The following is a 56374-nucleotide window of genomic DNA, read 5'->3' on the forward strand; positions in this document are numbered from 1 at the left end:
ACCGCCGCAGGGGAGGTCGCCGAGTGGGCGGCGCGACCGGCGACGAATCGGCGCCGGATCTCGCCCGCGGCCCCGAGCTCGCCTCGAGCGAACGCGCGAGCGCGCTCGATGGCGTCGCGCGCGCGGTCGTCCGCCGGGGCCTCCGCCTCGAACAGCGGGAGCACGCGTTCGGCGCAGTCGGCGGCCCACGCCGCGACGATCCGGCGGTCTTGTTCGCTCAGCGACTGGGATGACGGCACCCCAGCACTCTGCCAGACAGCCCGCGCGGGCGGACTACGGGATCGGATGCTCGAGAAGGGCGCGTGCTTCGCGCTCGACCAGCACGGGGACGAAGTCGCGCACCTTCGCGCGCGCGAAGTGCGAGTGCGCGTCGGCGACGGCGCGCTCGATCTCGGAACGATCTCTCGAGGGGAACCGCCCTTCCAGCCGGTCCACGACGTCGGAGAGGGCTTGATCCTCATCCACGAGCTCACGGGTCATGTGCTCAGGGTGCACTTCGCCCTCCGCTCTCGTCAAGCAGGCGAGGACCGAGGTGCCGGCGATGCGGATCAGCCGTACGTGTCGGTCCACGACGCGATGTCCACGCCGTGGTTGTCGGGCGAGGCGAGCGACCACCAGGCCGGAGCGTGCGAGTCGTCGGCGAGTCGCCCGCCGGCCGCGAGGGCGGCCTCGACGCGGGCCCGGGCCTGGTCGGCCGGCACGAAGACGTCGACGTGCGTCCGCCCCCTCGACGGCGAGTCCCCGGTGATCGGGTTGAAGGCGAGTTGCGGTCCGCAGCGCATCGGATCCGCGGCATCCGTGTCGCCCACGTCCTCATAGCCGAGCGCCGCGGTGAAGAAGGGGCGCACGTCGGTCCCGGAATGCTGAGCGACGTAGATGCCGATCGACTGTGCGCGCGAGGGGTCGGGGGTCAGGCGCTGCTCGGCGGCGGCCACCGACACGGCGGCGGCGAAGTCCACGGCTGCGGCGGGGATGCCTTCGGGGCCTGCGTACGGGATGCGCACGACGACTCCCTCGGGACGCACGTCGATGTCCGGCCGGAGGCCGAATCGCTCGGCGGCCGCGACGATCGGGGCGACGAGCCCGGCGGCGTGAGACAGGGAGGTCGCAGTGAAGACGGCCTGCGGCCCCGTGCCGGTGACCCGCCAATCGTTCACGCCCGGCGCCCGATGGAAACCTGCCGCCGAGATCGCGTCCGATCCGTTCGCCGATTCATCCATCGAGGTCTCCTACACCGGTTCGGTCGTGCGGATCAGGCCGCAGTTCACGCACGACCAGGCGACCAGGAACCGCTCATCGTCGAGGATCTCGAAGCTCAGCACGTCGCCGCACGTGGGGCAGAGCCGCGGATCCGCGTCGTTCACCCTCATCCCGTCAGCTTAGGGAAGCTGATCGCACGCCGGGAGTCCCGCGCAGCGCGCAGCGTTGCGTGGAGAGGGCGCGGGGAGCATCCGCGCTCCGCCGCGAGTCGAGTACGGGCATGATGGGCGAGTGGATGCCTCGACCATTCGGTCCGAGCGGCTCCGGTCGCACCGCCTGAGCGCCCCCGCGGCGACGGTCGCCGACGCCGCGCGGCACATGCTCGCGACGCAGAGCCAGGAGTTCTGGGGCGGGCGCTGGGCGCTTGCGACGCGCGTGCGCGGCCGAACGACGGTGCGCGACGTGGACGCCGCCTACGGCCGCGGCGAGATCGTGCGCACCTGGACCATGCGCGGGACGATCCACACGATCCCCACCGCCGACATGGAGTGGGTGCTGTCGCTGACCGCAGAGCGCCAGCGCCGCCAGGCGGCGGCCGTGCACCGCAACGAGGGGATCGACGCCGACGAGGCCGACCGCGCCGAGCGCCTCGCCCGGGCAGCGCTCGGCGGAGGGAACCGCCTCATGCGCAAGGAGCTGTTCGAGGTGTGGGAGCAGGGAGGGGTGTCGACGTCCCGGCAACGGGGCTACCACCTGCTCGTCGCGCTGTCGCTGCGCGCAGTGCTGTGCCAGGGCCCGGTCGTGCCACGGGAGAAGGGACCGACCCGCGAGCAGTTCTTCGTGCTCGCCGACGAGTGGATCACGGATGCCATGACCCCGGCCGATCCGACGGCCGAGTTCTTCGTCCGCTACATCGCCTCGCACGGTCCCGCCGGCGCGCGGGACTTCGCGTGGTGGAGCGGGCTCCCGCTCGGGGTCTCGCGCGCGGCGGCGGAGGCGGCATCCGATCGCCTGCGTCTTGTCGCCGACGAACCCGAGCCGCAGTACGTGGTCGCCGGCGCAGCGCCGCGGCGCAGCGCCGCGGCCCCCGATGTGGTGGCACTGCCGCCGTTCGAGGAGTACTACCTGTCGTACGCGGACCGCACCGTGCCCTGCGCCCCGGAGTTCCTGAGTGCGATCGGCCCGAGCATGAACGGCATCGTCCGCCCGATCCTCGTCGCGCGCGGCGAGGCGGTCGGCGTGTGGACGCACTCGCTGGCCGTGGGCCGCCACGCGGAACCGCCGGTGCCCGAGCTGTTCACCCCGGGTGCTGCGACCGACGCGGAGATCGCCGCCGCGCTCGACCGCTACCGCGACTTCATCACGGCATAGCCCCGGGTCTCGCCGGGACGGCCCGCGCACACGCGCCGAGACAGGGGCTCAGGCGTGGCGGTCGAGGAAGTCGTACACCTCGTTGTCGTCGACGCCGGGGAAGGCGCCGCGGGGGAGCGGCGAGAACATCTGCATGTGCACGCGCGCGCTCGGCCAGGCCTTGCCTGCCCAGCGTTCCGAGACGCCGGAGGCGACACGGCGGCAGCACGACTCGTCGGGGCAGGTCGAGGTCGCGCGCTTCTGCGTCTCGCGTCCGCGGAACCACCGCGCGTCGTCGAAGGGCACGCCCACCGTGATCGAGAATTCGCCCTCCGCCGTGGTGCCGGTCTGCGTCGAGCACCAGTAGGTGCCGGCGGGGGTGTCGGTGTACTGGTAGTGCTCGGTGGTGCGGTTCTGCTCCGAGAAGGCGGCGCGCGCCGAGAACTTTCGGCACGCGATCTGGCCGTCCACGGCGCCGGTGACGTCCATGGGGAGAGGCAGGTCGTCGTTCTCGTAGACGCGGGAGATCGCCCCCGACCCGTCGACGCGCAGGAAGTGCAGTTTGATCCCCAGATGGTGCGTCGCGAGGTTGGTCAGGCGCATGCCCGCCGCCTCGTGCGTCACGCCGAACGCGTCGCGGAAGTCCTCGACGGCGAGGTTGCGATCCTTCTTCGCCTGCTGCAGGAACGACACCGACGCCGTCTCGGGCATCAGGCAGCACGCGGCGTAGTAGTTGATCTCGAGCCGCTGCTGCAGGAAGTCGGCGTAGTCGGTGGGCCGCTTGTGGCCGAGCAGGCGGTGCGCCATCGCCTGCAGCGCCATCGACCGGAGGCCATGGCCGCCGGGGATGGACGCCGGCGGCAGGTAGATGCGCCCGTGCTCGAGGTCGGTGACCGAGCGCGTCGAGTGGGGCAGGTCGTTCACGTAGATCAGCTCGAAGCCGAGCTTCTCGGCCATGATGCTGACGGTGCGGTGTGTGAGGGCGCCCGACACGTGCCCCGCCGACTTCAGCTGCTTCTCGGCGAGCTTCTCGATGTCGGGGAGATAGTTGTCGCGCTCGCGCATCATGAGGCGCAGTTCGGTGTTGGCGCGGCGCGCCTCCTCGGGCGTCGCGATGGCCTCGCGCTCACGACGCTGCAGCTCGCGGTGCAGGCCCAGGATCGACTCGATCGTGTCGTCGGACATGCCCTTGGTCACCTTGATCGGCGTGACGCCGAGCTGGCGGAAGACCGACCCCGACTGCGCGCGCTCGAGCTCGATCTCGAGCGCCGCGCGACGGTTGGGCGGCTCCGCTGAGAGGAGGTCGCCCACCTCGACGCCCGTCGTCGAGGCGATCGCCTGCAGCAGCGACAGCTTCGGCTCGCGCTTGCCGTTCTCGATGAGGCTGAGCTGGCTTCCGGCGACCCCGACCAGCGCGCCCAGCTCATCGAGCGTGTACCCGTGGGCGAGACGCTGATGACGGATGCGGTGGCCCAAGGTCGACAGTTCGAGTGACGTGGGGGGCATTCCTTGATGCTAGCGAAAGAATTGCAACTCTTGACACCAGATTTCGTGGGAAGAGCCGCCTGTTACGCCCGAAAGTAGAGGAAGAGCACGAATCTGCATCAACGAGGAGCGACACCATGGCCCTTGCCGACATCTTCCCCCGAACCGAAGGCTCCACCGCCGCCCGTCCCACTCTGACCCGGACGTATGGCGAACTGCCGGCCGTTCAGGGCGAGGGCATGGCCGGGTTGCGCGCGTGGGTCGACGAGATCGCCGCGCTCACGCAGCCGGCGCGGATCCACTGGGTCGACGGCTCGCGGGCCGAGAACGACATGCTCCTTCGGGAGATGGTCGACGAGGGCAAGCTCATCAAGCTCAACCCCGAGTGGCGCCCGGGCTCGTACCTCGCCCGCTCCCACCCGAGCGACGTGGCGCGCACCGAGGCGCGCACGTTCATCGCCTCGGAGCGCGAGGAGGACGCCGGCCCGACCAACAACTGGGCAGCGCCCGATGAGATCCGCGCCACCATCACCCCGCTGTTCGAGGGCTCGATGAAGGGCCGCACGATGTACGTCGTGCCCTTCTCGATGGGCCCGGTCGGCGGCCCGCTGTCGCACGTCGGCGTGCAGGTCACCGACAGCGCCTACGCCGTCACGTCGATCGGCATCATGACGCGCGTCGGCACCGACGTGCTGCGCGAGATCGCGGGCGGCGCCCACTGGGTCAAGACCGTGCATTCGGTCGGAGCCCCGCTGCAGCCGGGCCAGCAGGACGTCGCGTGGCCGTGCAACGACGAGAAGTACATCGTCCACTTCCCCGACACCCTCGAGGTCTGGTCGTTCGGCTCAGGCTACGGCGGCAACGCGATCCTGGCCAAGAAGTGCTTCGCGCTGCGCATCGCGTCGGTGATCGGCCGCGACGAGGGCTGGCTCGCCGAGCACATGCTCCTCATCCGCGTCATCGACCCGGCAGGTCGCGCCTACCACATCGCCGCCGCGTTCCCGTCGGCGTGCGGCAAGACGAACCTCGCCATGCTCCGCCCGACGATCCCGGGGTGGCGCGTCGAGACCCTCGGCGACGACATCGCGTGGCTGCGTCCCGGCGAGGACGGGCGCCTGTGGGCCATCAACCCCGAGGCCGGCTTCTTCGGCGTCGCGCCCGGCACCGGTCAGTCGACCAACGTCACCGCGGTCGAGACGCTGTGGGGCAACACGATCTTCACGAACGTCGCGCTGCGCCCCGACGGCGACGTGTGGTGGGAGGGCCTCACCGACGAGCCGCCGGCAGAGCTCACCGACTGGGAGGGCAACCCCTGGACGCCGGCATCCGGTCGTCCCGCCGCCCACCCGAACTCGCGCTTCACCGTCGCCGCGGCACAGTGCCCGCAGATCGCCGACGACTGGGACGCCCCGCAGGGCGTGCCGCTCGACGCGATCCTGTTCGGCGGCCGCCGCGCCACCAACGTGCCGCTCGTCGTCGAGGCGACGGACTGGACGCACGGCGTCTTCATGGGCTCCAACATCTCGTCGGAGAAGACGGCGGCCCAGGAGGGCACAGTCGGCGAGCTGCGCCGCGACCCGTTCGCGATGCTCCCGTTCTGCGGCTACAACATGGCCGACTACTTCGGGCACTGGCTCAAGGTCGGCCAGCAGCTGCGCTTCGACCGCGCACCGCGCGTGTTCCAGGTGAACTGGTTCCGCAAGGGTGCCGACGGACGCTTCCTGTGGCCGGGCTTCGGCGACAACTCGCGCGTCATCGACTGGATCATCCGCCGCATCGAGGGCGAGGTCGGCGCCGTCGAGAGCCCGATCGGCCGCCTGCCTCGCACCGAGGACCTCGACGTCGACGGCATCGACGTGCCGCAGGCCGACCTCGACGAGCTGTTCGCGGTCGACCCGCAGCTGTGGCTGCACGAGGCCGACCTCACCGAGGAGTTCTACCGCACCTTCGACGGCCGCGTCCCCGCTCCGCTGTGGGCCGAGCTCGCGGCGCTCCGGTACCGCCTGCAGCGCGCCTGACCCGGTTCCGACGCCTCGGCCCCGCCTGTGCGAGGGGCCGGGGCTTCGGTCTCGGCTGCGACCGGCGACCGTCGCACACAGACCGGCGCCCGGCCCTCTTCTTGGCAGAGGGGCCGGGCGCCTGTTCCTTCTCCGACTCGGGCTGTTCCGCAGTCGCTTCCGGCGGGTGCGCGGCCCCGCCGAGCGCACAACGCGACTGCGGAACAGGGGGACTCGGTCGGGCGGGGGCGAGGAGGATCAGACCAGCAGCTGGTGCTTCGCGAGGTCGCGATAGAGCGGCGTGGTCTGCACCAGCTCGGAATGCGTGCCCTGGCCGACGACGCGGCCGAGCTCCATGACGACGATGTGGTCGCTGTCGACGACGGTCGACAGGCGGTGCGCGATCACGACGAGCGTGCGGCCGGCCGCGACGGCGTCGATCGCCTCGCGCATGCGCTGCTCGTTGAGCCCGTCGAGCGACGACGTCGACTCGTCGAGGAGCAGGATCGGGGGAGCGGCCAGCAGCGCCCGCGCGATCGCGAGGCGCTGGCGCTCGCCGCCCGAGAGCATCACGCCCGACTCGCCCACGGGCGCGTCGATGCCGAGCGGATTGCGGTCGAGCACCTCGCCGAGGTTCACGGCGCGCAGCACGGCCTCGCACTCGGAATCGGATGCCTCGGGCGAGGCGAGTCGGAGGTTGTCGCCGATCGTCCCGGCCAGCGTCGGGGCGTCCTGCTCGACGTAGCCGAGCTGCGCCCGCAGCGCGTCGCGGTCGAGGCTGCGCACGTCCGTGCCGTCGAGGAGGATCGCACCGCCGGTCGGGTCGTAGAAGCGCTCGATCAGCGCGAGGGTCGTGCTCTTGCCGGCACCGGACGGGCCGACGAGGGCGACGCGCGCCCCGTGCGGGACCGAGAACGACACGCCCCGCAGCACCTCGCTGCCGGCGGAGACGGATGCCGCGGCATCCGCCAGTCCTTCGAGGCCGGTGTCGCCCGCCCCGTCGCCGAGCACGATGGTCGAGGTGTCGACGTGGGCGCTCTCGAGCACCGCCAGCGCCTCGGACTCGGCCTTGCGGCGCGCCTCGACGACGTTCTCGGGGTAGCGGAAGCGCACGTCCCGGAACTCGATCGCGGCGGGCTCGCCCGGCGCTGCGGCCGGTGCAGAGGCGCCGCCGGCCACCCGTGCGGCGACCTCGGCGTCGTGCTGCGACTCGGTCGGGAGGTCGAGCACCTCCTGGATGCGGCCCAGGGCGCCGAGCGCCTGGTTCACTGACGTGATCGCGCCGAAGAAGGATCCCAGCGGTGCGATGAGCATGAAGAGGAACATGATGAAGGTCACCAGGCTCGCGATCGACAGCGCACCGGTCGCGACGCGGAAGCCGCCGAGGCCGATGACCACCAGCAGCGACACCTGCAGCGCGATGTTCGCGATCGGCACCACGAGCGCCGACACCTTCGCGATGCGCACGCCGACGTTGTAGGCATCCGTCGCCTGCGAGGTGACGGCGTCGATCTCGCGCTCGGTCGCGCCGGACGCGCGGACCGTGCGGATCGAGCCGACCGCGCGCTCGACGCCGGAGGCGAGCGCGCCCACCTTCTCCTGCTGCTCGGTGGACGCGGTGCGGATGCGGCCGCTCAGCACCACCACGCCGAGCACCGAGACGCCGATCACGAGCACGATGATCGCGAGCAGCACCGGGTCGATGATCGCCATGGCGATGAGCGCGCCGGCGAACAGGAGCCCGTTGCCGATGGAGTCGGCCAGCCCCTGCGTGAGCGCGGCGTAGAGGAGCGTGGTGTCGCTGCCGACGCGCGAGACGATGTCGCCTGTGCGGCGTGCATCGAACTCGCTGATGGGCAGGTGCAGGATGCGGGCGATGAGGCGGCGTCGGCTCGAGTACACGACGGCGGTGCCCGTGCGCTGCAGCAGGTAGTGCTGCCAGCCCGAGATGAGCGACGCGAGCAGCACGAAGCCGACGAGCGCCCAGACGAGCATGCCGAGGTCGAGGTTCTCCTGCACGCGCGTGATGACCTGGCCGACCAACAGCGGCTGGATCAGCGAGGCCCCGGCGCTCAGGATGCTCAGCACCACCACGACGGCGAGCGTGCGCTTGTGCTCGAAGAGATAGGGGAGCAGCTGCGAGAACGTCGCGCGCGGCCCCTCTTCGACCTTGCCGCGCCGAGATCGCCCGCGCCGGGCGCGGGGGGACTCCGCGGGTGCGGGGGCGGGAGGGGCTTCGTCGAGATCGGCGGAGGGCATGGGTGTACCTCGTTCGTGAAGGGGGCTTACCTTCGACCGTACTTCTTGTGGACGGCCTGTCGGCTCACGCCGAGGGCGCCCGCGATCGCCTGCCACGAGAAGCCCAGGTTGCGCGCCTTGCGCACCTGCACCTCCTCGGCGCGCGCGAGCTCGCGGCGCACCTCGGCGAGGCGGTGCAGCTCCGCGATCGGCTCGCGACCGCCTGCCGCCCCGATCAGGGTGGTCAGTTCGTCGCCGCTCATCGGGCAGCCTCTCGTTCGGCAGACACGGATGCTGCGGGCCGCGGCATCCGTGTCAACCGTAGTTGACAGCCGGGAGCGTGTCAACTCATGTTGACGTGCCGGGTCGGCCGGCCCGGCAGTGGGCGGTGTCGGAGCGGGGCGTTAGGGTAGTCCGGTGCCTGCCCCCGTGATCACCGCTGACAACCTCGTCAAGGCCTACAAGGTCAAAGGCAAGCCCGACTTCCTCGCCGTCGACGGACTGTCGTTCGAGGTGGCGCCGGGCGAGTCGTTCGGTCTTCTGGGCCCGAACGGTGCGGGCAAGTCCACGACGATGAAGATGGTGGGCGCGGTGTCGACGCGCACCAGTGGAGAACTGTCGATCCTCGGGCTCGACCCCGACCGGTACGGCCCCGAGATCCGATCGCGCCTGGGGGTCGTGCCCCAGCAGGACAACCTCGACGGCGAGCTCAACGCTCGCGAGAACCTCTACATCTACGGCCGCTACTTCGGACTGCCGGGCAAGGTCTGCCACCAGAAGGCCGACGAGCTGCTCGCGTTCGCGCAGCTCGAAGACAAGGCGAAGAGCAAGGTCGAGCAGCTCTCGGGCGGCATGAAGCGGCGGCTCACGATCGCCCGCGGCCTCATCAACGACCCGCGCATCCTGCTGCTCGACGAGCCGACCACGGGTCTCGACCCGCAGGCGCGCCACGTGCTGTGGGATCGCCTGTTCCGCCTCAAGGAGCGCGGCACCACCCTCGTGCTGACGACCCACTACATGGACGAGGCCGAGCAGCTCTGCGATCGGCTGATCGTCGTCGACAAGGGGCGCATCATGGCCGAGGGCACTCCTGCCTCGCTCATCCGCGAGCACTCCAGTCGCGAGGTGCTCGAGGTGCGCTTCGGCTCCGACCGCAACGAGCAGGTCGCGCCGCAGCTCGAGGGCATCGGCGACCGCGTCGAGGTGCTGCCCGACCGCATCCTCGTTTACGCGAACGACGGCGAGGCGGCGCTCGAGACCGTGACGCACCGGGGGCTCACTCCGATCACGTCGCTCGTGCGCCGTTCGAGTCTCGAGGACGTCTTCCTCCGGCTCACCGGAAGGTCGCTGATCGAATGAGCCTTCCCTCCGAAGACGCCACGACCCGCGTGCAGCCCTCGCTCGACGAGCTGCGCGACGAGGCGATGCAGTGGGGCCGCAAGCCCCGCGCGTTCGGCACCTGGTACGTCACCGAGCACATGGTGCGCGCGATGCGCGCGTACGGATGGACCATCATCGTCGGCGCGCTCGGCCAGCCGATCCTCTACCTGCTGGGGCTCGCCGTCGGCCTCGCCGCGCTCATCGACGCCCCGATCACGCAGAACGGCGTCGAGGTCTCGTACCTCGTGTTCGTCGCACCGGCCCTGCTGATGACCGCCGCGATCTCCGTCGCGTCGGAGGAGTTCTCGTACCCCGTCATGGCCGGCTTCAAGTGGCGCCGCTACTTCTTCGGCTTCAGCGCGACCGGGCTCTCGCCAGGGCAGATCGCGGGCGGCGTCATCTCCGGCGCCTCGGCCCGCATCATCGTCGTGGTGATCGCGTACTACCTGTTCCTGTGGCTGTTCCAGGCGGTGCCGAACCCCGAGACCGGCTGGCTCACCATTCCGATCGGCCTGCTCGCGGGCCTCGCGTTCGGCATCCCGTACATGGCGTACGCCGCGTCGATCACCGACGACAAGGGTCAGGTCGCGCTCGTCCAGCGTTTCATCTTCATGCCGATGTTCCTGTTCTCGGGCACCTTCTACCCGCTGGCCACGCTGCCGCTCTGGCTGCAGTGGATCGGGTGGGTGTCGCCGCTGTGGCACGCGACCGAGCTCGGCCGCCTCGCCACCTACGGCCTGCCGATGGACCCGTTCGTGATCGTCGTGCACGTCGGCTACCTTCTCCTGCTGTCGATCGCCGGCTACGTGATCGGCCGCCGCATGTTCCAGAGGAGGCTCGGCGCATGAGCACCGCGGTCGGAACCGAGGCCGCCGCCGTCCGTGCGGGCGGCGTGCGCGCCCTGTGGGCGGGCAACCCGCAGTCGGTCGTGCAGCGCGGCCTCATCGCCGCGCGCTCGTCCAGCTGGGCGGTCGTCCTGTCGGGCTTCTTCGAGCCCGTGTTCTACCTCGCCTCGATGGGTATCGGCCTCGGCTCGCTCATCGGCGACGTGCAGACCTCCAGCGGCGTGGAGGTGCCCTACGCGGCCTTCATCGCGCCTGCCCTGCTCGCCGTGTCGGCGATGAACGGCGCGATCTACGACTCGACGTGGAACGTCTTCTTCAAGCTCAACTACGGCAAGCTCTACGAGGGCATGCTGGCGACCTCGCTCGGGCCGCTCGATGTCGCGCTGGGCGAGATCCTCTACGCGCTGCTGCGCGGCCTGCTGTACGCGACCGGCTTCATGATCATCATGCAGATCCTCGGGCTCAACCTGGCGTGGACCGCGATCCTGGCGCTGCCGGCGGTGCTGCTCATCGCCTTCGGGTTCGCGAGCCTCGGCATGGCTGTCACGAGCTACATGAAGACGTTCCAGCAGATGGACTGGATCAACTTCGTGCTGCTGCCGATGTTCCTGTTCTCGGCGACGCTGTACCCGATCACGATCTACCCCGAGTGGATCCAGCACATCATCATGGCGTTCCCGCTGTGGCACGGCGTCGAGCTCGTCCGCGGACTCACCACCGGCATCCTCACCCCCGAGATGTGGTGGCACGTGCTCTATTACGTCGTCATGATCGCCATCGGTCTGGTGTTCACGACGAAGCGTCTGCGCGCACTGTTCCTCGACTGACACGCAGCACCGCACGGATGCTGCAGCCCACGCGGGCTGCGGCATCCGCGTCTCCGCGTTCCCGCGAGGTCGGTTGCGTCTCGGAACCATTCTTGAACATGTTCAGAAACAGCGGTACTTTTCTGAACATGTCCAGTTCTGTTGGCGCCACCACCAAGAGCGAGCGCACGAGAGCGCTCATCCGCGACATCGCCCTGCGCTCGTTCCGGGAACGCGGGTACGACCAGACCACGATCCGGCTCATCGCGTCCGAGGCCGGCGTTTCGGTGGGCACGACGAACTACCACTTCGCGTCGAAGAACGACCTCGTGCAGGAGCTCTACCTCGACGTGCAGCAGCAGCACCGTGCGGCGGCGCTCCCGCTCCTCGAGGCGAGCGACGATCTCGTGGAGCGGCTCGGCATCGTCTTCCGCACGGGACTCGCGCAGCTCGAGCCCTACTACCGCTTCGCCCCGGAGTTCCTTTCGGCCGCGGTCTCGCCACGCTCGTCGATCAACCCGCTGTCGAGCGACTCCTCGCCATCACGAGAGATCGTGGTCGGGCTCTTCCGCGAGGCGATCGCCGGTGCCGCCGACAAGCTCCCCGCGGAGTTCGACGAGGATCTGCCGTCGGCGCTGATGCTCGGCCATCTGCTGCTCGCGCTGTTCTGGGTCTATGACACGTCGGACGGTCGGGAACGCACGAGCCGGCTGCTCGACCGCGGCCTGCGGCTCCTCAAGCTCTCGCTTCCCCTGGTGCGGCTGCGCGTGCTCCGCAAGCCGCTGCGCGAACTGCTCGACCTCATCGCCGAGGTGCAGGCCTGATGACACACGGCGAAGCCGCGGCGACGACATCCGGGGGATCCCCGGCCGCCGCGGAGGTGGGCCTCTGGAGTGAGCGGTGGTTCCGCGTCCTCACGCTGCTCAACGTGTTCATCGTCATCGCGTCGGCGTGCGTCTGGGCTGCTTCGCTGAGCGATGCGCTGCCCATGGCGGCGTCGTGGCTGATGTTCGCGCTGCCTGTCGTTCCCGCCACCGTCGCGATGCCGGCCGTTTCGGTGGTCATCGTCGGGTCGGCGGCGGCCCTGTCCGCGCTGAACATGTTCGGCGAAAGGCAGAAGGGCCGGCGCTTCCTCCGCGCCATGACGGTGTGGGGCACCATCGCCCTGGGCGCGCCGGTGGCGTTCGCGGCGGTGTGGATCTTCGTCTCGGCGATCGGCTCGCTGCGGTGACCGGGCGTGCGATCTACGTCAGCATCCGCATCGCTGCGCCCATGGAGCGGGTGTGGCAGCTCACCCAGGACCCGGCGTTGCACGCGCGCTGGGACGTGCGCTTCAGCCGCATCACTCCGGCCGCACCCCTCGCCGGCGGCGGTACGCGCTTCGTCTACGAACGCCGCCTGCCCGGGATGACGATCACGGGCACCGGCACGACGATCGGCGAACGCGAGCGTGCTGATGGAACGCGCGTGCCGTGCGCCGCTTCGACGCCACGATGATCCTCGGCGATGACGGGCGGATCGTCGACTACCTCGGCACCCATCAGCACCTCGCCGTCGACCTCCGGCTGACAGCGGAACCCGACGGCAGCCTCCTGCTGCGATCCGACCGGCAGCGCTTCTACGAGGGCCCGTTCGGCTTCCGGTTCCCCATGCTCTTCAGCGGCCGGGCCGAGCTGCGCGAGGGCTACGACGATCGCGCACAGGTCTTCCGCATCCGCCTCGAGGTGCGCAACCGGCTCTTCGGATTCCTGTTCGGGTACGAGGGCGAGTTCCGCTGCGAGTTTCCCCAGGCGACCGAGGCGCCCTCGCGCACGAAGCCCGTCCGGCACGAGCGACGCACCTGAGCGGAGTCGACGGACGCCGCGCCCGGTGCGCTTCGCGCGTTCGCGCGTTCGCGCGTTCGCGGACCGGGGTGTCGCCGGGTCGCAGCTCAGGCAGGCTGCGGCGCCCGATGCGGGCAGCGGGTGGCAGAGCGGGCTTCTGCCGGAGTTGTGGGCCGAGACGCGGATGCCTCGACCCGGCCGGGTCGAGGCATCCGTCGTCCGGAACAACCGGGGCTAGAGCGAGCCGCTGGCTCCGACGCCCAGGTCGGCGTCGTAGTCGACGTCCTTGGTCTCGGGCGAGAGGAGGAGTGCGATGAAGGTCAGCACGCCCATCGCCGAGAGGTACAGGCCGACGAGCCACGGGCTGCCGTCGGCTGCGGCCCACAGTGCCACCGCCACGATCGGGGCGAGCGCGGCGCCGAGGATCGACGACACGTTGTACGAGATGGCCGAGCCCGAGTAGCGGACGTTCGTCGGGAAGAGCTCCGGCAGGACGGCGCCCATCGGGCCGAACGTCGAGCCCATCAGCATGAATCCGAAGATGAGGAACGCCTGGGTCAGGGCTCCGGTGAACTTCGGGTCGAGCTGCGGCGACAGGAACAGGTTGAACGTGAGGCCGAACACGATGATGAGGCCCGTCACCCACAAGAGCAGGCGCCGGCGGCCGATCGTGTCGGCGATCGGGCCCGACAGCAGCGTGAAGATGCCGAAGAACACGACGCCGATGATCTGCATCAGCACGAAGTCGGTGTAGCCGAAGCCGAGGCCCGGATAGAACTGCGCGGCGAAGGCCGCCGGGTCGAACGCGGTGCCCGCGGCCTCGGCCGCCTTCTGTGCGGCCGCCGTCGCGACCTCGAGGTCGGCCGCCTTCGTGCCGTACGAGAGGGTGAAGTTCGTCATCAGATAGAACAGCACGTAGGTCGCCAGCATGATGAACGTGCCGAGGATCAGGTGCCACCAGTGGTGACGCAGGACCGTGCCGAGCGGGAACTTGCGGATCGCCCCCTTCTTCTCGGCCTTGACGAACGTGTCGGACTCGACGAGGCGCAGGCGCACCCACAGGCCGATGATCACCATGACGGCGGAGAACAGGAACGGAACGCGCCAGCCCCACGCGAGGAAGTCGGCCGAGCGCTGACCCGCGCCGTCGGGGTGGGGGAGCAGGAAGTTGATCGCGAGGAACACGGAGTTCGCGATGATGAAGCCGAGCGGGGCGCCGAGCTGCGGGAACGTGCCGTACCAGGCGCGCTTGCCCTTCGGGGCGTTCTCGGTCGCCACGAGCGCGGCGCCCGACCACTCGCCGCCGAGCGCGAAGCCCTGGAACAGGCGCAGGATCAGCAGCAGGATCGCAGCCCACACGCCGATCTCGTTGAACGTCGGCAGGCACCCGATGAGGAACGTCGCGATACCCATGGTGAGCAGAGACGCCACGAGCGTCGCCTTGCGGCCGAACCGGTCGCCGAAGTGCCCGAACACGATCGCGCCGAGGGGGCGCGCGATCATGGCGGCGCCGAAGACGCTGAACGACAGCAGCAGCGACGTGGTGTCGTTGCCGGTCGGGAAGAAGAGGATGGGGAAGACGAGGACGGCGGCGGTCGCGTAGACGTAGAAGTCGTAGAACTCGATCGTGGTGCCGACGAGGCTCGCGAGGATCACGCGGGAGCGGGGGTTTGCGGGTGCCGCGGAGGTCGCGGCGGTCGTACTGGGGGAGGACATATTCACCTGGGGCATGCGCGGAGCGAGGCATCCGGTTGGGATGCGGCGGTGGGCGGACGCCGGGCGCAGGGTGACGCGTCAGGCGGCACTGCACTGGATCACCGTGGGTGCGGGCGTTGTCGCCCGGCACAAAAGACCAGCCTACTCCCGGGATCGGGTCCAGGCCGCAGAGACGGAGAACGGATGCTGCGGCCCAGGGCCGCAGCATCCGTCTCGCGTGTCAGGAGGTCAGCGCCAGAGCACCGCGATCGCGGCGTTGGCGAAGGTGAGCGCACCGATCGACCAGAAGATGGCGCCGGGCACCGAGCCGGACTTGCGCTGACGGCCGGCGCCGATGCCCAGGAGCGCGCCGATGATGACGAGGATGACCAGCTTCACGCCGATCTTGGCGTAGTTGAGGTCGTACTCGATGCCCCACGGGGCGGCGAGGATGAGACCGGCGAGACCGGCGATCGCGAGGCCCCAGTGCATGAGGCGCGTGATCTGGTGCTTTCCGTTCACCGCTTCGACGACCCAGGCGCCGAAGAGGATGGCGAAGCCCACGAGGTGGACGAGCACGACGACGTGGCGGAGGATTTCCATGCCATCAGCCTAGCTGAAGGTTGCCGCCGTGACCCGTCCGATGCGTCCCCCGCCCCCGCCGATCAGGCGCGCAGGTCGCGGAGCACCACGGCGGTGCGGATGGCCGCGTCGGCCGCCTCGAAGCCCTTGTCTTCGACGGAGCCCTCGAGGCCGGCGCGCGCGATGCCCTGAGCCTCGTCGTCGAGCGTCAGCACGCCGAAGCCGACCGGCTTGCCGGTGTCGAGCGCGACGCGCGTGAGGCCGTCGGTCGCTGCGTTCGAGACGAACTCGAAGTGCGGCGTGCCGCCGCGGATGATGACGCCCAGCGCCACGACCGCGTCGGCTCCGGCCTCCAGAGCCGCCTTCGCCACGACGGGGAGCTCGAACGAGCCGGGCACGCGGACGAGCCGGTGCGAGGCGCCCGCGGCATCGGCGGCGCGCGCGGCGCCGGCGATGAGGCCGTCGGTGATCGTCTCGTGCCACGTGCCCGCGACGACGACCACGTCGAGTCCGCTGCCGTCGACCGGTGCCGTGGCCTCGGGTGCGCCCTTGCCGCTCATCGTTCTGCTCCTTCGTGCATGTGTGCGATGGCGTCCGCGAGGTCCGCCTCGTTGATGATGTGACCCATGCGATCGCGCTTGGTCTCCAGGTACTGGTGGTTGTTCGGGCCGACGCCGACCAGGAGCGGCACCTGCTCGACGATGTCGAGGCCGAGCTCGCGCAGCTGCTTCACCTTGTCGGTGTTGTTGGTCAGCAGGCGCACCTTCTCGATACCCAGGTCGGTGAGGATGCCCGCGGCCGCCGCGTAGTCGCGGGCGTCGGCCGGGAGGCCCAGCGCGAGGTTGGCGTCGACGGTGTCGAGGCCGCGCTCCTGCAGCGAGTAGGCGCGCAGCTTGTTGATCAGGCCGATGCCGCGACCCTCGTGGCCGCGCATGTAGATGACCACGCCGCCGTCCTGCTCGATGGCGTCGAGGGCGGCCTCGAGCTGCGGGCCGCACTCGCACTTGAGCGAGCCGAACGCCTCGCCCGTCAGGCACTCCGAGTGCACGCGCACGAGGGGCGCGTCCGAGAGCTCGCCCGAGACGACCGCGATGTGGTCGGTGCCGGTGACGCGGTCCTTGTACGCGAGGAAGCGGAACTCCCCGTGCCCGGTGGGCACGTGCGCCTCCGCGCGCAGGCTCACGCGGCGCTTGTGCGCATTGCGGATCGCGGGGTCGCACGGGACGTTCTCATCGAGGTAGGCGGCGAGCTGCTCGATCGTGATGACCGGGATGCCGTATTCGGCGCCGAGCTCCTGGAGCCCGGGCAGGCGCATCATGCTGCCGTCCTCGGCGACGACCTCGCCGATGACGCCGACCGGTGCGAGGTCGGCGAGCTTCATGAGCTCGACGGCGGCCTCGGTGTGGCCGGCGCGCTCGCGCACGCCGCCGTCGACGGCGCGCAGCGGCAGGATGTGGCCGGGGCGGATGACGCTGGTGGGCGTCGACTCGGGGTTCGCCAGCACGTTGAGCGTGTGGGCGCGGTCCGCGGCGCTGATGCCGGTCGAGACGCGGTCGGCGGCGTCCACGCTCACCGTGTACGCGGTCCCGCGGGCGTCCTCGTTGTTCTCGACCATCGGCGGCAGGTCGAGGCGGTCGGCCCAGTCGGCGGGCATCGGCGCGCACAGGAAGCCGCTCGTCCAGCGGACCGTCCACGCGACCCACTCGGGAGTGGCGAGCTGGGCCGACAGGATGACGTCGCCTTCGTTCTCGCGGTTCTCATCGTCCGCGACGATGACCGGCCGGCCGGCGCGCAGCGCCTCCAGGGCCTCGGGGATCGTGGCAAGGCTCATTTCGAGCCCCCTTCCGTGGAAAAAGCCAGCAGTCGCTGTACGTGGCGAGCCAGGATGTCGGTCTCGAGGTTGACGCGGTCGCCCGGCGCACGGGCGCCGAGGGTGGTCGCGGCGAGGGTCTCGGGGATGAGTGAGACCTCGAACCAGCCGTCGCCGGGGGCGGCGGCGCTGGCACCGCTCACGGTGAGCGAGACGCCGTCGACGGCGATCGAGCCCTTGTCGACGACGAGCGGGGCGAGCTCTGCGGGGACCGAGATGCGCAGCACCTGCCACTGTTCGCCGGGTCGCACCTCGAGCACCTCGCCGGTGCCGTCGATGTGGCCCTGCACGATGTGTCCGCCGAGCCGGCCGTGCGCGGCCATCGCCCGCTCGAGGTTGACGGCGCGTCCGGCGGAGACGCCCTCGAGGGTCGACATGTCGAGCGTCTGCTTCATGACGTCGGCGGTGAACCAGTCGGCACCCTGGTCGACGACCGTGAGGCACACGCCGCTGACCGAGATGGAGTCGCCGTGCGCGGCATCCGACACGGCCTTCGGCCCGCGCACCGTCACACGCACGCCGTCGCCCGACGGCTCGACCGCGGTGACCTCGCCGACCTCCTCGATGATTCCGGTGAACATCACTCGTCTCCTTCCGAAGCGGGGTGGACGACGAACAGCAGATCGTCGCCGAGTGGGATGACGGATGCCACGGCCAGGCGTCGCGCCTCGGCGATGGTGGACACCCCGATGTCCTGCACAGCGAGCCGGTCGCCGCCGAGCAGCAGCGGAGCGACGTAGACGAGCAGTTCGTCGGCGAGCCGCTCGCGCAGGAACGACGCCGCGACGGCGGGACCGCCCTCGACGAACACGCGCTGCACCCCGCGACTGCGCAGGTCTTCGAGCAGGGCGCGCAGCCCGCCCGAGGCATCGTCGCCGGGGTACTGCAGGAACGGGTGCGGGTGCCGGCGCACGGCCGCAGCCTCGGGCACGGCGCGCGCGCCCACGACGACCGGTATCGGCTGGTGGGGCAGCAGCGAGCCGTCCTCGGCGCGGGCGGTGAGCGCCGGATCGTCGGCGAGCACCGTGCCGGTGCCGGCGACGATCGCGTCGGCTTCGGCGCGGCGGCGGTGGACGTCGGCGCGGGCCTGCCGCCCGGTGATCCACTGGCTGGTGCCGTCCGAGGCCGCCGCCCGGCCGTCGAGGCTCTGGGCCCACTTCACGGTGACGTGCGGCCGGCGCAGACGCTGCACCGTCAGCCACGAGTCGAGGAGCGCGGTCGCCTCGTCGGCGAGCAGGCCGGCCTCGACCTCGACGCCTGCTGCGCGCAGCCGCGTGGCCCCGCCGGAGGAGTGGTCGCCGGGATCGGCGATCGCGTAGACGACCCGTGTGACGCCCGCGGCGATGAGGGCCTCGGAGCACGGTCCGGTCCGACCGGTGTGGTTGCAGGGCTCGAGGGTCACGATTGCGGTCGCGCCGCGCGCGGCGCCGGGCGCGAGCGTCGACAGCGCGTCCACCTCGGCGTGCGGGGTGCCCGCACCGCGGTGCCAGCCCTCGGCGAGCACCTCGCCGTCCGGCGACAGCAGCAGCGCGCCGACCTGAGGGTTCACACCACGCGGACCGCGCCGGGCGATCGTCAGCGCCCGACGCATCGCGTCGTGTTCCGCTGTGCTCGCCATCCGGCCCCTCGTCTCGTCGTTCTCGACGCCCCGGGGCATGGGAAGCGGAGGCGCGCATGGCGACGCCTCTGTGCTGCCTCCCATCCGGACTAGCGACCTGCTTCCCTCAGGAAACCTGTCGCATCACCGTCGGTTCCGGAATTCCACCGGATCGGCCGCGGCGGCATCCGAATCGGATGCTGAAGCCTTGGCTCGCGGACTGTCACCGCCGGTTCGGATTCTCACCGACCCCGGAGCACGTTGATGCTCTCGAGTGTAGTCAACGCGGCATCCGCCCATTCATTCCATGTCTTCGAATGAAGTCCCGCCCACCCGATCTCTGCGTCCCGGCCTCACTCCAGGAGCGCCCGCGCGGTGGCCTCATCGACGATGAGATCCGTCGCGATGCGCGCGGCGAGAGCCCCTCGGAGGCTGGCGAGCTTCGACACCCCTGACACGATGCAGAGGCGCCGTGGGATGCCGCGCAAGAGGTCGAGGCTGGGGCCGGTGGCACGATCGTTGAGAGCGATCGCGTCGCTCGACCCGTCCGCGCGGTAGAAGACCGTGGCCACGTCGCCGACGACGCCTTCGTCGGCGAGCTGATCGAGTTCACCCGGCTCGAGGTAGCCGCCGCTGTAGACATGGCTCGGTACGCGGGATCCCGCGGAGCCGGTGCTGAACACCACGAGGTCCATCGCGGGGAGCATGTCGAGGATGCGCCGCGTGCTGCGCTCGCGCCACATCGCGTCCTTCGTGGCGGGGTCGTCGAAGAAGGCCGGCACGGGGAACTGCTGCGCGCTCCCGTCGTAGGCGGCGGCGAACCGGCTGAGGATCTCGCTGGCGTAGAGGAGACCCGTCGAGTGGGTGTTGCCGGAGCCGTTCAGCTGCACGAATGTCGCCCCGTGCACCGACTTGGGAACGAGGTGGCGGCTCACCGCCGCGGTCGTCGATCCCCAGGCGACGCCCACGATCATGTCGTCCTGCACGAGGTCCAGGAGCGCGTGCGCGGCGGCGATCGCGACGCGCTGCAGCCGGTCGACCTCCGTGGTGTCGTCGGGCACGGGAACGACCTGGGCGAGGATGCCGAAACGCTCGGCCAATCGCTCTTCGAGCCGCTGCGGCGCGGCGAACGGCGACCGGATGCGGATGTCGACGATGCCGGTCGCCCGCGCGTGCGTGAGCAGCCGTGACACCGTCGAACGCGACGTGCCGAGCTCCTGGGCGATCGCATCCATGGTGCGGTCCTGCACGTAGTAGAGGTGCGCGGCCGTGAGCGCGCGCTGCATCGTGCGGGCGTCGCCGATCCTGTCCATCCATCCATCGTGCACGTATGTGCATATCGCCTGCAAGGACATCCAGCGGTGTCATGATGGGACGACAGCACGACGATGGGGGATGCGATGGCGGCGCGGGCAGCGGAACGAGGATGGGCGGCTCTCGCGGAGCGGCCCTACGCGGACGTGCTGATCATCGGCGGCGGCATCAACGGCCTGGCGACGTTCCGCGACCTCGCGATGCAGGGCGTGGACGTCGCGCTCGTCGAGCGCGACGACTTCATCAGCGGCGCGTCGGCGGCGTCGTCGCACATGATCCACGGCGGCATCCGCTACCTCGAGAACGGCGAGTTCCGGCTCGTCCACGAGGCCGTGACCGAGCGCAACGCGCTGCTGCGCACCGCCCCGCACTACGTCAGGCCGCTGCAGACCACCATCCCGATCTTCTCGACGTTCTCGGGAGTGCTGTCGGCGCCGCTGAAGTTCCTGCGCCACGGCGGCGGGAAGCACCATGAGCGCGGGGCCGCGCTCATCAAGATCGGGCTCGTCATCTACGACTCCTTCTCACGCGGCGGCGGCGTGTTCGGCAAGGGCACCGTCCCACGGCACACCTTCCGCGGACGCAAGCGCTCGCTCGCGCAGCTGCCTCAGCTGAACCCCGACGTGAAGTACACCGCGACCTACTGGGACGCGTCCCTCCACGACCCCGAGCGCCTCGCCATCGACGTGCTGCGCGACGGTCGCGCGGCGGGCGGCGATCGGGCACGGGCCGCCAACTACACCGCGGCCGTCGGGGTCGACGACGGGCGGGTCGTGCTGCGCGACACCCTGACCGGCGAGGAGACGCGATTCTCGGCATCCGTCGTCGTGAACGCCAGTGGCCCGTGGACGGACCTCACCAACCTCGCCCTCGGTGATCCGACCCGGTACATGGGCGGCACCAAGGGCTCGCATGTCGTGCTCGATCACCCCGAGCTGCTCGCGGCGACCGGCGGACGGGAGCTGTTCTTCGAGAACGAGGACGGCCGGATCGTCCTCATCTACCCGCTGAAGGGACGCGTTCTCGTCGGCACCACCGACCTCGATCACGACATGGGCGATCCGGTCGTGTGCACCGAGGCGGAGGTCGACTACTTCATCGAGCTGATCGGGCAGGTGCTCCCGACGATCGAGGTCGAACGCTCGCAGATCGTCTACCGTTTCGCCGGCGTGCGGCCGCTCCCCGGCCACGACGACGTCTCGCCCGGGTTCGTCTCGCGGGACTACCGCGTCGAGTCCGCACCGCTGGTCGGTGGGGATGCCACGGTCCTCAGCCTCATCGGCGGCAAATGGACCACCTTCCGTGCGTCGGCCGAGCACCTCGCCGACCGCGCTCTCGAGCTGCTGTCCCGGCCGCGCCGCAGCTCGACCCGGGGAGTGCCGATCGGCGGCGGCCGCGGGTACCCCATGACGGAGCGCGCGCGCCGGCAGTGGATCTCGGCCCATGACGCCGCGGTGCCGGCCGCCCGTGTGGCGACGCTGCTCGACCGCTACGGCACGGTCGCCGCAGCCGTGGTGGACGCGATCGCCGCGGATGCCGACGACGTCCTGCTCGAGCACCTGCCCGGATACAGCTCGGGCGAGCTGAGGCACCTCGCCGCGACGGAGGACGTCACGCATCTCGACGACCTGCTGCTGCGGCGCACCAGCATCGCGTTCGTCGGCGAGGCGTCGGCGGAGGCGGTCGCGGAAGCAGCCGACGCGGTCGCGCCCGTGCTCGACTGGGACACCGCACGCACCGCGCTCGAGGTGGGACGGGCGCTCGAGCGGATCCACGCCGCGGATCCGTCCTGGCTCCCCGCCGACGCGCGATAGCCTGACCGCACGCGCGCGCGCCGCGCGGCCGACCCGCGCGGGCGATGTCGCCCGCCGAGCAAGGAGACGAACGGTGCCCGAGCACGTGCTGTCCATCGACCAGGGCACGACATCGACGCGCGCCATCGTGTTCGACGCAGCCGGTTCCGTGGTCGCCTCGTCGCAGCGCGAGCACGAGCAGATCTTCCCCCGGGCCGGTCGCGTCGAGCACGACCCGGTCGAGATCTGGACCAACACCGAGTGGGTCATCGCGTCGTGTCTGTCGCGCGCCCGGCTCGCAGCATCCGAGGTCGCCGCGATCGGCGTGACGAACCAGCGCGAGACGGCGATCGTGTGGGAGAAGCGCACCGGGCGGCCGGTGCACAACGCGCTCGTGTGGCAGGACACCCGCACCCAGCCCCGGATCGACGAGCTCGCCGCCGAGGGCGGCGCCGATCGGTTCGCCGAGGCGACAGGGCTGCCGCTCGCCACGTACTTCTCGGCGTCGAAGGTCGCGTGGATCCTCGACAACGTCGACGGAGCGCGAGCGGCCGCCGAAGCGGGAGAGCTGCTGTTCGGCACGCCCGACACCTGGGTGGTGTGGAACCTCACGGGCGGCGCACGCGGCGGCATCCACGTCACAGACGTCACCAACGCGTCGCGCACGCTGCTCATGGACCTGCGGACGCTCGACTGGTCGGACGACCTGCTCGCCGTGTGGGGCATCCCGCGCGCGATGATGCCTGAGATCCGCTCGTCATCCGAAGTGGTCGGACACTCCTCGCTGCCCTCGGTGCTCGACGGCGTGCCGATCGCCGGGATCCTCGGCGACCAGCAGGCGGCGACTTTCGGGCAGGCGGCCTTCGACGCGGGGGAGTCGAAGAACACCTACGGCACCGGCAACTTCCTGCTCGTCAACACCGGCACCGAGATCGTGCGATCCGGCAGCGGCCTCATCACCACGGTCGGCTACCGGATCGGCGACGAGCCCGCCCGCTACGCGCTCGAGGGCTCCATCGCGGTGACCGGCTCGCTCGTGCAGTGGCTCCGCGACAACCTGGGCATCATCCAGCGTTCCGAGGACGTCGAGACCCTCGCCGCCAGCGTCGACGACAACGGCGGCGCCTACTTCGTGCCGGCGTTCTCCGGGCTCTTCGCGCCGTACTGGCGCCCCGACGCGCGCGGCGCGCTCGTCGGCCTCACGCGCTACGTCAACAAGGCGCACATCGCCCGCGCGGCCCTCGAGTCGACGGCGTTCCAGACGCGTGACGTGATCGAGGCCGTCGTCGCCGATACCGGCCGCACGCTCGACGAGCTGCGCGTGGACGGCGGCATGACCCGCGACGACCTCCTCATGCAGTTCCAGGCCGACATCCTCGGCATCCCGGTCGTCCGCCCCGACGTCGTCGAGACGACCGCGCTCGGCGCCGCGTACGCCGCGGGTCTCGCGACCGGCGTGTGGAGCGACCTCGATGAGCTCCGATCGCACTGGCGGGAGGACGTCCGCTTCGAGCCGCGGATGCCCGAGGAAGAGCGCGAGCGTCGCTATCGCCAGTGGCGCAAGGCCGTGTCGAAGTCCCTCGACTGGGTCGACGACGACGCTCGTGTGCTCATGGGCACGACCGGCGACTGACGCCTCATTTCAGCAGGCGCGAGAGGCGGCGGTCGGCGAGGATCTTGCCGCCGGTCTGGCAGGTGGGGCAGTACTCGAGCGAGTTGTCGGCGAAGAAGACACTCCGCACCTCGTCGCCGCAGACAGGGCATTTCTCTCCGCGCCGCCCGTGGACCTGCATGCCCCGGCGTTTCGCGTCCTTGAGCTCGGCCGGTGGCTTTCCGGATGCCTCGGCGACAGCATCCGTCAGCGTCTCGGTCATCGCGTCGAACAGGCGCGTGATGTCGTCGTCGGACAGGGAGGACGCCAGTGCGTACGGCGACGTCTTCGCCGCGTGCAGGATCTCGTCGGAGTAGGCATTGCCCACGCCCGCGACGATCATCTGGTCGCGCAGCACCCCCTTGATCTGCGTGCGACGGCCGGCGAGCAGCTCGGCGAGCGTGTCGCGGGTGAAGGAGGCGTCCAGAGGGTCGGGGCCGAGCCGTGCGACGCCGGGGACGTCCGACCGCTCGCGCACGACATAGACCGCGAGGGACTTCTTCGTGCCCGCCTCGGTGAGATCGAACCCGGCGCCGTCCGAGAGCGCGACGCGCAGCGCGATCGGGGTCTTGCCCGGGCGGATGATCGTCTTCGGCAGCTCGTCGTACCAGCGCAGCCACCCGGCCTTGGCGAGGTGGAACACGAGGTGCGGGCCGGTCGTGGCGAGGTCGATGAACTTGCCGTGGCGCGAGGCGCCCGTGATCTCCTGCCCATGGAGCGCATCGATCGGCGGGTCGTACGTCTTCAGCGCCGCGATGTTCGCGACGCTCGCCCGCGTGATCTGCACGCCGGTGAGCCGCTCGCGGAGGAAGTCGACGAGTCCCTGCACCTCGGGCATCTCGGGCATGCGCCCATCCTGCCATGCCGCGGCGACACGCGGGCCGGCCGTCAGCGGTCGGGGGAACTCGGCCCCGCGACTCGGTCGGGCTGGTCGTCAGTCCTCGAGGACGGGCCAGGGCTGAGGCATCCGTTCGTCCGTCTTCAGGAGTCCCGCGATCCAGCCGTCGTCGCGATGCTTCGCGCCCACGAGCGCCTGACGCAGAGTGCCCTCGAAGCGGAAGCCCAGCGCGCGGGCGACACGCGCCGACGGCTCGTTGCCGACCACGGCGCGCCATTCGATGCGGGTGAGGCCTGCGCCGTCGGACGAGAAGGCCCAGTCGATCACCGCGTTCGCCGCTTCGCGGAGGCGCCCGCCGCCGCGCTGATCCGGGGCGATCCAGTACCCGATCTCGCCGTTGCCCTGCCCGTCGAGGCGGTAGAACCCGATGGTTCCGACGAGCGTCGCACCGTCGCGGATCACCCAGGTGCGGTGCAGCTCGCCGGCCCACTGCTCTTTGACCGCGTCGATGAACTTCTCGGCATCCTCGCGCGCGTACGGCGAGGGAACCCGCGTGTACCGCTGGATGTCGGGGTCCTGGCACGCCGCGTAGATCCCGTCCACGTCGTCGACACGGGGTGCAGACAGCTCCAGGCGCGCGGTGCGCAGGGTCACGGGCTCCATCCGGACAGCCTAAGTGCCGGACAAGCCCCTCCGTTCGCAACTCAGGACGGGCGTGATCTCTGCGCGCGGGGTCAGCGCGATTCCGGGTGATGGACGTTGGCCGTGGAGCGATGATCCTGAATTGTGAACATGCCGGCTCCTCCACAAGTCGCGGGGAACGATGGCCATCCCCAGATTCGACGCGCCCGACGACCGCCGGTGCGCGACGGCGCGAGGGTCGGTGATCATGTGGACGACTCACCGGACCCGTCGCGATCTGATGGCCGATGGCATGACCGCGCGTGACATCACGGCGGCAGTCCGGGCGGGCGCGCTGATCCGTGCCCGACGTGACCGCTATCTTCCGCCGGAGACGCCGGATGCTGTGGTCCGGGCGGTCCGCGTCGGCGGACGTCTGACCTGCCTGTCCCTCCTCCAGCATCTCGAAGTCTTCGTGGAGACGAATGCGCGTCTGCACGTTCACCTCGACACACGAATGAGCCGTATGCGTTCGCCGCACGACCGCCGAAGGAAGCTGGACCTGAAGAAGCTTCACGGCACGCGCTTGCACTGGCTCGCCATGCCGAATGACCCCGGTGCCGCAACGTGCACCGACCTTGTTGTCGCTTTGGCGCACGCGGTGCTCTGCCAGCCGCCACGCGCGGCGATCGCGTCGATCGACAGCGCGCTCAACAAGAAGCTGATCCGCTCCGAGCAGCTGTCATCAATCTTCGAGATCCTGCCCGCGAAGTATGCGGTGCTGGCATCGCTCGTCGACGGCCGGGCACAGTCAGGTCCTGAGACCCTCGTGCGACTGATGCTCGCCGGCCTCGGTTGCTCGACACGCTTGCAGGTGGAGTTCGAGAATGTCGGGTTCGTCGATCTCGTCGCAGACGGCTGGCTCGTCATCGAGTGCGACAGCAAGGAGTTCCACTCGGACTGGGATCAGCAGGTCAAGGACTACCAGCGTGACCTCGAGCTGGCGCGGCAGGGCTACGCCGTCCTCAGACTCACGGCGAGTGACATCCTCTTTCGCCCGGATGACGTGCTGGCCGCATTGCGGGGTTTGCTCACGCAGCGCACCAAGCGCTGACCGCCCCATCGAGGTCTCAAGCGGCTGTCGCGGTTCGCAACTCAGGACCGATGCGCGGAGCGAAAACACGAAGCGCCTGAACGCCGTATCCATCCTGAGTTGCGAACCGGGGAGGGCCTCGAGTGGCAAGGCTTGTGAACTCGCTCGCCCGGGCGCGGGGCCCCTCCCTGATGCTCGCAACTCAGGATGGTCACGACCTGGGGGGTCTCCGCGTCGCCGGGCGACGGAATCATCCTGAGTTGCGAACGCAGCGAACCGGACCGAAGACGCTCAGGCAGCCCGGGGATGCTGCAGCCCGGGGTCGCAGCGTCCGTCCAGGGTCAGCGGGAGCGGCGGAGGAGGCCGACCTTGTCGTAGACGTCGGCGAGGGTGCGCTCGGCGACCTCGGACGCCTTGCCGGCGTTGACGGCGAGGACGCGGTCGAGCTCGGAGGGGTCGTCGAGCATCTGCAGCGCGCGCTCGCGCACCGGGCCGAACTCGTTGACGACGACCTCGGCGAGGCCCTTCTTGAAGTCGCCGTAGCCGCGGCCCGCGTACTCGTCCTCGATCGAGGGGATCTGGCGGCCGGTCAGGGCCGCGTAGATCACGAGCAGGTTCGAGACGCCGGGCTTGGCCTCACGGTCGTAGCGCACCGAGCCCTCGGAGTCGGTGACGGCGCGCATGATCTTCTTCGCCGAAACCGCCGGGTCGTCGAGCAGCCACAGCACGCCGGCATCGGACTCCGCGGACTTCGACATCTTCGCGGTGGGGTTCTGCAGGTCGTAGATGCGCGCGGTGTCCTGCTGGATCACCGGCATCGGGACCCTGAACGTCTCGCCGAAGCGGCTGTTGAAGCGCTCCGCCAGGTCGCGGGTCAGTTCGACGTGCTGCTTCTGGTCGTCGCCGACGGGCACGATGTCGGTCTGGTACAGCAGGATGTCGGCGGCCATGAGCACGGGATACGTGAAGAGCCCGACCGACGTGGCATCGGAGCCGTACCGCGAGGACTTGTCTTTGAACTGCGTCATGCGCCCGGCCTCGCCGAAGCCCGTGATCGTCGAGAGGATCCACGCCAGCTCGGCGTGCGCGGGCACGTGGGACTGCACGTACAGCGTCGACTTCGACGGCTCGATGCCGGCGGCGATGTACTGGGCGGCCGTGCGGCGCGTCTTCTCACGCAGGTGCTCGGGGTCCTGCGCGACGGTGATCGCGTGCAGGTCGACCACCGAGAAGAACGCGTCGTACGACTCCTGGAGGTCGCGCCACTGCATGAGAGCCCCGATGTAGTTGCCGATCTGGAGCGAGTCGGCGGAGGGCTGCATGCCGGAGTACAGGCGCGATCTACTCATCCGAAAAGTCTATAGAGCGGATGCTGCGCCTCAGCGCCCGATCGAGTAGTCGGCGACGACGGGGGAGTGGTCGCTCCAGCGCGTGTCCCACGAGGGCGCCCGCACCACGCGGTAGTCGGCGACCCGGGCGCCGAGCTCGGGCGTCGCGAGGTGGTAGTCGATGCGCCACCCGGTGTCGTTGTCGAACGCGCGTCCGCGCATCGACCACCACGTGTAGGGGCCGTCGACGTCGCCGTGGAAGCGGCGGCCGATGTCGACCCAGCCGAGGCCGGGGCCGGTCGAGCCGTCGGCGCCGGTGACCTCCGCGCCCTCCTCGCCCAAGAACCGGTCGAAGTACGCGCGCTCGCGGGGGAGGAACCCGGCCTTCTTGACGTTGCCCTTCCAGTTGCGGATGTCGAACTCGCGGTGGCCGACGTTCAGGTCGCCCATGATGAGCGCAAGCGGGGAAGCGGCCTCGAGCTGCGGCATCCGCGCCTCCATGGCATCGAGGAAGGCCCACTTGGCGTCCTGCTTGGGGGTGTCGGCCTCGCCGGTGTGCACGTAGGCGCTCACGACGATCAGGCGCTCGCCGTCGATGTCGAAGTCGGCCTCGATCCAGCGGCCGGCGCTGTCGAGCACCTCGGCCGCGTCCTCGGCGGCGGGGCCGAGCACGCGACGCACCTCCACCGACGGGATGCGGCTGGCCACGGCCACGCCGGCGCGGCCCTTCGCGAGAGCCTCGTCGTTGACGATCTCCCACCCCGGCAGTGCAGCGCGCAGCTCGTCTTCGGTCGCGCGCACCTCCTGGAGGGCCATCACGTCGATGTCGGCGGCGTCGAGCCACTCGAGCATGCCTTTGCGCGTCGCCGCGCGGATTCCGTTGACGTTGACAGAGGCGATGCGAACACGGCGAGACACGACGGCAAGACTATCCGGGGCCGCCGACACCGCAGGACGCGTCAGCCGTTGTCCGGGATGCGGGGCGACCGCCCGCGCTTGGACGGCTTGCTCGGGGTCGCGGCGGCCGACGGACCGGGGGCCGATGCCCGCCGCGGTGCGGCCCCGTTCCGAGCCGGCACCGCCGGCGTCGCCGCCTCCACCTGGCTCAGCTCGTCCTCGGCCTCGCGCACGGCGCGGTCGGCGACCCACGCGCGGTACCAGGGCGCCTGGTCGCGCGCGTCCTGCGCGGTGCGCAGCCGCACCCGTGCGGCCACGAGCAGAGCCGCGTGCTCGGCCGCGACGCGCTCGGCATCGGTCTGCGGCAGCATGACGACATCGCGGTCCTTCGCCGCGACGGCGATCCACGCGGCCGCGACGAGCGTGACGATCCCGAGCAGCCGGAACCACAGCAGCATCCCGATGAAGATCGCGAACGTCGCCAGCAGCGGGTTGGAGGGCGTGTAGCTCAGCAGCAGACCGGCACCGAGCTGGAGCACCGAGATGCCGGCGCCTCCGAGCATGGCGCCCGGCCAGATGCGGCGCCACGGCAGCTTCGTTCCGGTGAGGAAGCGGAAGAAGCCGACCAGCGCAGTCGAGGTCACCGCGAAGCCGATCAGCAGGGAGCCGATGCTGACGGTGATCGTGGTGAGCGCGCTGGTGTCCCTCCACCCGATCAGCGAGAAGACCCAGTTCATCGCCAGCGTTCCGACCGTGCTCAGAGCGGCGCCGAGGATGAGCGCGGCGCCGAAGATGAGCGCCGCGAGGAAGTCGCGCGCCTTGAGCAGGAAGTAGCTGCGTCGATCGGGCGGGATGGCGAAAAGCTCGCGCACGGCTCGGCGGGAGTAGGTGACCCAGTCGATCGCCGTCCAGATGAGGGCGCCGAGGGCGATGATGCCCGTCCAGCCCAGGACGCCGGAGTTCTGGGACGCGATCTCCTGCACCTGTTCGTTGGTGAACAGGCCGCCGGACGGCGCGATGAGTCCCGGGATGTAGACGTTGATCAGCTCGATGAGGGCGTTGACGGCATCCGGGCTCCCACCCAGCCAGATCCCCACGATCGCGAACACGACGTAGATCGCGGCGAAGCACGCGAACAGCGCGACGTAGCTGACGCCGGCCGCGAGCAGGAACCCGTTCTCGATGAGGAAGTGGCGCCACACCCTGACGGGGAACCACGCCATCGTCGCCTGCGTCAGCCGCGTCGCACGGCTGATCGGCGCGTCGAATCGCTGCCGGAGGCTGTGCTCCGTCGCCTCCCAGCGCTCCCGGAGCGACTCCTCCTCGCGCTGCGCGGCGTCCGCTGCCGCACGGGCATCGGGCGGGGGAGTGTGCGTCACGGTGTTCAGATTAGCGACAGACGGATGCCGCATCGCTGAGCGATGCGGCATCCGTCTGCCTGAAAGAGAATCGGGGTTACGGGCGTCCGCGGAGGACCGCCTGCTTGACCTCGGCGATCGCCTTGGTCACCTCGATGCCGCGGGGGCACGCCTCGGTGCAGTTGAAGGTCGTGCGGCAGCGCCACACACCCTCCTTGTCGTTGAGGATGTCGAGGCGCACGTCGCCGGCGTCGTCGCGCGAGTCGAAGATGAAGCGGTGCGCGTTGACGATGGCCGCAGGGCCGAAGTACTGGCCATCGGTCCAGAAGACGGGGCACGACGACGTGCACGCGGCGCACAGGATGCACTTCGTGGTGTCGTCGAAGACCTCGCGGTCGACGATCGACTGGATGCGCTCCTTGCCCTTCTCGGGCGTCGAGTTCGCGATGAGGAACGGCTGCACCTCGCGGTACGAGGCGAAGAACGGCTCCATGTCGACGACGAGGTCCTTCTCGAGCGGAAGGCCCTTGATGGCCTCGACATAGATCGGCTGCGAGATGTCGAGGTCCTTGATGAGGGTCTTGCACGCGAGCCGGTTGCGGCCGTTGATGCGCATCGCGTCGGAGCCGCAGATGCCGTGGGCGCACGAGCGGCGGAAGGTCAGCGAGCCGTCGACCTCCCACTTGATCTTGTGCAGGGCGTCGAGCACACGGTCCGTCGAGTAGAGCTCGACGTCGTAGTCGACCCAGCGCGGCTCCTCGTCGACCTCCGGGTCGAAGCGCCGGATGATGAAGGTGACGAGGAACGACTGGATGCCGGTGTCGTTGGTGACCTCGGCAGCGGAATCCGCGTCGGCGACGAGCGTCATCAGTACTTCCTCTCCATCGGCGGGTAGTTCAACTCGCCCTTCTCGTTCTTCGTGAAGACGACGGGCTTCCAGCCCAGGCGGATGTGGTCCTCGGCGTTGGACGAGTGCGGGTCGCCCGACAGGTACGCCATGGTGTGCTGCATGTAGTTCTCGTCGTCGCGCTTCGGGAAGTCGTCGCGCATGTGGCCGCCGCGGCTCTCCTGGCGGTTCTTCGCGGTGACGACGACGACCTCGGCGATGTCGAGGAGGAAGCCGAGCTCGACGGCTTCCAGCAGGTCGGTGTTGAACCGCTTGCCCTTGTCGTCGACGTGCACGTTCTTGTAGCGCTCGCGCAGCTCTTCGATCGTGAGGAGCACCTCGCCGAGCGACTCGTCGGTGCGGAACACCTGCGCCTTGCGGTCCATCTCGTCCTGCAGCGTCTTGCGGAGGACCGCGATGCGCTCGGTGCCCGGGTTGTTGCGCAGACCCTCGATGAGGTTGCGCACCTCGGCGGCGGGGTCTTCGGGCAGCGGCACGAAGTCGGCGGTCTGGACGTACTGGACGGCGTTGCGGCCGGCGCGCTTTCCGAAGACGTTGATGTCGAGCAGCGAGTTGGTGCCGAGGCGGTTCGAGCCGTGCACCGAGACGCACGCGCACTCGCCCGCGGCGTACAGGCCCGGGACGACGGTGGTGTTGTCGCTCAGCACCTGCGCGTCGTTGTTGGTGGGGATGCCGCCCATCGCGTAGTGCGCGGTCGGCATGACGGGCACCGGCTCGACCACCGGGTCGACGCCGAGATAGGTGCGTGCGAACTCGGTGATGTCGGGGAGCTTCGTCTCGAGGACTTCGGCGCCCAGGTGCGTGCAGTCCAGCAGCACGTAGTCGCGGTGCGGTCCGGCGCCGCGGCCCTCCGCGACCTCCTGCACCATGCAGCGGCTGACGATGTCGCGCGGGGCGAGGTCCTTGATGGTTGGGGCGTAGCGCTCCATGAACCGCTCACCGCTCACGTTGCGCAGGATCGCGCCTTCACCGCGGGCACCTTCGGTGAGGAGGATGCCGAGCCCGGCAAGACCGGTCGGGTGGAACTGGAAGAACTCCATGTCCTCCAGCGGCAGGCCCTTGCGCCAGATGATGCCGACGCCGTCACCGGTGAGGGTGTGCGCGTTCGAGGTCGTCTTGAAGATCTTGCCGAAGCCGCCGGTCGCGAAGATGACGGCCTTCGACTGGAAGACGTGCAGGTCGCCGGTGGCGAGCTCGTACGCGACGACGCCCGCGATCTGCTTGTCGGTGCCCTCGCCGACGGTGATGAGGTCGAGCACGTAGAACTCGTTGAAGAAGTTGATGCCGAGCTTGACGCAGTTCTGGAACAGCGTCTGCAGGATCATGTGGCCGGTGCGGTCGGCGGCGTAGCAGGCACGGCGCACCGGGGTCTTGCCGTGGTCGGCGGTGTGCCCGCCGAAGCGGCGCTGGTCGATCTTGCCCTCGGGCGTGCGGTTGAACGGCAGGCCCATGTTCTCGAGGTCGATGACCGCGTCGATGGCCTCCTTCGCGAGGATCTCGGCCGCGTCCTGGTCGACGAGGTAGTCGCCGCCCTTGACGGTGTCGAAGGTGTGCCACTCCCACGAGTCCTCTTCGACGTTGGCCAGGGCCGCCGCCATGCCGCCCTGCGCCGCGCCGGTGTGCGAGCGGGTGGGGTACAGCTTGGAGATGACGGCCGTCTTCGCCCCGGGGCCCGCCTCGATGGCGGCGCGCATGCCGGCGCCGCCGGCGCCCACGATGACGATGTCGAACTGGTGGTAGTGGACGCCGTCCTTGACGTAGCTGTCGGTGGTCTCAGTGCTCACGCTGTGTGCTTTCGATGGTCGATGCTCGGGGGTCGCCCGAACGCTAGCCGCAGATGCTGATGATGGTGTCGGACGCGGTCTCGGCGTCGAAGCCGATGCACGGGTCGAACGTGAAGACGACGAGCGTGCCGAGCACGATGAGGAACGCCGCCGCGAGGCCCAGCGCCCAGACCAGCACGCGGCGGGTGCCGGCGTGGGTCACGTAGTCGTTGACGATCGTGCGCATGCCGTTCGCGCCGTGGATCAGCGCGAGCCACAGCATGAGGACGTCCCACCACTGCCAGAACGGCGTGGCGTACTTGCCGGCGACGAACGCGAAGTCGATGCCGTGGATGCCTTCTCCGACCATCAGGTTCACGAAGAGGTGGCCGAAGATGAGCACCACGAGCAGCACGCCCGAGGCGCGCATGTAGACCCAGCCCCACTTCTCGAGGTTGGCACCCCGGCGGCGGACGGCGGCGCGCGGAGCGCGCGGATCGGCGATGGCGGTCATCAGTGGCCCCCTCCCGGTGCGAACGCGAGCATGAGGTGGCGGGGCGTGAAGCCCAGCATCGTCACGACCCACAGGCCCAGCACGCCCCACCACAGCTGGCGCTGGTGGCGGGTGGCCCACGACCACATGTCGACCAGGATGATGCGCAGGCCGTTGTACGCGTGGTACGCGATGGCGCCGACCAGGGCGACCTCGCCCAGGGCCATCACCGGGTTCTTGTACGTGCCGATCACCGCGTCGTACGCCTCGGGCGAGACCCGGATGAGCGCCGTGTCGAGGATGTGGACGAGCAGGAAGAAGAAGATGGCGACGCCGGTGATGCGGTGCAGCACCCACGACCACATGCCTTCGTTCCCGCGGTACAGGGTGCCGCGGGGAACTCGGGACGTGGTCTCGGATACCGACGGTGTGACGCGTGCTGGTGCAGACACGTCCGTCCTCCTTGGATCGAAACACGATGGGGCTGGCCTCGGACTGCGAGGACGGCCCCCGAAGAGGGCCCGGAACCGGGGGCTTCGGGCCGTCGGCGTCACGCGGGCGCTGCGACCATCCTATTCCCGCATTTCGGGGACGGGCGACGAAGGCGACCCTTACGGCCCCTCCATCCGGAGGGATCTTCGCGAGCGACAAGAACCGCGGTTGTTTCGCCGATCCGGCTAGCCTGGGTGCCATGCCCGGACCCATCGACGACTTCTACGCCGTGATCCCCGCCGGCGGCATCGGCAGCCGGCTGTGGCCGCTGTCGCGCGCCGACGCGCCGAAGTTCCTCCATGACCTCACCGGCTCGGGGCACACGCTCCTGGGCGACACGTGGAACCGGCTGGAACCGCTCGCCGGGCCCGACCGCATCGCCGTCGTGACCGGGCGCGCACACCGTGCGGCGGTGGAGAAGGAGCTGCCCGACATCCCCGACAAGAACGTCTTCCTCGAGTCGGAACCGCGCGATTCCACGGCCGCGATCGGCTTGGCCGCCGCGATCCTCTCGCGTCGCGAGCCCGACGTGATCATCGGCTCGTTCGCCGCCGACCACGTCATCCGCGTGCCGCAGCTGTTCGAGTGGGCGGTGAACCAGGCGGTCTCCACCGCGCGCGAGGGCTACATCTGCACGATCGGCATCCAGCCGTCCGAGCCGTCCGTCGGATTCGGCTACATCAAGAAGGGCGACGCGCTGAAGATCGAGGGGGCGCCCGAGGCCGCGCTGGTCGAGAGCTTCGTCGAGAAGCCCGACCTCGAGACGGCGAAGGAGTACTTCGCCGACCGCAACTACCTGTGGAACGCCGGCATGTTCATCTCGCGCGCCGACGTGCTTCTCGGCGAGATCGCTGAGAACGAGCCTCATCTCTACGCGGGCCTCATGGACCTCGCCGAGGCCTGGGACGACCGCGACGAGCGCGGACCGGTGGTCGACCGGGTCTGGCCGACGCTCAACAAGATCGCGATCGACTACACCGTCGCCGAGCCCGCGGCAGCGAAGGGGCGCCTCGCCGTCATCCCCGGGCACTTCGACTGGGACGACGTGGGCGACTTCGCGAGCCTCGCCAAGCTCAACTCCCACGGCCGCAAGAACGACCTCGCCATCCTCGGTGAGAACGCCCGCATCCTCTCCGATGCGGCCAGCGGCATCGTCGTCAGCCAGACCCGACGGGTCATCAGCCTCATCGGCGTCCGCGACATCGTCGTGGTCGACACCGAGGACGCGCTCCTGGTCACCACGAGCGAGCACGCGCAGCGCGTGAAGGGCGTCGTCGACGCGCTCAAGCTCAGCGGGCGCGGCGAAGTTCTGTGAAAACGGATGCTGCGGCCCGCGGCATCCGTTTTCCCCGATCCTCTGCTCATCTGAGCGGGATATTGCGTCTTTGTAACCTTTCGCGAACGACGCCTCACGATGCATGCAACCGCGCCGTCACAGTGGGTAACTTTGTGCAGTCCCCGTGAAGGACGCGGGGGAACGTAGTGGAGGCTGAGTTGACCATCTCACGCACCAAGAAGCTCGTCGGCGTCACCGTCGCCGCGGGCATGCTGATCGCCCTCGCCGGCTGCGGCTCCGCCCCTGAGGAGACGGAATCCACGGGAGACGCCGGAAACGTCGTCGAGGGCTTCACCCCCTGCCTCGTGTCGGACGACGGCGGCTTCAACGACAAGTCGTTCAACCAGTCCGCGAAGGAAGGCATGGACCGCGCCGCTGAGGAACTCGGCGTCGAGCCCATCGAGGTCGAGTCCAGCTCGGCCAACGACTACGCCCCGAACCTCGAGAACCTCATCGCCGAGGGCTGCACGTTCATCATCGCGGTCGGCTTCAAGCTCTCGGCCGACACGGTCGCCTCCGCGCTCGCGAACCCCGACGTGAACTACGCCATCATCGACGACCGGGCCGACAACAGCGGCGCGACGGGCGACGACGGCAAGGAGACCGGCGACGGCACCACCGACGCGCCGAACATCAAGCCGCTCCTGTTCGACACGGTCCAGGCGGCGTACCTCGGCGGCTACGCCGCGGCCGCGTGGTCGGCGCAGGCCGGCGTCAACAAGGTCGGCACCTTCGGCGGCATCCCGATCCCGCCGGTCACCATCTTCATGGACGGCTTCATCGACGGCGTCGAGAAGTACAACGAAGACAAGGGCGCCGCGGTCGAGACCTACGGCTGGGACGTCGACGCCCAGGAGGGCTCGATGACCGGTGGCTTCGCCGCCAACGACACCGCCAAGCAGACCGCGCAGGGCATCCTCGACCAGGGCGTCGACGTGATCCTCCCGGTCGGCGGCCCGATCTACCAGAGCGCGCGCGACGCCATCACCGACGCCGGCAGCGGCACGGTCATGCTGGGTGTCGACTCCGACCTCGCCAAGGCCGACCCCTCGGTCGCCGACATGGTGCTGGTCTCGATCATGAAGCGCATCGACGAGGCCGTCTACCAGGCGACCACGGAGGCGTCGTCGGGCGACTTCGACCCGGCCACCTACATCGGCACGCTCGAGAACGAGGGCGTGGGCCTGTCGGGCTTCGGCTCGTTCGAGTCGCAGCTGCCGGAGGGCCTGCTCGATGAGCTCGCCGCCCTCCAGGAGCAGATCATCTCGGGCGACCTCGAGGTGACCTCGCCCAGCTCGCCGTAAGGCAGCAGGAACAGCGGAACGCGGCCGGGTGGACGACTCCACCCGGCCGCGTTCTTCCCGCCGCCGTCAGATGGATGGCGCCGCGGCCGACAGCATATATAGGGTGCACATATGAAGCTCGAGCTCCGTGGGATCACGAAGCGTTTCGGGTCCCTCGTCGCGAACGACCACATCGATCTCGTGGTCCAGCCGGGTGAGATCCATGCCCTTCTCGGCGAGAACGGCGCCGGCAAATCCACACTCATGAACGTGCTCTACGGCCTGTACCAGGCCGACGAGGGCGAGATCCTGCTGGACGACGTCGTCCAGCACTTCCGGGGTCCTGGCGACGCGATGAACTCGGGCATCGGCATGGTGCACCAGCACTTCATGCTCATCCCGGTCTTCACCGTCGCCGAGAACGTGATGCTCGGTCACGAGAGCACGAAGGCGCTCGGCGCCCTCGATCTCGCCAAGGCACGCCAGCACGTGCGCTCGGTCGCCGACCGCTTCGGGTTCGAGGTCGATCCGGACGCCATCGTCGGCGATCTTCCGGTGGGCGTGCAGCAGCGGGTCGAGATCATCAAAGCCCTGTCGCGCGACGCGAAGGTGCTCGTGTTCGACGAGCCGACCGCGGTGCTGACGCCGCAGGAGACCGACGAGCTCATGACGATCATGAGGCAGCTGCGCGATGAGGGCACCTCGATCGTCTTCATCACCCACAAGCTGCGCGAGGTGCGCGCCGTCGCCGATCGCATCACCGTCATCCGGCTCGGCAAGGTCGTCGGCGAGGCATCGCCGACCGCGTCCAACGCGGAGCTCGCCTCCCTCATGGTCGGCCGCGCGGTCGAGCTCACCGTCCACAAGGGCCCGCCCCAGCGCGGCGAGGGCGGACTCGAGGTGCGCGACCTCCGTGTCGTCACCGCGAACGGCACCGTCGTCGTCGACGACGTGAGCTTCGACGTCCGGCCGGGCGAGATCCTCGCGGTCGCGGGCGTCCAGGGCAACGGCCAGACCGAGCTCATCGAGGCCATGGTGGGCCTCGGGGAGCGCGTGAGCGGCTCGATCGAGCTCGGCGGTGTCGAGCTCGTGGGCAAGAGCGTGCGCGGCATCCTCGACGAGGGTGTCGGCTTCGTGCCGGAGGACCGCACCGAGGACGGCCTCGTGGGCACGTTCACCGTGGCTGAGAACCTCATCCTCGACCGGTCCGGCGACAAGGCCTTCGTGTCGGGCGGCACGATCCGCCGCGGCGTGCTGGACGACTTCGCCAAGGCGCGCATCACCGAGTACGACATCCGCACGCAGGGTCCCGACGTGCCTGCGGGCACGCTCTCGGGCGGAAACCAGCAGAAGGTCGTGATCGCCCGCGAGATGAGCCGCGAGCTGAAGCTGCTCGTCGCGGCGCAGCCGACGCGCGGCGTCGACGTCGGCTCGATCGAGTTCATCCACAAACGCATCGTCGAGACGCGGGATGCCGGCATCCCCGTCGTCGTCGTCTCCACCGAGCTCGACGAGGTCGCGGCCCTCGCCGACCGCATCGCGGTGATGTACCGCGGAGCGATCGTCGGCATCGTGCCCGGTGACACCCCCCGAGACGTTCTCGGCCTCATGATGGCCGGCGAGAAGCCCGAGGAGGCCGTCGCGTGAACGACCAGAACCCCGCTGCGAGCGGCGACCCGCTCAAGGGGCTGCCGGCAGATCAGCTCCCGTCCGTATCGGGTCCCCTCACGGGGTCGCCCGACCTCCCGGCTCCCACGCCCGGCGCGCCCGGCGCCGTCGACGGCGAGGTGCCCCCGCCACCGCGTCAGAACGTCTTCATCAAGGAGCTGCTGCGCAGCAACTGGGTGACCACGGTGCTCGCGATCGTCGTCGCGATGGTCGTGGGCGGCATCCTGATGGCGATCACGAACGAGGACGTCCAGGCGGCGTCCGGCTACTTCTTCGCGCGACCCGGCGACACGCTCGGCGCCGTCTGGAACGCGGTGTACGGCGGCTACGAGGCGCTCTTCCGCGGGGCGATCTACAACCCCCGGGCGAACGACTTCGCGACGCAGATCCGGCCGCTCACCAACACGCTCGGCTTCGCCGCCCCGCTGATCGCCGCAGGCCTCGGCGTGGCGCTCGCGTTCCGCGTGGGCCTGTTCAACATCGGCGGTCGCGGCCAGATCCTCATCGCGTGTGCGACCGCGGCGCTGTTCACCTTCAACCTGAACCTGCCGATGTTCCTCCAGCTGCCCCTCACGCTCGCGGCGGGTATCGCCGGCGGTGCGATCTGGGGTGGCATCGTCGGTGTGCTGAAGGCGCGCACCGGCGCCCACGAGGTGATCCTCACCATCATGCTCAACTACGTCGCGTTCTACCTCGTGACGTGGATGGTGCGCACCCCCGGCATCCTGCAGCGCCCGGCGGGCGACCAGCCGATCTCGTCGGCGACGCCGGCGAACGCGCAGTTCCCCGACCTGCTCGGGCCCCGGTTCCCCCTGCTCGACTGGGGCTTCGTCATCGTCATCGCGGCCACGGTGTTCGTCTGGTGGCTCGTCGAGCGGTCGAGCCTCGGCTTCCGGCTCCGCGCTGTCGGCGAGAACCCCCACGCCGCGCGGGCGTCCGGCATCTCCGTGCAGCGGATGTACATCTACGCCATGCTCTTCGCCGGTGGCCTCGCGGGTCTGGCGGGCATGAACCAGATCCAGGGCTCGGTGACCACCGGCTTCGACGGCTACATCGACGCGGGCATCGGCTTCGACGCCATCACCGTCGCCCTCCTCGGCCGCAGCCGGGCCTGGGGCGTGTTCGCCGCCGGCATCCTGTTCGGCGCGCTGAAGGCCGGTTCGTTCACGATGCAGGCCTCGCAGGGCATCCCCGTCGACATCGTGCTCGTTGTGCAGTCGCTCATCGTCCTGTTCATCGCGGCGCCGCCGCTCATCCGCACGATCTTCTTCCTGCCGAAGACCGATGCCGAGAAGGCCGCCAAGGCGAGAGCCAAGGCCGCGAAGAAGGCGGTGTCCGCATGACCGCTCTGGCTCCTGCTCCCGACGGGACGATCCAGCTGGCCACCGTGAAGGTGCGCCACCTGAAGCTGCCGGTGACCCTCGCGATCGCGACGGCCCTGCTGGCGCTCCTGTTCCTGTTCGTTCCGCGCAACGGCATCAGCACCTTCCGGCTGAGCGACCCGAGCTCGTCGATCGCGCTGCCGAACGTGAGCGTCCCGACCGCCGTGACCTGCTGGGTGCTGATCGGCTTCCTCGTGCTCCTGACGCTCTGGGCGTTCTGGGACTCGGCGAGCTACCGCCGCACCGGCCTCTGGCTGCCGATCGTGTTCAGCCTCCTCGCCGTGTTCGCGTTCCTCGTGTGGGCCTCCGCCGGGGGTCTTGTGCCCGTCACCGGTCTGCTGTTCGGCGCGCTGTCGCTGTCGGTGCCCCTCATCTTCGGTGCGCTGGGAGGCGTCATCGGCGAGCGGGTCGGCGTGGTCAACGTCGCGATCGAGGGTCAGTTCCTGTTCGGCGCGTTCAGCGCGGCGCTTCTTGCGAGCATCACCCACAACCCGTTCGTCGGGCTCGTGGGCGCGATGGTGGGCGGCGTGCTCGTGGCGTTCGTGCTGGCGGCGTTCTCGATCAAGTACCTCGTCGACCAGGTGATCGTCGGTGTCGTGCTCAACGTCCTCGTGACCGGCCTGACCGGCTTCCTCTACGGCGCGCTGCTCGTGCCGAACGAGGCCGACCTCAACCGCCCGGTGCGCTTCACGAGGTGGGAGATCCCGCTGCTCAGCGACATCCCGATCATCGGCCCCGTGCTGTTCAACCAGACGTTCATCGTCTACCTCATGTACATCACGGTCGCGCTCGTCGCCTGGGGCCTCTACCGCACCCGCTGGGGCCTCCGGCTCCGCGCCGTCGGCGAGCACCCGCAGGCGGCCGACACCGTGGGCATTAAGGTGAACACCAGCAGGTTCTGGAACGTCTCGCTCGCCGGCGCGATCGCCGGCATCGGCGGAGCGTACTTCACGCTCGTGTCGGTGGGCCAGTTCACCAAGGAGATGACGGCGGGCCTCGGCTTCATCGCCCTCGCGGCGGTCATCTTCGGCCGCTGGGACCCGGTCCGCGCAACCCTCGCGGCGCTGCTGTTCGGGTTCGCGACCAACCTGCAGAACCTGCTGACCGTGCTGCGGACGCCGATCCCCAGCGAGTTCATGCTGATGCTGCCGTACCTCGTGACGATCATCGCCGTCGCCGGCTTCGCGGGTCAGATCCGCGGTCCCGCCGCCGCCGGCAAGCCATACATCAAGGGATGACGCGGTGCCTGCCGTGCGTGTGAAGGGCGACGGATGCCGGGCCGCGGCATCCGTCGACCCTCCTGATACCCCACCCGACGCGAACGGAGCGCGCTCATGACCGATATCGACTGGGATGAGCTGCGCGCCGCGGCGACCGACGCGATGCAGCGGGCCTACGCCCCCTACTCGCGCTACAAGGTCGGCGCCGCCGCCCTTGTGACCGACGGGCGCATCGTCACCGGCTGCAACGTCGAGAACGCGTCGTACGGCGTCGGCCTCTGCGCCGAGTGCGGTCTCGTCAGCGAGCTGGCGAACTCGGGCGGCGGGAGCCTCGTCGCATTCGTCTGCGTCAACGGCCATGGCGACACGATCATGCCGTGCGGCCGCTGCCGGCAGCTGCTCTTCGAGTTCGCGATCCCCGGCATGCTGCTCGAGACGGTGTCGGGGATCCGCACCATCGACGAGGTGCTGCCCGACGCGTTCGGACCCCGCGACCTCGAGGAGGCGACCCGATGAGCGATGCGACGGGCGTCGAGCCGTTCGACGCGGTCGACGTGATCCGCACCAAGCGCGACGGCGGTGCGGTGCCGGAGCAGGCGCTGCGCTGGATGGTCGACGCCTACACCCGCGGATACGTCGCCGACTCGCAGATGGCCTCGTTCGCGATGGCCGTTCTCCTCAACGGCATGACGCGCGACGAGATCCGCGTCATGACCGACGCGATGATCGCCTCGGGGGAGCGGATGAGCTTCGCCGGGCTCGGCAAGCCCACGGTCGACAAGCACTCGACCGGCGGCGTCGGCGACAAGATCACGCTGCCGCTGGCTCCGCTCGTCGCCTCGTTCGGTGTTGCGGTGCCGCAGCTGTCGGGCCGCGGACTCGGCCACACGGGCGGCACGCTCGACAAGCTCGAGTCGATCCCGGGCTGGCGCGCGGCGCTTTCGAACGACGAGATGTTCGCGCAGCTGCGCGACGTCGGCGCTGTGATCTGCGCGGCCGGCTCCGGTCTCGCACCGGCCGACAAGAAGCTCTATGCGCTGCGCGACGTCACCGGCACGGTCGAGGCCATCCCGCTCATCGCGTCGAGCATCATGTCGAAGAAGATCGCGGAGGGCACCGACGCGCTCGTGCTCGACGTGAAGTTCGGCTCCGGCGCCTTCATGCGCGATGTCGACCGTGCGCGCGAGCTCGCCCGCACGATGGTCGCCCTCGGCACCGACTCGGGCGTCTCGACGACCGCCCTCCTCACCGACATGAACACGCCGCTCGGCCTCGCCATCGGCAACGCCAACGAGGTGCGCGAGTCGGTCGAGGTGCTCGCCGGCGGCGGCCCCGCCGACGTCGTCGAGCTGACGGTGGCGCTCGCCCGCGAGATGCTCGCACTCGCCGGCCAGCCGGACGCCGACGTCGAGGCGGCGCTGCAGGACGGCCGCGCGATGGATGCCTGGCACGCGATGATCATCGCGCAGGACGGCGATCCGGATGCTGCGCTGCCCGCCCCGAACGAGACGCACACCGTCACCGCGACCGAAGGCGGCTACGTCACCGGCATGGAGGCGCTCCCGTTCGGCATCGCCGCGTGGCGCCTGGGGGCCGGGCGCGCACGCGCGCAGGACCCGGTGCTGCACGCGGCGGGCATCGATCTTCATGTGAAGCCCGGCGATCAGGTGACCGCCGGCCAGCCGCTGTTCACCCTTCTCGGCGAGGATGCCTCCCGGTTCGACCGCGCCCTCGAAGCCCTCGACGGGGCGTGGGAGATCGGCCCCGACGCACCCGAGCGCAGTCCTCTCGTCCTGGAACGCATCACCGCCTAGGCTGAGTCAGTCCCGCGCCGGGCCCGACGCGGCGCCCGGGCCCGCAGCATCCGTCCGCACCCCCTGACTCGCGATCGCAACCGAGGAGAATCTCAATGCCCATCGACCAGCACGGCGACGCCATCCTCGACGGAGTGTCGCTCCGGAGCCTCCCCAAGGTCTCGCTGCACGATCACCTCGACGGCGGCGTGCGCCCCGCGACGATCATCGAACTGGCCGACGCGATCGGGTTCGAGGTCCCCGAGTCCGACCCGGACGACCTTGCGGACTGGTTCGCTGACAAGAGCGACTCGGGCTCTCTCGTCGAGTACCTCAAGACCTTCGACCTCACGATCGGCGTCATGCAGACGCGCGAGGGTCTCACGCGCGTCGCCCGCGAGTTCGTCGAGGACCTCGCCGCCGACGGCGTCATCTACGGCGAGGTGCGCTGGGCGCCCGAGCAGCACCTCGGCCGCGGGCTGTCGCTCGACGAGGTCGTCGCGGCGGTGCAGGAGGGCATCGAGGAGGGCGAGGACGCGGCCGAGAGCCGCGGCCACGACATCCGTGTCGGCCAGCTGATCTCGGCCATGCGCCACAGCGACCGCTCCCTCGAGATCGCGCGGCTGGCGGTGGACTGGCGCAACAGGGGCGCGGTCGGGTTCGACATCGCCGGTCCCGAGGACGGGTTCCCGCCGTCGCGCCTGCGCGAGGCGTTCGACTACCTGGCGTCGGAGTTCTTCCCGGCCACCGTGCACGCGGGGGAGGCTGCCGGCCTGGACTCGATCCGTTCGGCGCTGATCGACGGCCGCGCGCTGCGCCTCGGCCACGGCGTGCGCCTCGCCGAGGACCTCGAGGTCATCTCGCGCGCCGGCGAAGAGGTGCTCGTCCAGTTCGGCGACCTGGCGCGCTGGGTGCGCGACCGCGAGATCCCGCTCGAGCTGTCGCCGTCGTCGAACCTGCAGACAGGCGCCATCGAGCGCTGGGGCACGACGATGGAGGACCACCCCTTCGACCTGCTCTACCAGCTCGGCTTCGCGGTCACCGTGAACGTCGACAACCGCACCATGAGCCGCACGTCGCTCACGCGCGAGCTGGCGCTGCTGGCCGAGACCTTCGAGTACGGCCTCGACGACCTCGAGGCCTTCCAGCTCAACGCCGCCGCCGGCGCCTTCCTCCCGGTGGAGGAACGCGAGGAGCTCATCGACCTCATCGCCGACGGCTTCGACGCGTAGCCCCTGACCTGTTCCGGAGCGGATGCCGCCGCCCGCGGCGTCCGCTCCCTCCTTCCCGCTCGACGCGCGCCAGATGCTGTGCGGCCGCAACGGGGTCGATTCGCCGCGAAGTCCGGACTTCGCAGGTTGTAACCCCCTGGCTTCTGCGTTGTCCGGACGGCGCGGACCAGATTGCACACGGCTCGTTGTGTGTGAGGTCCGGACTTCGCCGGTTCGGGATGCCGCGTTCCCGCGTTGTCCGGACGGCACAGATTCCTCCACAGGGGGCCGGTCGCTCGGGTTGTGCACAGGACTCCCCATCTGACGAGAATCAGAAACCGGCCCCGCGTGAAATGGGGTGGTGACGAGGAAGCGCCTTTCTATCGGAAGCCAGCCGTTCACGGTTGCCAGGGCCCTCGAGGACGGAATCGGCCGTGGAACCCTCGACGGCCCGCGGTTCGAGCGACCGTTCCATGGCGTGCGCCAGCTCAAGGAGCAGGAGGCGAAGTCCGACGCCGCGATGCGGCCCCGCAACGGCATCGAGCTTCGCGCGTACAAGAAGCGCTGTGCTCAGCTCGCCGTCCGCATGGGGGCCGACGACTTCTTCAGTCACAGCTCTGCGCTCGTGCTGTGGGGCGCGCCGACTCCACGCGACTGGGACCAGGCCATCCATGTCTCCGGAATACGACCGCGCAACCCGATCCGCACACGCGGGGTGGTATCGCATCGCCTGGCTCGCCGGGAGGCAGCGTTTGCGGTTCGAGGCGGCTTACAGGTCGAGACTCCAGCGCGAGCGTGGATACAGGCATCCGCTCACCTCTCCGACATCGACCTCATCGCCGCGGCAGACTTCCTCGTGGCGCGGCGGCGGCGACTCGTCACCGTGGAGGAGCTCCGGGCCGAGGCTGCACGAATGCGCCGTCCGCGCCTTGAGCGCTTGATCGACCGCGTCCGGGACGGCGCGGAGTCGGCCAAGGAGACGGAACTGCGGATCCGACTGGTCGATGGCGGCCTCCCAGAACCAGACCTCGCCCACGAGCTCTTCACGTCATCCGGGACCTTCGTCGCGCGGCTCGATCAGGTGTATCTGCAATACCGGGTGGCCGTGGAGTACGACGGCCGCCAGCACGCCGAGGACGTCGGCCAGTTCGCTCGCGATGCCGATCGGTGGCGCGCGATCGGTGACGAGGGGTGGCATCTCGTCAGGATCCTGAACCACCACCTCGAGCCCAACCCGATGGTGGCGGTGGATATCGTGCGCCGCGCTCTCCTCCGCGCCGGTTGGCGTCCCTGACCTACGGGCCACCGAGTCCGGACTTCGCAGGTTCGGGACGCTGGTTTGCTGTGCTTTCTGGACCGCAGGGTGTTCGCTGTCTCTGGGCGACGGGGAGAAGTCCGGACTTCGCAGGTGCGCGGCGCCCTGGCGCGGCGAAGTCCGGACTTCGCGGCGCGGGCGGGGCCGGGCGACGGGGAGAAGTCCGGACTTCGCCGCGAGAAGGGCGGGGGCCGGTCAGCGGCGCGCCACGCCGGGGTGCGACGCCAGGTACGCCTCGAAGGCCCCGGACGATGTCTTCGAGGGGGTGAAGCCGAACTCGTCCTTCAGCTTCGCGTTCGCCAGCACAGGCCGGTAGCGGAGGAAGCGCACCTGTTCCGGGCCGTGGACGGTGAGGCGCAGCATCCGTCCCATCCGCAGGGCGAAGCCGAGCAGTGCGGCAGGCACCGTCACGACCGGCTTGCCGAGGCGCCGGGCGATCTCGGGCACGGTCACGCGGCCGTCGCCGGCGACGTTGTAGATGCCGGGCGGGCCGTCGGTGGCGGCGCGCGCCATCGCGGCGGCGACGTCGTCGACCCACACGAAGACGAAGGGCGACTCCGAGCCGCGCACCTTCAGGAGGGCGGGCCCGTCCCAGAGCGCCGTGATCTGGTTCTGCACCGTCGGGCCCAGGATCGTGCCGATGCGGAACACGACCTGCTCGAGCTCGGGGTGCTCCTCGCGGTATCCGGCGAGGAGCTGCTCGACGAGGCGCTTGTGCTTCGAGTACGGGAACTCGTCGTTGCCGCGCACGGGGTCGCTCTCGCGCAGCCACTCGGAGTTGTCGGGGTGGTAGCCGTAGGCGGCGCCCGACGACGACACGACGATCCGCTTCACCCCGGCCTCGACGCACGCCTCGAGCACATGCCGCGATCCGTCCACATCCACCCGGTACTCGAGAGCGTGGTCCCGGCCGGGGTTGACGATCGCGGCGAGGTGCACGACGACGTCGATCCGGTGGCGGCGCAGCAGCGGCACGAGGCCGTCGGGGCGGGTGACGTCGCACTCGTCGTACACGACGCCGTCGACGGGATGCTGCGGCCGCCGCAGATCGCCGGCCACGACCAGCTCGACATCGGGGCGGCGGGCGAGGGCAGCGGCGACGTGCGAGCCGAGGAAGCCCGAGCCGCCGGTGACGAGGACGCGGCGGCTCATGAGACGGGCTCCGCGGGATCGACGGACCCCGTCGTCGCGGACCCGGTCGCGCCGTTCGCCGACCGCAGCGCGTGGCGAGACGCGTCGCCCGTGGCCGACCCCGTGCGCTTCCTGGTGTGCCGGGCCCAGAGCGCGGCGACGATGAGTCCCGCGATGATGTCCCAGATGCCCCACCAGCCGGCGACGATCGCCATGCCGCCGAGGCCGCCGAAGAAGGCGAACACCAGCCCGAGGCCGAGCCCGGCGTTGCGGATGCCGACCTCGAACGTCATCGCCTTGCGCTCGCGGGTGCCGAGGCCGCCGACGACCGCGGTGCTGTACCCGATCGCCAGCGCGACGGCGTCGTGGATCGTGACGACGAGGATGATGACGCCGAGGAACGCGACGAAGTAGGCCCAGTTGCCCGCCAGCGCGGCGACGATGAAGCCGACGAGCGCCAGCAGCGAGAACCACTTGACGAACGGCTGCACGCGCTTCGCGAACGTGGGGAAGCGATGGCGGATGAACAGACCCGAGGCGAACGGCAGACCGATGATCAGGAGGATGTCGCCGAGCATCGCCCAGGCGTCGAGCGACACGGCCTCGAGCAGGGTGCGCGCCGTCGGGTGCAGCGACCCCCAGAACGCGATCGACAGCGGCAGCACGAAGATGTAGATGATGTTCGAGACGGCGGTCATCGACACCGAGAGCGCCACATTCCCGCCGGAGCGATGCGTGAGCACCTGCGAGATGTTGCCCGGAGGGCAGCAGGCGACGAGGATCATGCCGAGCGCCATGGACGGCGTCACCGGCAGGACCAGGGTCAGCGCGAAGGTCACCGCGGGCAGCACGACGAGCTGCGCGAGGATCGCGATGACGAAGGGCTTCGGCTTGCGCGCGACGACCTTGAAGTCGTCCAGCGTCGTATCCAGCGCGATGCCGAACATGATCAGCCCGAGCACGACATTGAGGATCACGAGCGTGCCCGGGTTGAAGTTGAGCACGACGTCGTCGGGGTTCACGCCGTCACCTCCCGGCGGGCGGCGCCGCGCGCCCGTCGCGGGCCGCGGGGCGCGGCATCCGTCTTCAGCGCCTGCGTGGCGGTGCGGACGGCGCCGCGGTACGCGTCCTTGTTCACGTAGTACGACATGCGCTCGAGGCCGAGGTAGCGGTAGCCGCCGGTGAGGTCCGGCCACGGTTCGCCCGTCACGCGCGCCCGGAACGCCGCGGCGCGATCGGGGTGGCGCTCGAGCGCCGCGAGGTAGGCGGCGATGAGCTCGGCCTGCTCGTACCGGCCCTGCCAGCCGATTCCGGATGCCTCGATCATGCCCATCACGTAGAGCCCGTTGAAGGACGCGGTGAAGGTGTTGAGGAAGAGGCGCGGCGCCATGCCCGACCAGTCCAGTGCGGCGCGGTCGACGAACGGGTAGTCGAGCTTGTAGCCGGTGGCGAGCAGCACGGTGTCGTACTCGGCCGACGAGCCGTCGCGGAAGTGCACCGTGCGCCCGTCGAACCGGTCGATGTCGGGAACGATCCGCAGATCGCCCTGGCCCAGGTGGTTGAGGATGAGCGTGTTGACGATGGGGTGCGACTCGTAGATCTTGTAGTCGGGCCGGGGGAACCCGAACCGCACGGGGTCGCCGGTGAAGGCGCGGAGCACCCGCGTGTCGACGAACTGCTTGATGCGTGCCGGGAGCGGCTTGCCCTGGTTGAGGGTGTCGGAGGGCCTGCCGAACAGGTAGCGCGGGACGAAGTAGTAGCCGCGGCGCACGCTCATGTCGACGGAGGCCGCGTGGTGCACGGCGTCAACCGCGATGTCGCAGCCGGAATTGCCGGCGCCGATGATGAGTACCCGCCTGCCGGTGAGCTGGGTCGCGGACTTGTAGGCGCTGGTGTGGATGAGCTCGCCCGTGAACTCGCCGCGGAACGCGGGGACGTTCGGCTCGGCCAGCGTGCCGTTCGCGAGGATCGCCCCGTCGTAGCGCTGCTCGACCGGGCCGGCGCCGCCGGGCCCTGAGGCTGTCGAGGGGCCCTCGGCGCGCAGCATCCAACCGCCGTCGTCCGTGGGCGTGAGCGAGGTGACCTTCGTGTCGAAGCGGAATCGGGCGGTCAGCCCGAAATGGTCGGCGAAGTCGCGGAAATACGTGATGAGCTCGCGGTGGCTCGGGTAGTCGGCCTTCGTGCGCATCGGGAACTCGGCGAACTCGGTCGTCGTGCGCGACGAGATGAGGTGCGCCGACTCGTACATCGTGGAGCGCGGGTTCTCGATGTCCCAGAGGCCGCCGACCCCGCGCGACGCCTCGAAGCCGTCGAACTCGATCCCGGCCCTCTGCAGCGCCCGGGCGGCGGAGAGACCCGATGGCCCGGCGCCGATGATGGCATAGCGGTGCGCGCTCATGCGTCCTTCATTCCGTCTCCACACGTCGTCGTGTCGTCGGCGCGACGGTGCCGACCCCAGGTTCGAGAGCAACCCTAAGCGTTAGTCGGAATTAACCGAAATTCCCGCCTCGCCTCACACGAAGACTGCCAGGATGCCCCGCACCAGCACCACTGTCGCACCGGCCCACGCGATGGCGAGCATCGCCACCCGGGCGATCCGCGGCGACACGTTGCGCGACAGGATCGTGCCGATCGCGATGCCGGCGATCGTCGCGACCACGAGGGTGCCGACGTCTTCGACCGGCGAGGTCGGCAAGCCGCGCAGCGCGACCGACGCGATGCCGAACGCCAGGAAGATCACCTGCACGCTGGCCGAGAAGCGGCGCTGCGGCCACTTGTCGCCGACCGCGTAGGCGGCCAGTGCGGGGCCGGACAGACCGCTCGCGGCGTTCATGAAGCCGGCGGCCGACCCGGCGACGATCGCGCCGGTGCGACCTGACAGCGATGCCGAGAGCGCGGGGATGTGACTCGCCACGAGCGCGAAGTACGCCATCGCCGCGATCAGCAGCAACAGGGCGGCCTCGGGCAGCAGGTGCACCAGCAGCACCCCGAACGGCGAGGCGATGAGGCCCGGCCAGATCAGCCACCAGGTGCGCCGCCACTCGACGTGCTTCCAGACGAACGGGACCGCGGTGCACGCAGCCACGAGGGCGAGCAGCACGGCGATCGTGACCCCTTCGACCGGTCCGTAGAGCAGAACGATCGGCCCCACGAGCACGAGCACGAACCCGAGTCCGGTGATGCGCTGGATCACCGCAGCGACGAAGGCGGCAATCGCCGCGAGCACCAGGGTGAGAGCCACAGCTCAGCGCTGCGCGAGGGCGAAGGCTCCGACGAGCTCGGTGAGCTGGTCGCGCATGTCCTCGTCGGAGATCGCCGGGGTGTTGTCGCCGGGCTGCAGGCCGTAGTCGCCGAACGAGGAGTGGCTCGCCCCTTCGATCTCGTGCATCTCGGCGTCCTCGGGCAGCAGGTGGCGGGCGTCCGCGATCTTCTCCGGGGTCGAGAGCCCGTCCTCGCTGCCGGAGACGCTGATCACCGGCAGACCCGACTCCGACAGGTCGTTCGAGCAGTAGGAGCCGAACAGGGCCAGGCCGTCGGCATCCGTCGCGAGCTGGCACGCCCGCACGCCGCCGAGCGAGTGCCCACCCACCAGCCAGGCGTCGACATCGGGCGCGAGGCCGGTGAACGTCGACAGCGGCCTGACATCGAAGAACGCGAGGTTGAGCCACGGCTTGGTGATGACGACGGTGACGCCGTCCTCGGCCACGAGGCCCGAGACCTTGTACGCGTACGCCCACGGGTCGACCTTCGCCCCCGGGATGTACACCAGGCCCACGTCGGCGGACTCGCCGGTGGGGGAGAGCACGATGCCCGCGTCGGTGTCGGTGATCTCGATGCCGGGGTCGGCCTTCACCTCCGCGAGCGGATCCGCCTCGGCGCCCATGACACCCACCTGGCTCCAGATGAGGATGCCGACCACGGCGAGCACGATGAGCGCCCCGATCGAGCCGAGGATCCACCACAGGACCCGCAGCCCGCGCCGGCGGGGCTTGGCCGGGGCCTCGGGAGCGGGGTCGGGCGAGGTCTCGGGATCGGGGCCGGGCTGAGTCACCGAATCAGCGTACGCGGTCGCCGCAGCTCATCGCCGGTTCGGGGCGCGCGACGCGCGTTCGCGGCGCGCGCGGCACACCCCGCACGATCGCGGCGCGCCCCGAGCCCCGAACGTCACCCGAGCTCCGCCTGCCGGGCCGCCACGATCGCCTCGACCTTCGGGAAGAGCGGATGCTGCGGCTCCAGGCCCGTGACCGACTCGGTGAAGGAGGCGGCATCCTGTTCCCGCAGCATCCGCTGCAGGTCCACCGACTGGGCGTCCTCGGTGTCGTCGAAAGCGAGCGCCGCACCCATCGCGGCGACCAGGGCGTCGACGGCGAGCCCGCGCTCGGCGGCCTCCGCGGCGGGGCCGACGAAGCGCTCGTGCCGCGAAAGTTTGCGCAGCGGCTGCCGGCCCACGCGCCACACCGTGTCGGGCAGGGCCGTGTTGCGGAAGCGGCGCAGGATCGTCGCGCGGTACGCCGCCAGCGACTCGGCGTCGAGCCCATGCTTGGCCTCGAGCAGCGCCGACGTCTCTTCGAGCGCCGCCTCGACCCGCGACGCGATCGCCGGGTCGGCCAGTGCCCCGGCGATCCCCTCGATGCCGGCCTGGGCGCCGAAGTAGGCGGTGGCCGCGTGCCCGGTGTTGACCGTGAACAGCTTGCGCTCGATGTACGGCCCGAGATCGTCGACGAAGTGCGCGCCGGGGATGTTCGGCGGGTCGTCGCCGAAGGGCGGCCGCTCGATCGCCCACTCGAAGAACGGCTCGACGGTGACGTCGACGCCGCCGCCCTCCGGCTGGCCGGGCACGATGCGGTCCACGGCGGTGTTGGCGAACACCGCGCGCGAGGCGAGCGCGTCCCAGGCGTCGCCGGCGAGGGCCCTGATCTGGTCGCGCAGCAGGTCGGTGGCGTTGATCGCGTTCTCGCACGCCATGATCTGCAGCGGAGGGCTCGACGGGTCGCGCAGCGCGAGCCCGGCGACGATGTGCGGGGCCACGAACTTCAGGATCGTCGGCCCCACCGCCGTCGTGACGACGTTGGCTGCGGCGATCTCGTCGACGACCTTTTCGGGGTGCTCTGCGCTGTTGATGGCCGTGAAGCCCGACACCACGGTGTCGCGACCGCCCTCTCCCACCTCGTGCACCGTGTAGCGGGACACGTGGTTGATCGCGTCGACGAGAGGGGCTGCGACGTCCGAGAAGACGAGGTCGTACCCGCCTTCGTGCAGGAGCAGCCCGACGAACCCTCGCCCGATGTTGCCGGCGCCGAAGTGGACGGCCTTCATCACACGCCTGCCGCCGACACGAGGCCGAACAGCTCCTCCGGGGTCTGCGCCGTCTTGAGGCGGGCGACTTCGTCCTCGTCGGAGAACAGGATCGCGATCTGCGACAGGATCTCCAGGTGCTCGTCGCCCTTGCCGGCGATGCCGATCACGAACGTCACCGGGTTGCCGTCCCAGTCCACGCCGCCGTCGTAGCGCACGACCGACAGCGCCGAGTCGAGGATCTCGCCCTTGGTCTCGTTGGTGCCGTGGGGGATCGCGAGCTCGTTGCCCATGTACGTCGACACGGTCTGCTCACGCTGGAGCATCGCGTCGTAGTAGGCGCCGGTGACCGCGCCCGCCGACTGGAGGATGTCAGCCGCCTCCCGCATCGCCTCGTCGCGTGTCGCGCTGCCGGAGTGGATGCGCACCTGCCCGATGCTCAGAACCTCGCGTGCCATGTTCTCGCCTTTCTCGTCGTTCGTCTGAAGATGTCGTCGGAGGAGATACGGATGCCGCGACCCGCCGTCCGTACGGAGCGGCGGGGCGCGGCCGCGCCGAGGGCGATGGAGCCGGGGGCTTCTCGCCCGCCCGGCCCCACCGCGGTCTCAGCTACGCACCGTCCTCGTGCTGGGTGCGGACGAGGTCGACGACCTCGTCGTAGCGCGGGGAATTCATGAAGTTGTCGACCGAGACGTGGACGGCGCCCGGCGTCTTCTGGCGGGCCCGGTCGGTGAGCTGGTTCTGCGTGATGACCAGGTCGGCCGAGGCATCCAGGTTCGCGATGGCCTTGTTGACCACCGTGACGTCCTCGATGCCCGCCTTCTTGATCTTGTTGCGCAGCACGCTCGCACCCATGGCCGACGAGCCCATGCCCGCGTCGCAGGCGAACACGATGTTCTTGATCTCGCGCTCGGTCATCGTCGCGGGCTCGATGCCGGCGTCGGAGCCGGTCGCGGCGCCGCCGCGCAGGCCCGCGAGGGCATCCGACGACTTGCCCTTGGCCGCCTCGGTCTGGGTGATCGCGGCGCCGAACGCGTCGTCGGTCGCCGCCATGGCGGCCAGATCGCGCTTGCGGGAGGCCCGCAGGATCACCGCGGCGATCAGGAACGTGACCGTGGCCGACAGGATCACCGACAGGATCACCGCGAAGTAGGCGCCCGTCGCCGTCTGCGCGAGCACCGCGATGATGCTGCCCGGTGCCGCGGGGGCACGCAGCGCGCCTCCGAGGAGCATGTTCGTCGTGACACCGGTCATGCCGCCGGCGATCAGCGCGAGGATCAGGATCGGCTTCATCAGCGCGTACGGGAAGTACACCTCGTGGATGCCGCCGAAGAACTGGATCACCGCTGCGCCGGGTGCCGACGCGCGTGCGGCGCCGAGACCGAAGAACGTGAACGCGAGCAGCAGGCCGACACCGGGGCCGGGGTTGGCCTCGAGCAGGAACAGGATCGACGAGCCCGAGTCGGCGGCCTCCGAGATGCCGAGCGGGGTCAGCACGCCGTGGTTGATGGCGTTGTTGAGGAAGAACACCTTCGCCGGCTCGATGATGATGCTCGTGAGCGGGAGCAGGTTGTACTCGACCAGCCAGTTCACCGCGGTGCTGAGCACCTGCATGATGCCGTTGACGAGCCACGCGACCGGGTAGAACCCGACGATGGCCATCACGAAGCCCCAGATGCCCGCAGAGAACATGTTGACGAGCATCTCGAAGCCCGCCTTGACCTTGCCCTCCCACAGGCTGTCGAGCCACTTCATCGTGTAGGCGGCGAGCGGGGCCATGATCATCGCTCCGATGAACATGTGCACCTGGCCGAGCTGGTTGTCGGCGGGCAGATCCGCGTTGACCTGTGCGATCAGGAGGTCCGAACCCGCGATCGCGCCCATCGTGGCGATCGCCGCCACGACTCCGCCACGGATGCCGTAGACGATGTTTCCGCCCGTGTAGGCGATCAGCAGCGGCAGCAGGTAATGGATGAAGGGTCCGACGATCGTCGCGAGGTCCGCATTGGGCGTCCACCCGACGCCGATGAAGAACGCCGTGAAGATGCCCCACGCGATCAGCGCGGGGATGTTCGGCATGATCATGCCGGACAGGAACGTGCCGAAGCGCTGGACTCCGACCCGCGCCTTGCTGGTGCCCGATGCGGGCACTGACGCCGTTGTCATTTTGCTGTCTCCCTTGTGTGGTGGGTGTCCCGGCCGCCGGGGGCGGCCTATCGGGCGGCCGCCTGCTGGGCTGCGGACCGGGCGGATGCCGCGTCGTTCGCGGCGAGGGCCGCCGTGGCGATGTCGCGCGCCTCGGCGATGGTGTGCTGCAGGAGGGCGGCGCGCACGTCGGCGAGGGCCGTGGGCGCCATGGACAGGCTCGTGGCGCCGAGGCCGACGAGCACGACGGCGAGCAGGGGATCTGCCGCCGCCTCGCCGCAGATGCCCACCGGCTTGCCGTTCGCGCGGCCGGCGTCGCCGACCTCGCGGATCAGGCGCAGCACCGCCGGGTGCCACGGGTCCTGGAACGACGCGACCGACCCGAGGAGCCGGTCCGCGGCGAGCGTGTACTGCGTGAGGTCGTTGGTGCCGATGGAGGCGAAGTCCGCGTCCACCAGGATGCGGTCGGCGAGAAGCGCCGACGAGGGCACTTCCACCATGACGCCGGCGGTCTTGATGCCGTAGTCGCGCGCGAGGTCTGTGAAGTAGGTCGTCTCCTCGACCGTGGCGATCATCGGGGCCATGACCCACAGGTCGGCGTCGGTGGCGGCATCCGCCTCGGCGAGGGCGGTGAGCTGTTCGCGCAGGATGTCCTCGCTGGCGCGGAGGGCACGGATGCCGCGGAGCCCGAGTGCCGGGTTCTCCTCATGCGCGTCGTTCAGGAACGCGAGCGGCTTGTCGGCGCCGGCGTCGAGCACGCGCACGACGACCTTCTTGCCCGGGAACGCGGCGAGGAGCTTCGTGTACGCCTCGCGCTGCTGCTCGACGGTCGGGGCCTGGTTGGAGCTCAGGAACAGGAACTCGGTGCGGAACAGCCCCACGCCCTCGGCGCCGAGCGCGACCGCGTCGGCGGCGCCCTCGGGGTTGCCGAGGTTCGCCAGCAGCGGGATCGCCGTGCCGTCGGCGAGCGCGCCGTCGGTGATCGGAGCGGATGCGGCGGACGCACGCGCGTCGGCACGGTTCTGCGCCCGTTCGAGCTCCTCGGCGGTGGGGTCGGTCGTCACGACGCCGGCGGCGGCATCCACGATCACCGTCTCGCCGTCGCGCAGCCCGGTCGCCGACGTCGCGCCCACGATCGCGACGATCGACTTCTCGCGCGCGAGGATCGCCGTGTGGGAGGTCGGGCCGCCCTCGGTGGTCACCAGGGCCAGCACCTTGTCGAGGTCGAGGAGCGCCGTGTCGGCCGGCGCGAGATCCTTCGCGACGAGGACGAACGGATGCCCCGGATCCGGCACGCCGGGAGCCGGTACGCCGCGGAGGCGGGCGATGACCCGCTGTGCGACGTCGTCGAGGTCCGCGGCGCGCTCGCCGAGGTAGCCGCCCATCGCCGTGAGCTGATCGCGGAACGACTCGAACGCGTCGTACACCGCGAACTCGCCGGTCTTGCCCTGCGTCAGCCGCGTGCCGATCTCGTCGGCGAGGGTCGGGTCCTCGGCCATCATGGCCTGCGCCTCGAGCACCTCCTGCGCGGCTCCGCCGGCCTGCGCCCCACGGGCCTCGAGCTCGCGCGCGACGGCGGCGACGGCATCCGTCACCCGCGCCTTCTCCTCGTCGGCGCTGATCGTGCTCGGCGCGTCCGACGGCGCCGGCGCGGGCTCCGCCATGCGCGCGACCGGTCCCTGGGCGACGCCCAGCCCGATTCCCACACCCCGGAGTTCAGTCATGGTTCAGGCCTCCGCGTCGTGGTCGGTGGTGAGCAGTTCAGCGAGCGTGTCGAGCGTCGACTCCGCCCCGTCGCCGTCTGCCGTGAGGGTCACGTAGTCGCCCTGCTCGATGCCGAGCGCGATCACGCCGAGGATGCTCGCCGCGTTGACGGGGCTCCCCGCGTCTTTGGCGATCGTGATCGGGATGCCGGCATCCTTCGCGGCCTGCGCGAACAGCTTCGCCGGACGCGCGTGCAGACCGTGCGCCGATCCGATCCGGACCGTGCGGGAGATGGGTGGCATGTCGTGACCTCTCTGTCTGTTCCTGTGTTCGTCGCGGTGTGTTGTTCAGTTCTCGGGGTGCGGCGCCGCATCCGCACCCGGGAGCGGCTCCCCGGGGCTCCCGATCGCGGCGCGGACCAGCGCGAGCGTCCGCGTGCCGTCCCGGTCTCCGAAGATGTCGGGCGGCAGCAGCACCACCGTTGTGCCTCGTGCGGCGGCATCCCGTTCTATGCGCTCGAGCGCATGGACCAGGTGCGGACCCACGAGGACGACATCGGCGGCATCGAGATCGATCGGAAGCGACTGCTCGGTGCCGGCGAAGGCGGAATAGTCGAGTCCCTCTGCGTGGGCTGCGTGACGCACGCGCTGAGCGACGAAGGTGCTCGAGGCACCCGCTCCGCAGACCACCAGGATCCTCATCGATCCGCCTCCTCTTCTGGCCATTCTTGTGAGAACGCTGGGAGGGGACAACCACTCCTTCTTCCGCGGGGGCGGAAACGCGGGGGCCCTGCTGCCCGGAGCGCGTGGTTGACTGGGCGTGTGACCCGAGCTCGGCAAGATCGTGTGCTCGGACTGCTCCTGCGCGACGGCGACTGGGTCACGGCATCCGCGCTCGCCGACGCGCTGGGCGTGACCCCCCGCAGCATCCGCTCCTACGTCACCGCCGCGAACGCGCGGGTGGCGCCGGGCGTCGCGGTCGAATCCGGGCCGCAGGGCTACCGCGCCGGATCCGATGCCGCGGCGGCGCTCCGGGCGGGGGGCGACACGGGCACGCCGCGTGACCGGCTGCACACGCTGGTGCGGGCGCTCCTCGACGCACCGGAGGGCATCGACGTGTTCGAGACCGCCGATGCGCTCCACGTCTCGCCGGCGACCCTCGATGCCGACCTCGCCCGCGTGCGCGGGCTGCTCGGCGGAACCGAGCTCACCCTCGAGCGCTCCGCGTCCCGAGCCCGGTTGCGCGGCACCGAGGGCGCGCAGCGGCGCCTGCTGAGCAAGCTCGCCCACGACGAGATGGATGCCGGATCCTTCGACCTCGCCGCCCTCCGCCGCACGCTCGGCGAGGGATCGGTCGGGGCACACGCCTTCGGCCCGTTCAAGACCGAGCTCGTCGCGCGGCTCGGCGAACTGGGGTGGTTCGTCAACGAATTCGGCATCGCCGACGTCGTCATGCACATCGCGATCGCCGCCGAC

The 56374-nt window shown here is 70.0% G+C and carries 56 protein-coding genes and 1 riboswitch (1 of these 57 cut by a window edge); of the genes, 22 read left to right on the forward strand and 34 right to left on the reverse strand.

The genetic code is table 11. The features are described from left to right. The 4 genes from AC3A46_RS07720 to AC3A46_RS07735 all read right to left on the reverse strand — a co-directional run. Positions 1–239: putative immunity protein (locus AC3A46_RS07720; RefSeq protein ID WP_487664621.1), on the reverse strand; the 239-nt coding region annotated here is incomplete at its 3' end. 34 nt (positions 240–273) lie between these two features. After that, on the reverse strand, positions 274–480 hold the full coding sequence (locus tag AC3A46_RS07725; RefSeq protein WP_487664622.1) for a three-helix bundle dimerization domain-containing protein: 207 nt from the start codon (positions 478–480) through the stop codon (positions 274–276). Positions 481–548: 68 nt separating this feature from the next. After that, a complete protein-coding gene (locus AC3A46_RS07730; RefSeq protein ID WP_487664623.1) occupies positions 549–1220 on the reverse strand; it encodes a VOC family protein in 672 nt (223 codons plus the stop codon). 9 nt (positions 1221–1229) lie between these two features. Next, positions 1230–1370, reverse strand: a complete 141-nt coding sequence (locus AC3A46_RS07735; protein WP_487664624.1) for a hypothetical protein — start codon at positions 1368–1370, stop codon at positions 1230–1232. Between the two features lie 121 nt (positions 1371–1491). Between AC3A46_RS07735 and AC3A46_RS07740 the strand changes: the two genes are divergently transcribed. After that, entirely contained in the window at positions 1492–2571 is a 1080-nt protein-coding gene (locus AC3A46_RS07740) for a winged helix DNA-binding domain-containing protein (protein WP_487664625.1), read from the forward strand. 48 nt (positions 2572–2619) lie between these two features. On the opposite strand, the gene AC3A46_RS07745 is transcribed toward AC3A46_RS07740, so the two are convergent. After that, positions 2620–4056, reverse strand: coding sequence for a helix-turn-helix domain-containing protein (locus AC3A46_RS07745; RefSeq protein ID WP_487664626.1), 1437 nt, complete (start codon positions 4054–4056; stop codon positions 2620–2622). A 116-nt stretch (positions 4057–4172) separates the two neighbouring features. On the opposite strand from AC3A46_RS07745, the gene AC3A46_RS07750 reads away from it, so the two are divergent. Continuing rightward, positions 4173–6053 carry a phosphoenolpyruvate carboxykinase (GTP) gene (locus tag AC3A46_RS07750; protein WP_487664627.1) on the forward strand — a complete coding sequence of 627 codons (1881 nt, stop codon included), beginning with the start codon at positions 4173–4175 and terminating at the stop codon, positions 6051–6053. 237 nt (positions 6054–6290) lie between these two features. On the opposite strand, the gene AC3A46_RS07755 is transcribed toward AC3A46_RS07750, so the two are convergent. Beyond that, the gene (locus tag AC3A46_RS07755; protein ID WP_487664628.1) at positions 6291–8291 is read right to left on the reverse strand and encodes an ABC transporter ATP-binding protein; all 2001 of its coding nucleotides are present in this window, start codon (positions 8289–8291) and stop codon (positions 6291–6293) included. 26 nt (positions 8292–8317) lie between these two features. Next, positions 8318–8533 (reverse strand): transcriptional regulator, encoded by a 216-nt coding sequence (locus AC3A46_RS07760; protein ID WP_045300911.1) that lies wholly within the window; start codon positions 8531–8533, stop codon positions 8318–8320. Positions 8534–8687: 154 nt separating this feature from the next. Here AC3A46_RS07760 and AC3A46_RS07765 point away from each other — a divergent pair, with 154 nt between their 5' ends. From AC3A46_RS07765 to AC3A46_RS07795, 7 genes are all read left to right on the forward strand, one after another. Then, positions 8688–9629 (forward strand): ABC transporter ATP-binding protein, encoded by a 942-nt coding sequence (locus AC3A46_RS07765; protein ID WP_487664629.1) that lies wholly within the window; start codon positions 8688–8690, stop codon positions 9627–9629. Continuing rightward, positions 9626–10498 (forward strand): ABC transporter permease, encoded by an 873-nt coding sequence (locus tag AC3A46_RS07770; RefSeq protein ID WP_487664630.1) that lies wholly within the window; start codon positions 9626–9628, stop codon positions 10496–10498. Before AC3A46_RS07765 ends, AC3A46_RS07770 begins: the two co-directional genes overlap by 4 nt. Then, positions 10495–11322 (forward strand): ABC transporter permease, encoded by an 828-nt coding sequence (locus AC3A46_RS07775; protein WP_487664631.1) that lies wholly within the window; start codon positions 10495–10497, stop codon positions 11320–11322. Before AC3A46_RS07770 ends, AC3A46_RS07775 begins: the two co-directional genes overlap by 4 nt. Positions 11323–11450: 128 nt before the next feature. Further along, positions 11451–12125 (forward strand): TetR/AcrR family transcriptional regulator, encoded by a 675-nt coding sequence (locus AC3A46_RS07780; protein ID WP_487664632.1) that lies wholly within the window; start codon positions 11451–11453, stop codon positions 12123–12125. Further along, entirely contained in the window at positions 12125–12532 is a 408-nt protein-coding gene (locus tag AC3A46_RS07785) for a hypothetical protein (RefSeq protein WP_487664633.1), read from the forward strand. The genes AC3A46_RS07780 and AC3A46_RS07785 overlap by 1 nt, the downstream gene beginning before the upstream one ends. Continuing rightward, positions 12529–12798 carry an SRPBCC family protein gene (locus tag AC3A46_RS07790; RefSeq protein WP_487664634.1) on the forward strand — a complete coding sequence of 90 codons (270 nt, stop codon included), beginning with the start codon at positions 12529–12531 and terminating at the stop codon, positions 12796–12798. Before AC3A46_RS07785 ends, AC3A46_RS07790 begins: the two co-directional genes overlap by 4 nt. Further along, positions 12774–13145, forward strand: a complete 372-nt coding sequence (locus tag AC3A46_RS07795) for a DUF4166 domain-containing protein (protein WP_487664635.1) — start codon at positions 12774–12776, stop codon at positions 13143–13145. Before AC3A46_RS07790 ends, AC3A46_RS07795 begins: the two co-directional genes overlap by 25 nt. A gap of 213 nt (positions 13146–13358) precedes the next feature. On the opposite strand, the gene AC3A46_RS07800 is transcribed toward AC3A46_RS07795, so the two are convergent. From AC3A46_RS07800 to AC3A46_RS07830, 7 genes are all read right to left on the reverse strand, one after another. Next, positions 13359–14840, reverse strand: a complete 1482-nt coding sequence (locus tag AC3A46_RS07800; RefSeq protein WP_487664636.1) for an MFS transporter — start codon at positions 14838–14840, stop codon at positions 13359–13361. Positions 14841–15068: 228 nt separating this feature from the next. Further along, complete coding sequence (locus AC3A46_RS07805) at positions 15069–15422, reverse strand: Fe-S protein (protein WP_487664637.1); 354 nt, start codon at positions 15420–15422, stop codon at positions 15069–15071. 62 nt (positions 15423–15484) lie between these two features. Continuing rightward, the gene (ribH, locus tag AC3A46_RS07810) at positions 15485–15961 is read right to left on the reverse strand and encodes a 6,7-dimethyl-8-ribityllumazine synthase (RefSeq protein WP_310289212.1); all 477 of its coding nucleotides are present in this window, start codon (positions 15959–15961) and stop codon (positions 15485–15487) included. Continuing rightward, entirely contained in the window at positions 15958–17232 is a 1275-nt protein-coding gene (ribA, locus tag AC3A46_RS07815; protein ID WP_487664638.1) for a GTP cyclohydrolase II, read from the reverse strand. The genes ribH and ribA overlap by 4 nt, the downstream gene beginning before the upstream one ends. Beyond that, on the reverse strand, positions 17229–17852 hold the full coding sequence (locus AC3A46_RS07820) for a riboflavin synthase (RefSeq protein ID WP_487664639.1): 624 nt from the start codon (positions 17850–17852) through the stop codon (positions 17229–17231). The genes ribA and AC3A46_RS07820 overlap by 4 nt, the downstream gene beginning before the upstream one ends. Further along, positions 17852–18889 carry a bifunctional diaminohydroxyphosphoribosylaminopyrimidine deaminase/5-amino-6-(5-phosphoribosylamino)uracil reductase RibD gene (ribD, locus tag AC3A46_RS07825; protein ID WP_487664640.1) on the reverse strand — a complete coding sequence of 346 codons (1038 nt, stop codon included), beginning with the start codon at positions 18887–18889 and terminating at the stop codon, positions 17852–17854. The genes AC3A46_RS07820 and ribD overlap by 1 nt, the downstream gene beginning before the upstream one ends. A 68-nt stretch (positions 18890–18957) precedes the next feature. Next, positions 18958–19130: riboswitch (FMN riboswitch) on the reverse strand. A gap of 91 nt (positions 19131–19221) precedes the next feature. After that, entirely contained in the window at positions 19222–20181 is a 960-nt protein-coding gene (locus AC3A46_RS07830; RefSeq protein WP_487664641.1) for a sugar-binding transcriptional regulator, read from the reverse strand. An 87-nt stretch (positions 20182–20268) separates the two neighbouring features. Between AC3A46_RS07830 and AC3A46_RS07835 the strand changes: the two genes are divergently transcribed. After that, positions 20269–21996 carry a glycerol-3-phosphate dehydrogenase/oxidase gene (locus AC3A46_RS07835; RefSeq protein WP_487664642.1) on the forward strand — a complete coding sequence of 576 codons (1728 nt, stop codon included), beginning with the start codon at positions 20269–20271 and terminating at the stop codon, positions 21994–21996. 73 nt (positions 21997–22069) lie between these two features. After that, entirely contained in the window at positions 22070–23608 is a 1539-nt protein-coding gene (gene glpK, locus AC3A46_RS07840; protein WP_487664643.1) for a glycerol kinase GlpK, read from the forward strand. A gap of 4 nt (positions 23609–23612) precedes the next feature. Here the strand turns inward: glpK and AC3A46_RS07845 are convergent, their stop codons facing one another. Both AC3A46_RS07845 and AC3A46_RS07850 read right to left on the reverse strand, forming a co-directional pair. Next, positions 23613–24473 carry an Fpg/Nei family DNA glycosylase gene (locus AC3A46_RS07845; protein ID WP_487664644.1) on the reverse strand — a complete coding sequence of 287 codons (861 nt, stop codon included), beginning with the start codon at positions 24471–24473 and terminating at the stop codon, positions 23613–23615. 87 nt (positions 24474–24560) lie between these two features. After that, positions 24561–25127 carry a GNAT family N-acetyltransferase gene (locus tag AC3A46_RS07850; RefSeq protein WP_487664645.1) on the reverse strand — a complete coding sequence of 189 codons (567 nt, stop codon included), beginning with the start codon at positions 25125–25127 and terminating at the stop codon, positions 24561–24563. 160 nt (positions 25128–25287) lie between these two features. Between AC3A46_RS07850 and AC3A46_RS07855 the strand changes: the two genes are divergently transcribed. Beyond that, entirely contained in the window at positions 25288–26199 is a 912-nt protein-coding gene (locus tag AC3A46_RS07855) for an endonuclease domain-containing protein (protein WP_487664646.1), read from the forward strand. A 320-nt stretch (positions 26200–26519) separates the two neighbouring features. On the opposite strand, the gene trpS is transcribed toward AC3A46_RS07855, so the two are convergent. From trpS to sdhC, 7 genes are all read right to left on the reverse strand, one after another. Next, a complete protein-coding gene (trpS, locus tag AC3A46_RS07860) occupies positions 26520–27527 on the reverse strand; it encodes a tryptophan--tRNA ligase (RefSeq protein ID WP_487664647.1) in 1008 nt (335 codons plus the stop codon). Positions 27528–27557: 30 nt separating this feature from the next. Continuing rightward, positions 27558–28424, reverse strand: a complete 867-nt coding sequence (locus AC3A46_RS07865; protein WP_487664648.1) for an exodeoxyribonuclease III — start codon at positions 28422–28424, stop codon at positions 27558–27560. Positions 28425–28465: 41 nt separating this feature from the next. Next, positions 28466–29782: a YihY/virulence factor BrkB family protein gene (locus tag AC3A46_RS07870; RefSeq protein WP_487664649.1), complete on the reverse strand. Its 1317-nt coding sequence runs from the start codon at positions 29780–29782 to the stop codon at positions 28466–28468. 76 nt (positions 29783–29858) lie between these two features. After that, a complete protein-coding gene (locus tag AC3A46_RS07875; protein ID WP_487664650.1) occupies positions 29859–30629 on the reverse strand; it encodes a succinate dehydrogenase iron-sulfur subunit in 771 nt (256 codons plus the stop codon). Next, positions 30629–32452, reverse strand: coding sequence for a succinate dehydrogenase flavoprotein subunit (gene sdhA / locus AC3A46_RS07880; protein ID WP_487664651.1), 1824 nt, complete (start codon positions 32450–32452; stop codon positions 30629–30631). The genes AC3A46_RS07875 and sdhA overlap by 1 nt, the downstream gene beginning before the upstream one ends. A gap of 43 nt (positions 32453–32495) precedes the next feature. Next, positions 32496–32945 carry a succinate dehydrogenase hydrophobic membrane anchor subunit gene (locus AC3A46_RS07885; protein WP_056370644.1) on the reverse strand — a complete coding sequence of 150 codons (450 nt, stop codon included), beginning with the start codon at positions 32943–32945 and terminating at the stop codon, positions 32496–32498. Beyond that, complete coding sequence (sdhC, locus tag AC3A46_RS07890) at positions 32945–33376, reverse strand: succinate dehydrogenase, cytochrome b556 subunit (protein ID WP_310247774.1); 432 nt, start codon at positions 33374–33376, stop codon at positions 32945–32947. The genes AC3A46_RS07885 and sdhC overlap by 1 nt, the downstream gene beginning before the upstream one ends. A 239-nt stretch (positions 33377–33615) precedes the next feature. On the opposite strand from sdhC, the gene AC3A46_RS07895 reads away from it, so the two are divergent. The 9 genes from AC3A46_RS07895 (at position 33616) to AC3A46_RS07935 (ending at position 44603) form a co-directional block, all read left to right on the forward strand. After that, positions 33616–34731 (forward strand): mannose-1-phosphate guanylyltransferase, encoded by a 1116-nt coding sequence (locus AC3A46_RS07895; RefSeq protein WP_487664652.1) that lies wholly within the window; start codon positions 33616–33618, stop codon positions 34729–34731. A gap of 179 nt (positions 34732–34910) precedes the next feature. Next, complete coding sequence (locus AC3A46_RS07900; RefSeq protein ID WP_487664653.1) at positions 34911–36056, forward strand: BMP family lipoprotein; 1146 nt, start codon at positions 34911–34913, stop codon at positions 36054–36056. A gap of 111 nt (positions 36057–36167) precedes the next feature. Further along, positions 36168–37682, forward strand: a complete 1515-nt coding sequence (locus AC3A46_RS07905; protein WP_487664654.1) for an ABC transporter ATP-binding protein — start codon at positions 36168–36170, stop codon at positions 37680–37682. After that, complete coding sequence (locus tag AC3A46_RS07910; RefSeq protein WP_487664655.1) at positions 37679–39046, forward strand: ABC transporter permease; 1368 nt, start codon at positions 37679–37681, stop codon at positions 39044–39046. Before AC3A46_RS07905 ends, AC3A46_RS07910 begins: the two co-directional genes overlap by 4 nt. After that, positions 39043–40323, forward strand: coding sequence for an ABC transporter permease (locus AC3A46_RS07915; RefSeq protein WP_487664656.1), 1281 nt, complete (start codon positions 39043–39045; stop codon positions 40321–40323). The genes AC3A46_RS07910 and AC3A46_RS07915 overlap by 4 nt, the downstream gene beginning before the upstream one ends. A gap of 96 nt (positions 40324–40419) precedes the next feature. Beyond that, a complete protein-coding gene (locus AC3A46_RS07920) occupies positions 40420–40821 on the forward strand; it encodes a cytidine deaminase (RefSeq protein WP_487664657.1) in 402 nt (133 codons plus the stop codon). Then, positions 40818–42119 carry a thymidine phosphorylase gene (locus AC3A46_RS07925; RefSeq protein WP_487664658.1) on the forward strand — a complete coding sequence of 434 codons (1302 nt, stop codon included), beginning with the start codon at positions 40818–40820 and terminating at the stop codon, positions 42117–42119. Before AC3A46_RS07920 ends, AC3A46_RS07925 begins: the two co-directional genes overlap by 4 nt. Before the next feature lie 95 nt (positions 42120–42214). Further along, positions 42215–43330: an adenosine deaminase gene (locus tag AC3A46_RS07930; protein WP_487664659.1), complete on the forward strand. Its 1116-nt coding sequence runs from the start codon at positions 42215–42217 to the stop codon at positions 43328–43330. 499 nt (positions 43331–43829) lie between these two features. After that, on the forward strand, positions 43830–44603 hold the full coding sequence (locus AC3A46_RS07935) for a DUF559 domain-containing protein (protein WP_487664660.1): 774 nt from the start codon (positions 43830–43832) through the stop codon (positions 44601–44603). Between the two features lie 216 nt (positions 44604–44819). Here AC3A46_RS07935 and AC3A46_RS07940 read toward each other — a convergent pair whose 3' ends face one another. The 11 genes from AC3A46_RS07940 to AC3A46_RS07990 all read right to left on the reverse strand — a co-directional run bounded on the left by AC3A46_RS07940 (position 44820) and on the right by AC3A46_RS07990 (position 55600). Continuing rightward, on the reverse strand, positions 44820–45776 hold the full coding sequence (locus AC3A46_RS07940; protein WP_487664661.1) for an SDR family oxidoreductase: 957 nt from the start codon (positions 45774–45776) through the stop codon (positions 44820–44822). Then, on the reverse strand, positions 45773–46777 hold the full coding sequence (locus AC3A46_RS07945) for a bile acid:sodium symporter family protein (protein ID WP_487664662.1): 1005 nt from the start codon (positions 46775–46777) through the stop codon (positions 45773–45775). The genes AC3A46_RS07940 and AC3A46_RS07945 overlap by 4 nt, the downstream gene beginning before the upstream one ends. Continuing rightward, positions 46774–48153 carry a flavin-containing monooxygenase gene (locus AC3A46_RS07950; protein WP_487664663.1) on the reverse strand — a complete coding sequence of 460 codons (1380 nt, stop codon included), beginning with the start codon at positions 48151–48153 and terminating at the stop codon, positions 46774–46776. The genes AC3A46_RS07945 and AC3A46_RS07950 overlap by 4 nt, the downstream gene beginning before the upstream one ends. Before the next feature lie 114 nt (positions 48154–48267). Continuing rightward, positions 48268–48996, reverse strand: coding sequence for a TSUP family transporter (locus tag AC3A46_RS07955; RefSeq protein WP_487664664.1), 729 nt, complete (start codon positions 48994–48996; stop codon positions 48268–48270). A 3-nt stretch (positions 48997–48999) separates the two neighbouring features. Next, positions 49000–49806: an alpha/beta hydrolase gene (locus AC3A46_RS07960; protein WP_487664665.1), complete on the reverse strand. Its 807-nt coding sequence runs from the start codon at positions 49804–49806 to the stop codon at positions 49000–49002. Between the two features lie 113 nt (positions 49807–49919). Continuing rightward, a complete protein-coding gene (locus AC3A46_RS07965) occupies positions 49920–51071 on the reverse strand; it encodes a mannitol-1-phosphate 5-dehydrogenase (RefSeq protein ID WP_487664666.1) in 1152 nt (383 codons plus the stop codon). Next, complete coding sequence (locus AC3A46_RS07970) at positions 51071–51508, reverse strand: PTS mannitol transporter subunit IIA (protein WP_487664667.1); 438 nt, start codon at positions 51506–51508, stop codon at positions 51071–51073. The genes AC3A46_RS07965 and AC3A46_RS07970 overlap by 1 nt, the downstream gene beginning before the upstream one ends. A 151-nt stretch (positions 51509–51659) precedes the next feature. Then, positions 51660–53216: a PTS mannitol transporter subunit IIBC gene (locus tag AC3A46_RS07975; protein WP_487664668.1), complete on the reverse strand. Its 1557-nt coding sequence runs from the start codon at positions 53214–53216 to the stop codon at positions 51660–51662. Between the two features lie 47 nt (positions 53217–53263). After that, positions 53264–54919, reverse strand: a complete 1656-nt coding sequence (gene ptsP / locus AC3A46_RS07980; protein ID WP_487664669.1) for a phosphoenolpyruvate--protein phosphotransferase — start codon at positions 54917–54919, stop codon at positions 53264–53266. Between the two features lie 3 nt (positions 54920–54922). After that, a complete protein-coding gene (locus AC3A46_RS07985; RefSeq protein WP_045300983.1) occupies positions 54923–55201 on the reverse strand; it encodes an HPr family phosphocarrier protein in 279 nt (92 codons plus the stop codon). A 45-nt stretch (positions 55202–55246) separates the two neighbouring features. After that, positions 55247–55600 (reverse strand): PTS sugar transporter, encoded by a 354-nt coding sequence (locus AC3A46_RS07990; RefSeq protein ID WP_487664670.1) that lies wholly within the window; start codon positions 55598–55600, stop codon positions 55247–55249. Positions 55601–55720: 120 nt separating this feature from the next. Between AC3A46_RS07990 and AC3A46_RS07995 the strand changes: the two genes are divergently transcribed. Further along, positions 55721–56374, forward strand: the 5' end (the start) of a protein-coding gene (locus tag AC3A46_RS07995; RefSeq protein WP_487664671.1) for a BglG family transcription antiterminator. The gene runs 1281 nt beyond the window's last position; only the first 654 of its 1935 coding nucleotides appear in the window; its start codon is at positions 55721–55723; its stop codon lies beyond the right edge, outside the window.

Source organism: Microbacterium sp. Soil_C_42, from assembly GCF_057656735.1.

Bases quoted from the DNA above. Each gene is read 5' to 3' on its own strand.
- ptsP (WP_487664669.1), bottom strand. From the start codon at position 54,919: ATGACTGAACTCCGGGGTGTGGGAATCGGGCTGGGCGTCGCCCAGGGA.
- AC3A46_RS07755 (WP_487664628.1), bottom strand. From the start codon at position 8,291: ATGCCCTCCGCCGATCTCGACGAAGCCCCTCCCGCCCCCGCACCCGCG.
- AC3A46_RS07970 (WP_487664667.1), bottom strand. From the start codon at position 51,508: ATGGCACGCGAGGTTCTGAGCATCGGGCAGGTGCGCATCCACTCCGGC.
- AC3A46_RS07885 (WP_056370644.1), bottom strand. From the start codon at position 32,945: ATGACCGCCATCGCCGATCCGCGCGCTCCGCGCGCCGCCGTCCGCCGC.
- AC3A46_RS07965 (WP_487664666.1), bottom strand. From the start codon at position 51,071: ATGAAGGCCGTCCACTTCGGCGCCGGCAACATCGGGCGAGGGTTCGTC.
- AC3A46_RS07925 (WP_487664658.1), top strand. From the start codon at position 40,818: ATGAGCGATGCGACGGGCGTCGAGCCGTTCGACGCGGTCGACGTGATC.
- AC3A46_RS07930 (WP_487664659.1), top strand. From the start codon at position 42,215: ATGCCCATCGACCAGCACGGCGACGCCATCCTCGACGGAGTGTCGCTC.
- AC3A46_RS07820 (WP_487664639.1), bottom strand. From the start codon at position 17,852: ATGTTCACCGGAATCATCGAGGAGGTCGGCGAGGTCACCGCGGTCGAG.
- AC3A46_RS07750 (WP_487664627.1), top strand. From the start codon at position 4,173: ATGGCCCTTGCCGACATCTTCCCCCGAACCGAAGGCTCCACCGCCGCC.
- AC3A46_RS07805 (WP_487664637.1), bottom strand. From the start codon at position 15,422: ATGGAAATCCTCCGCCACGTCGTCGTGCTCGTCCACCTCGTGGGCTTC.
- AC3A46_RS07760 (WP_045300911.1), bottom strand. From the start codon at position 8,533: ATGAGCGGCGACGAACTGACCACCCTGATCGGGGCGGCAGGCGGTCGC.
- AC3A46_RS07845 (WP_487664644.1), bottom strand. From the start codon at position 24,473: ATGCCCGAGATGCCCGAGGTGCAGGGACTCGTCGACTTCCTCCGCGAG.
- AC3A46_RS07775 (WP_487664631.1), top strand. From the start codon at position 10,495: ATGAGCACCGCGGTCGGAACCGAGGCCGCCGCCGTCCGTGCGGGCGGC.
- AC3A46_RS07855 (WP_487664646.1), top strand. From the start codon at position 25,288: ATGGCCATCCCCAGATTCGACGCGCCCGACGACCGCCGGTGCGCGACG.
- ribD (WP_487664640.1), bottom strand. From the start codon at position 18,889: ATGGCGAGCACAGCGGAACACGACGCGATGCGTCGGGCGCTGACGATC.
- AC3A46_RS07875 (WP_487664650.1), bottom strand. From the start codon at position 30,629: ATGACGCTCGTCGCCGACGCGGATTCCGCTGCCGAGGTCACCAACGAC.
- AC3A46_RS07800 (WP_487664636.1), bottom strand. From the start codon at position 14,840: ATGTCCTCCCCCAGTACGACCGCCGCGACCTCCGCGGCACCCGCAAAC.
- AC3A46_RS07915 (WP_487664656.1), top strand. From the start codon at position 39,043: ATGACCGCTCTGGCTCCTGCTCCCGACGGGACGATCCAGCTGGCCACC.
- ribA (WP_487664638.1), bottom strand. From the start codon at position 17,232: ATGAGCCTTGCCACGATCCCCGAGGCCCTGGAGGCGCTGCGCGCCGGC.
- AC3A46_RS07785 (WP_487664633.1), top strand. From the start codon at position 12,125: ATGACACACGGCGAAGCCGCGGCGACGACATCCGGGGGATCCCCGGCC.
- AC3A46_RS07830 (WP_487664641.1), bottom strand. From the start codon at position 20,181: ATGGACAGGATCGGCGACGCCCGCACGATGCAGCGCGCGCTCACGGCC.
- AC3A46_RS07745 (WP_487664626.1), bottom strand. From the start codon at position 4,056: ATGCCCCCCACGTCACTCGAACTGTCGACCTTGGGCCACCGCATCCGT.
- AC3A46_RS07730 (WP_487664623.1), bottom strand. From the start codon at position 1,220: ATGGATGAATCGGCGAACGGATCGGACGCGATCTCGGCGGCAGGTTTC.
- AC3A46_RS07990 (WP_487664670.1), bottom strand. From the start codon at position 55,600: ATGAGGATCCTGGTGGTCTGCGGAGCGGGTGCCTCGAGCACCTTCGTC.
- AC3A46_RS07895 (WP_487664652.1), top strand. From the start codon at position 33,616: ATGCCCGGACCCATCGACGACTTCTACGCCGTGATCCCCGCCGGCGGC.
- AC3A46_RS07835 (WP_487664642.1), top strand. From the start codon at position 20,269: ATGGCGGCGCGGGCAGCGGAACGAGGATGGGCGGCTCTCGCGGAGCGG.
- AC3A46_RS07725 (WP_487664622.1), bottom strand. From the start codon at position 480: ATGACCCGTGAGCTCGTGGATGAGGATCAAGCCCTCTCCGACGTCGTG.
- trpS (WP_487664647.1), bottom strand. From the start codon at position 27,527: ATGAGTAGATCGCGCCTGTACTCCGGCATGCAGCCCTCCGCCGACTCG.
- AC3A46_RS07770 (WP_487664630.1), top strand. From the start codon at position 9,626: ATGAGCCTTCCCTCCGAAGACGCCACGACCCGCGTGCAGCCCTCGCTC.
- AC3A46_RS07850 (WP_487664645.1), bottom strand. From the start codon at position 25,127: ATGGAGCCCGTGACCCTGCGCACCGCGCGCCTGGAGCTGTCTGCACCC.
- AC3A46_RS07780 (WP_487664632.1), top strand. From the start codon at position 11,451: ATGTCCAGTTCTGTTGGCGCCACCACCAAGAGCGAGCGCACGAGAGCG.
- AC3A46_RS07920 (WP_487664657.1), top strand. From the start codon at position 40,420: ATGACCGATATCGACTGGGATGAGCTGCGCGCCGCGGCGACCGACGCG.
- AC3A46_RS07975 (WP_487664668.1), bottom strand. From the start codon at position 53,216: ATGACAACGGCGTCAGTGCCCGCATCGGGCACCAGCAAGGCGCGGGTC.
- AC3A46_RS07940 (WP_487664661.1), bottom strand. From the start codon at position 45,776: ATGAGCCGCCGCGTCCTCGTCACCGGCGGCTCGGGCTTCCTCGGCTCG.
- AC3A46_RS07935 (WP_487664660.1), top strand. From the start codon at position 43,830: ATGCGGCCCCGCAACGGCATCGAGCTTCGCGCGTACAAGAAGCGCTGT.
- AC3A46_RS07985 (WP_045300983.1), bottom strand. From the start codon at position 55,201: ATGCCACCCATCTCCCGCACGGTCCGGATCGGATCGGCGCACGGTCTG.
- AC3A46_RS07905 (WP_487664654.1), top strand. From the start codon at position 36,168: ATGAAGCTCGAGCTCCGTGGGATCACGAAGCGTTTCGGGTCCCTCGTC.
- ribH (WP_310289212.1), bottom strand. From the start codon at position 15,961: ATGAGCGGCAAGGGCGCACCCGAGGCCACGGCACCGGTCGACGGCAGC.
- AC3A46_RS07950 (WP_487664663.1), bottom strand. From the start codon at position 48,153: ATGAGCGCGCACCGCTATGCCATCATCGGCGCCGGGCCATCGGGTCTC.
- AC3A46_RS07735 (WP_487664624.1), bottom strand. From the start codon at position 1,370: ATGAGGGTGAACGACGCGGATCCGCGGCTCTGCCCCACGTGCGGCGAC.